General features: G+C 72.7%; 56 protein-coding genes and 2 pseudogenes (2 of these 58 cut by a window edge). 21 read left to right on the top strand and 37 right to left on the bottom strand.

Annotated elements, in window-relative coordinates:
* Positions 1-706 carry the 3' portion of a pyridoxal phosphate-dependent aminotransferase gene (locus ABD978_RS23220; protein WP_345358173.1) on the top strand. The gene continues 578 nt to the left of window position 1, outside the view, so only the last 706 of its 1,284 coding nucleotides appear in the window; its start codon lies beyond the left edge, outside the window; it ends in the stop codon at positions 704-706.
* A 151-nt stretch (positions 707-857) separates the two neighbouring features.
* On the opposite strand, the gene ABD978_RS23215 is transcribed toward ABD978_RS23220, so the two are convergent.
* From ABD978_RS23215 to ABD978_RS23200, 4 genes are all read right to left on the bottom strand, one after another.
* Positions 858-2,243 (bottom strand): RsmB/NOP family class I SAM-dependent RNA methyltransferase, encoded by a 1,386-nt coding sequence (locus ABD978_RS23215; RefSeq protein ID WP_345358170.1) that lies wholly within the window; start codon positions 2,241-2,243, stop codon positions 858-860.
* A complete protein-coding gene (gene fmt, locus ABD978_RS23210; RefSeq protein WP_345358167.1) occupies positions 2,243-3,169 on the bottom strand; it encodes a methionyl-tRNA formyltransferase in 927 nt (308 codons plus the stop codon). The genes ABD978_RS23215 and fmt overlap by 1 nt, the downstream gene beginning before the upstream one ends.
* Positions 3,170-3,188: 19 nt before the next feature.
* Positions 3,189-3,734, bottom strand: coding sequence for a peptide deformylase (def, locus tag ABD978_RS23205; RefSeq protein ID WP_345358164.1), 546 nt, complete (start codon positions 3,732-3,734; stop codon positions 3,189-3,191).
* A 123-nt stretch (positions 3,735-3,857) separates the two neighbouring features.
* The gene (locus ABD978_RS23200; RefSeq protein ID WP_345358161.1) at positions 3,858-4,352 is read right to left on the bottom strand and encodes a winged helix-turn-helix transcriptional regulator; all 495 of its coding nucleotides are present in this window, start codon (positions 4,350-4,352) and stop codon (positions 3,858-3,860) included.
* Between the two features lie 98 nt (positions 4,353-4,450).
* Between ABD978_RS23200 and ABD978_RS23195 the strand changes: the two genes are divergently transcribed.
* On the top strand, positions 4,451-5,911 hold the full coding sequence (locus ABD978_RS23195) for an MFS transporter (RefSeq protein ID WP_345358158.1): 1,461 nt from the start codon (positions 4,451-4,453) through the stop codon (positions 5,909-5,911).
* Between the two features lie 84 nt (positions 5,912-5,995).
* Here the strand turns inward: ABD978_RS23195 and ABD978_RS23190 are convergent, their stop codons facing one another.
* The gene (locus ABD978_RS23190; RefSeq protein ID WP_345358156.1) at positions 5,996-8,368 is read right to left on the bottom strand and encodes a primosomal protein N'; all 2,373 of its coding nucleotides are present in this window, start codon (positions 8,366-8,368) and stop codon (positions 5,996-5,998) included.
* An 85-nt stretch (positions 8,369-8,453) separates the two neighbouring features.
* Between ABD978_RS23190 and ABD978_RS23185 the strand changes: the two genes are divergently transcribed.
* A complete protein-coding gene (locus ABD978_RS23185; RefSeq protein ID WP_345358154.1) occupies positions 8,454-9,509 on the top strand; it encodes a hypothetical protein in 1,056 nt (351 codons plus the stop codon).
* Positions 9,510-9,518: 9 nt separating this feature from the next.
* Here ABD978_RS23185 and ABD978_RS23180 read toward each other — a convergent pair whose 3' ends face one another.
* The 17 genes and pseudogenes from ABD978_RS23180 to pyrR all read right to left on the bottom strand — a co-directional run bounded on the left by ABD978_RS23180 (position 9,519) and on the right by pyrR (position 26,800).
* Positions 9,519-9,908, bottom strand: a complete 390-nt coding sequence (locus ABD978_RS23180) for an MmcQ/YjbR family DNA-binding protein (RefSeq protein WP_345358151.1) — start codon at positions 9,906-9,908, stop codon at positions 9,519-9,521.
* A 12-nt stretch (positions 9,909-9,920) separates the two neighbouring features.
* The gene (locus ABD978_RS23175; protein ID WP_345358148.1) at positions 9,921-10,118 is read right to left on the bottom strand and encodes a hypothetical protein; all 198 of its coding nucleotides are present in this window, start codon (positions 10,116-10,118) and stop codon (positions 9,921-9,923) included.
* A gap of 123 nt (positions 10,119-10,241) precedes the next feature.
* The gene (locus tag ABD978_RS23170; RefSeq protein ID WP_345358145.1) at positions 10,242-11,456 is read right to left on the bottom strand and encodes a cytochrome P450 family protein; all 1,215 of its coding nucleotides are present in this window, start codon (positions 11,454-11,456) and stop codon (positions 10,242-10,244) included.
* A gap of 466 nt (positions 11,457-11,922) precedes the next feature.
* Complete coding sequence (gene metK / locus ABD978_RS23165) at positions 11,923-13,116, bottom strand: methionine adenosyltransferase (RefSeq protein ID WP_345358143.1); 1,194 nt, start codon at positions 13,114-13,116, stop codon at positions 11,923-11,925.
* Between the two features lie 117 nt (positions 13,117-13,233).
* A complete protein-coding gene (gene coaBC / locus ABD978_RS23160) occupies positions 13,234-14,418 on the bottom strand; it encodes a bifunctional phosphopantothenoylcysteine decarboxylase/phosphopantothenate--cysteine ligase CoaBC (RefSeq protein ID WP_345358435.1) in 1,185 nt (394 codons plus the stop codon).
* 135 nt (positions 14,419-14,553) lie between these two features.
* The gene (rpoZ, locus tag ABD978_RS23155) at positions 14,554-14,820 is read right to left on the bottom strand and encodes a DNA-directed RNA polymerase subunit omega (RefSeq protein WP_345358141.1); all 267 of its coding nucleotides are present in this window, start codon (positions 14,818-14,820) and stop codon (positions 14,554-14,556) included.
* 14 nt (positions 14,821-14,834) lie between these two features.
* Positions 14,835-15,419, bottom strand: a complete 585-nt coding sequence (gene gmk / locus ABD978_RS23150) for a guanylate kinase (RefSeq protein ID WP_345358432.1) — start codon at positions 15,417-15,419, stop codon at positions 14,835-14,837.
* Positions 15,420-15,474: 55 nt separating this feature from the next.
* Positions 15,475-15,801 carry an integration host factor, actinobacterial type gene (gene mihF, locus ABD978_RS23145; protein WP_252782942.1) on the bottom strand — a complete coding sequence of 109 codons (327 nt, stop codon included), beginning with the start codon at positions 15,799-15,801 and terminating at the stop codon, positions 15,475-15,477.
* A 936-nt stretch (positions 15,802-16,737) separates the two neighbouring features.
* Complete coding sequence (gene pyrF, locus ABD978_RS23140; RefSeq protein WP_345358138.1) at positions 16,738-17,436, bottom strand: orotidine-5'-phosphate decarboxylase; 699 nt, start codon at positions 17,434-17,436, stop codon at positions 16,738-16,740.
* Positions 17,433-18,461, bottom strand: a complete 1,029-nt coding sequence (locus tag ABD978_RS23135) for a dihydroorotate dehydrogenase (RefSeq protein ID WP_345358136.1) — start codon at positions 18,459-18,461, stop codon at positions 17,433-17,435. The genes pyrF and ABD978_RS23135 overlap by 4 nt, the downstream gene beginning before the upstream one ends.
* The gene (locus ABD978_RS23130) at positions 18,458-19,258 is read right to left on the bottom strand and encodes a dihydroorotate dehydrogenase electron transfer subunit (RefSeq protein WP_425550750.1); all 801 of its coding nucleotides are present in this window, start codon (positions 19,256-19,258) and stop codon (positions 18,458-18,460) included. Before ABD978_RS23130 ends, ABD978_RS23135 begins: the two co-directional genes overlap by 4 nt.
* Before the next feature lie 74 nt (positions 19,259-19,332).
* A complete protein-coding gene (gene carB, locus ABD978_RS23125; RefSeq protein WP_345358131.1) occupies positions 19,333-22,671 on the bottom strand; it encodes a carbamoyl-phosphate synthase large subunit in 3,339 nt (1,112 codons plus the stop codon).
* Positions 22,671-22,868, bottom strand: coding sequence for a hypothetical protein (locus ABD978_RS23120; protein WP_252799881.1), 198 nt, complete (start codon positions 22,866-22,868; stop codon positions 22,671-22,673). The genes carB and ABD978_RS23120 overlap by 1 nt, the downstream gene beginning before the upstream one ends.
* Positions 22,865-23,983, bottom strand: a complete 1,119-nt coding sequence (gene carA / locus ABD978_RS23115) for a glutamine-hydrolyzing carbamoyl-phosphate synthase small subunit (RefSeq protein ID WP_345358128.1) — start codon at positions 23,981-23,983, stop codon at positions 22,865-22,867. Before carA ends, ABD978_RS23120 begins: the two co-directional genes overlap by 4 nt.
* Positions 23,980-25,260, bottom strand: a complete 1,281-nt coding sequence (locus ABD978_RS23110) for a dihydroorotase (protein WP_345358429.1) — start codon at positions 25,258-25,260, stop codon at positions 23,980-23,982. Before ABD978_RS23110 ends, carA begins: the two co-directional genes overlap by 4 nt.
* Positions 25,261-25,358: 98 nt before the next feature.
* Positions 25,359-26,267: pseudogene (locus ABD978_RS23105) on the bottom strand (aspartate carbamoyltransferase catalytic subunit); the annotation flags it as partial.
* Entirely contained in the window at positions 26,264-26,800 is a 537-nt protein-coding gene (pyrR, locus tag ABD978_RS23100; RefSeq protein WP_345358125.1) for a bifunctional pyr operon transcriptional regulator/uracil phosphoribosyltransferase PyrR, read from the bottom strand. The gene pyrR and the pseudogene ABD978_RS23105, both read right to left, overlap by 4 nt.
* Before the next feature lie 554 nt (positions 26,801-27,354).
* Here pyrR and bldD point away from each other — a divergent pair.
* Positions 27,355-27,849: a transcriptional regulator BldD gene (gene bldD / locus ABD978_RS23095; RefSeq protein WP_252782932.1), complete on the top strand. Its 495-nt coding sequence runs from the start codon at positions 27,355-27,357 to the stop codon at positions 27,847-27,849.
* Positions 27,850-28,464: 615 nt separating this feature from the next.
* Here bldD and ABD978_RS23090 read toward each other — a convergent pair.
* Positions 28,465-28,917, bottom strand: coding sequence for an SAV_6107 family HEPN domain-containing protein (locus ABD978_RS23090; protein ID WP_345358122.1), 453 nt, complete (start codon positions 28,915-28,917; stop codon positions 28,465-28,467).
* A gap of 282 nt (positions 28,918-29,199) precedes the next feature.
* Here ABD978_RS23090 and ABD978_RS23085 point away from each other — a divergent pair, with 282 nt between their 5' ends.
* The 4 genes from ABD978_RS23085 (at position 29,200) to ABD978_RS23070 (ending at position 31,747) form a co-directional block, all read left to right on the top strand.
* Positions 29,200-29,664: a YbaK/EbsC family protein gene (locus ABD978_RS23085; RefSeq protein WP_345358119.1), complete on the top strand. Its 465-nt coding sequence runs from the start codon at positions 29,200-29,202 to the stop codon at positions 29,662-29,664.
* Between the two features lie 156 nt (positions 29,665-29,820).
* Positions 29,821-30,834 (top strand): hypothetical protein, encoded by a 1,014-nt coding sequence (locus ABD978_RS23080; protein ID WP_345358116.1) that lies wholly within the window; start codon positions 29,821-29,823, stop codon positions 30,832-30,834.
* Positions 30,831-31,154, top strand: coding sequence for a hypothetical protein (locus tag ABD978_RS23075; RefSeq protein ID WP_345358113.1), 324 nt, complete (start codon positions 30,831-30,833; stop codon positions 31,152-31,154). The genes ABD978_RS23080 and ABD978_RS23075 overlap by 4 nt, the downstream gene beginning before the upstream one ends.
* Positions 31,155-31,159: 5 nt before the next feature.
* Positions 31,160-31,747 (top strand): GNAT family N-acetyltransferase, encoded by a 588-nt coding sequence (locus ABD978_RS23070; RefSeq protein WP_345358109.1) that lies wholly within the window; start codon positions 31,160-31,162, stop codon positions 31,745-31,747.
* Positions 31,748-31,920: 173 nt separating this feature from the next.
* On the opposite strand, the gene ABD978_RS23065 is transcribed toward ABD978_RS23070, so the two are convergent.
* Together ABD978_RS23065 and metF are read right to left on the bottom strand one after the other, a co-directional pair.
* Entirely contained in the window at positions 31,921-32,070 is a 150-nt protein-coding gene (locus ABD978_RS23065; RefSeq protein ID WP_345358106.1) for a hypothetical protein, read from the bottom strand.
* A 215-nt stretch (positions 32,071-32,285) separates the two neighbouring features.
* Complete coding sequence (gene metF / locus ABD978_RS23060; protein WP_345358103.1) at positions 32,286-33,197, bottom strand: methylenetetrahydrofolate reductase [NAD(P)H]; 912 nt, start codon at positions 33,195-33,197, stop codon at positions 32,286-32,288.
* Between the two features lie 49 nt (positions 33,198-33,246).
* Here metF and ABD978_RS23055 point away from each other — a divergent pair, with 49 nt between their 5' ends.
* Positions 33,247-34,308, top strand: a complete 1,062-nt coding sequence (locus tag ABD978_RS23055; RefSeq protein ID WP_345358100.1) for a polyprenyl synthetase family protein — start codon at positions 33,247-33,249, stop codon at positions 34,306-34,308.
* 118 nt (positions 34,309-34,426) lie between these two features.
* Positions 34,427-34,597, top strand: a complete 171-nt coding sequence (locus ABD978_RS23050) for a hypothetical protein (protein WP_345358097.1) — start codon at positions 34,427-34,429, stop codon at positions 34,595-34,597.
* A gap of 146 nt (positions 34,598-34,743) precedes the next feature.
* On the opposite strand, the gene ABD978_RS23045 is transcribed toward ABD978_RS23050, so the two are convergent.
* The 4 genes from ABD978_RS23045 to ABD978_RS23030 are packed head-to-tail and all read right to left on the bottom strand — an operon-like array spanning position 34,744 to position 37,277.
* Complete coding sequence (locus ABD978_RS23045) at positions 34,744-34,908, bottom strand: hypothetical protein (protein ID WP_345358450.1); 165 nt, start codon at positions 34,906-34,908, stop codon at positions 34,744-34,746.
* A gap of 46 nt (positions 34,909-34,954) precedes the next feature.
* Positions 34,955-35,638 carry a thiamine phosphate synthase gene (gene thiE / locus ABD978_RS23040; protein ID WP_345358094.1) on the bottom strand — a complete coding sequence of 228 codons (684 nt, stop codon included), beginning with the start codon at positions 35,636-35,638 and terminating at the stop codon, positions 34,955-34,957.
* Positions 35,639-35,689: 51 nt separating this feature from the next.
* Positions 35,690-36,067: an Rv2175c family DNA-binding protein gene (locus tag ABD978_RS23035; RefSeq protein ID WP_345358091.1), complete on the bottom strand. Its 378-nt coding sequence runs from the start codon at positions 36,065-36,067 to the stop codon at positions 35,690-35,692.
* 37 nt (positions 36,068-36,104) lie between these two features.
* The gene (locus tag ABD978_RS23030; protein WP_345358088.1) at positions 36,105-37,277 is read right to left on the bottom strand and encodes an NAD(P)/FAD-dependent oxidoreductase; all 1,173 of its coding nucleotides are present in this window, start codon (positions 37,275-37,277) and stop codon (positions 36,105-36,107) included.
* 163 nt (positions 37,278-37,440) lie between these two features.
* Here ABD978_RS23030 and thiO point away from each other — a divergent pair, with 163 nt between their 5' ends.
* The 5 genes from thiO (at position 37,441) to ABD978_RS23005 (ending at position 42,672) form a co-directional block, all read left to right on the top strand.
* A complete protein-coding gene (thiO, locus tag ABD978_RS23025; RefSeq protein WP_345358085.1) occupies positions 37,441-38,556 on the top strand; it encodes a glycine oxidase ThiO in 1,116 nt (371 codons plus the stop codon).
* A complete protein-coding gene (gene thiS, locus ABD978_RS23020; protein ID WP_345358082.1) occupies positions 38,553-38,753 on the top strand; it encodes a sulfur carrier protein ThiS in 201 nt (66 codons plus the stop codon). Before thiO ends, thiS begins: the two co-directional genes overlap by 4 nt.
* Positions 38,754-38,755: 2 nt before the next feature.
* The gene (locus tag ABD978_RS23015; RefSeq protein WP_345358079.1) at positions 38,756-39,568 is read left to right on the top strand and encodes a thiazole synthase; all 813 of its coding nucleotides are present in this window, start codon (positions 38,756-38,758) and stop codon (positions 39,566-39,568) included.
* A gap of 149 nt (positions 39,569-39,717) precedes the next feature.
* Positions 39,718-41,736: a Stk1 family PASTA domain-containing Ser/Thr kinase gene (gene pknB, locus ABD978_RS23010; RefSeq protein WP_345358076.1), complete on the top strand. Its 2,019-nt coding sequence runs from the start codon at positions 39,718-39,720 to the stop codon at positions 41,734-41,736.
* A gap of 72 nt (positions 41,737-41,808) precedes the next feature.
* Positions 41,809-42,672 (top strand): deoxyribonuclease IV, encoded by an 864-nt coding sequence (locus ABD978_RS23005; RefSeq protein WP_345358073.1) that lies wholly within the window; start codon positions 41,809-41,811, stop codon positions 42,670-42,672.
* Between the two features lie 374 nt (positions 42,673-43,046).
* Here ABD978_RS23005 and ABD978_RS23000 read toward each other — a convergent pair whose 3' ends face one another.
* The 5 genes from ABD978_RS23000 to ABD978_RS22980 all read right to left on the bottom strand — a co-directional run bounded on the left by ABD978_RS23000 (position 43,047) and on the right by ABD978_RS22980 (position 47,875).
* Positions 43,047-44,744, bottom strand: a complete 1,698-nt coding sequence (locus ABD978_RS23000; protein ID WP_345358070.1) for a sodium/solute symporter — start codon at positions 44,742-44,744, stop codon at positions 43,047-43,049.
* A gap of 91 nt (positions 44,745-44,835) precedes the next feature.
* Complete coding sequence (locus ABD978_RS22995; RefSeq protein ID WP_345358067.1) at positions 44,836-45,186, bottom strand: hypothetical protein; 351 nt, start codon at positions 45,184-45,186, stop codon at positions 44,836-44,838.
* Positions 45,179-45,958 (bottom strand): LytR/AlgR family response regulator transcription factor, encoded by a 780-nt coding sequence (locus tag ABD978_RS22990; RefSeq protein ID WP_345358064.1) that lies wholly within the window; start codon positions 45,956-45,958, stop codon positions 45,179-45,181. Before ABD978_RS22990 ends, ABD978_RS22995 begins: the two co-directional genes overlap by 8 nt.
* A 62-nt stretch (positions 45,959-46,020) precedes the next feature.
* On the bottom strand, positions 46,021-47,226 hold the full coding sequence (locus ABD978_RS22985; protein ID WP_345358061.1) for a sensor histidine kinase: 1,206 nt from the start codon (positions 47,224-47,226) through the stop codon (positions 46,021-46,023).
* A gap of 55 nt (positions 47,227-47,281) precedes the next feature.
* Complete coding sequence (locus ABD978_RS22980; RefSeq protein ID WP_345358058.1) at positions 47,282-47,875, bottom strand: molybdopterin-dependent oxidoreductase; 594 nt, start codon at positions 47,873-47,875, stop codon at positions 47,282-47,284.
* Positions 47,876-48,162: 287 nt separating this feature from the next.
* Here ABD978_RS22980 and aroF point away from each other — a divergent pair, with 287 nt between their 5' ends.
* The 4 genes and pseudogenes from aroF (at position 48,163) to ABD978_RS22960 (ending at position 50,906) form a co-directional block, all read left to right on the top strand.
* The gene (gene aroF, locus ABD978_RS22975) at positions 48,163-49,185 is read left to right on the top strand and encodes a 3-deoxy-7-phosphoheptulonate synthase (RefSeq protein WP_345358055.1); all 1,023 of its coding nucleotides are present in this window, start codon (positions 48,163-48,165) and stop codon (positions 49,183-49,185) included.
* Between the two features lie 267 nt (positions 49,186-49,452).
* A complete protein-coding gene (locus ABD978_RS22970) occupies positions 49,453-50,361 on the top strand; it encodes a DMT family transporter (protein WP_345358052.1) in 909 nt (302 codons plus the stop codon).
* 147 nt (positions 50,362-50,508) lie between these two features.
* Positions 50,509-50,781: pseudogene (locus tag ABD978_RS22965) on the top strand (Scr1 family TA system antitoxin-like transcriptional regulator); the annotation flags it as partial.
* Between the two features lie 8 nt (positions 50,782-50,789).
* Complete coding sequence (locus ABD978_RS22960; protein ID WP_345358049.1) at positions 50,790-50,906, top strand: DUF397 domain-containing protein; 117 nt, start codon at positions 50,790-50,792, stop codon at positions 50,904-50,906.
* A gap of 93 nt (positions 50,907-50,999) precedes the next feature.
* Here ABD978_RS22960 and thiI read toward each other — a convergent pair whose 3' ends face one another.
* The 3 genes from thiI to ABD978_RS22945 all read right to left on the bottom strand — a co-directional run bounded on the left by thiI (position 51,000) and on the right by ABD978_RS22945 (position 54,376).
* Positions 51,000-52,253: a tRNA uracil 4-sulfurtransferase ThiI gene (gene thiI, locus ABD978_RS22955; RefSeq protein WP_345358046.1), complete on the bottom strand. Its 1,254-nt coding sequence runs from the start codon at positions 52,251-52,253 to the stop codon at positions 51,000-51,002.
* A gap of 196 nt (positions 52,254-52,449) precedes the next feature.
* The gene (locus ABD978_RS22950) at positions 52,450-53,475 is read right to left on the bottom strand and encodes a 6-phosphofructokinase (protein WP_345358043.1); all 1,026 of its coding nucleotides are present in this window, start codon (positions 53,473-53,475) and stop codon (positions 52,450-52,452) included.
* Between the two features lie 133 nt (positions 53,476-53,608).
* Positions 53,609-54,376 (bottom strand): lysophospholipid acyltransferase family protein, encoded by a 768-nt coding sequence (locus ABD978_RS22945; protein ID WP_345358040.1) that lies wholly within the window; start codon positions 54,374-54,376, stop codon positions 53,609-53,611.
* Positions 54,377-54,634: 258 nt separating this feature from the next.
* Between ABD978_RS22945 and ABD978_RS22940 the strand changes: the two genes are divergently transcribed.
* Together ABD978_RS22940 and ABD978_RS22935 are read left to right on the top strand one after the other, a co-directional pair.
* Positions 54,635-55,336 (top strand): hypothetical protein, encoded by a 702-nt coding sequence (locus ABD978_RS22940; protein ID WP_345358037.1) that lies wholly within the window; start codon positions 54,635-54,637, stop codon positions 55,334-55,336.
* A 132-nt stretch (positions 55,337-55,468) separates the two neighbouring features.
* Positions 55,469-55,926: the 5' portion of an RDD family protein gene (locus ABD978_RS22935; protein WP_345358034.1), read on the top strand. The gene runs 286 nt beyond the window's last position; only the first 458 of its 744 coding nucleotides appear in the window; it begins with the start codon at positions 55,469-55,471; the stop codon falls past the right edge of the window.

Genomic DNA, 55,926 nt, shown 5'->3' with positions numbered 1-55,926 from the left:
CGCCGACGAGATCTACCGGGACCTGGTGTTCGACCAGCGCGCCGACTTCCCGTCGCCGGCGCGGTTCGCGCCGGAGCGCACGGTGACGACCACGGCGCTGAGCAAGAGCCTGGCGCTCGGGGGCTGGCGGATCGGCGTGGCCCGGCTGCCCGAGGAACTGCGCGGCCTGCGCGACCGGCTCGCCGGGGTGGCCAGCGAGATCTGGTCGAGCGCGTCCGGCCCCGTCCAGGAGGCGGCGGCCTACGCCTTCGGCGAGCCGGCCGAGATCGCCGACCGGGTCACGGCGAGCCGCCGCCTGCACGCGGCCGTGGCGACCGCGATGGCGGAGCGGTTCGCCGAGGCCGGAGCGCGCGTGGTTGCCCCGCAGGGCGGGTTCTACTCCTATCCGGAGTTCGCCGGGCCGGTCGGCGACCACCTGCGCGAGCGGTTCGGGATCGAGACCTCCGCCGACCTGGCGGACCTCCTCCTCGAGGAGCACGGCGTCGGCGTGCTGCCCGGCAGCGCGTTCGGCGACCCGCCCGAGGCCTTGCGGCTCCGGGTGGCGAGCAGCCTGCTGTACGGCGACACTCCCGAACAGCGCGACGCCGCTCTCGCCGCGCCCGACCCGCTCACCCTGCCCTGGATCGCGGCCGCCCTGGACCGTGCCACCGAAGTGCTGACGGAGCTGACCGCCCGCGTCCGCGAGGCGGTCCCCGCGTCCGTCTGAGCCCCGCTCAGGGTCGCCGGGTCCACGCGCCCCGGCGACCCCTCCCACGCGCGGCAACGGATCAGGGAGACCGCCGACGGCGACTGAGGGCGGTCGACCGCCGCCCTGGAGGCCACCGGCGACTCAGGACGGTCGGGCACCGCCCGGCCCGTCAGGGGCGGCGGCGCAGGAGGGCGAGGAACATCGCGTCGGTGCCGTGCCGGTGCGGCCAGAACTGGGCGTACGGGCCGTCGCCCAGGCCGGACACCTCCTTGAGGTGCGCGGGCGCGTCCAGCCGCTCCACGTCGTCCCGGCCGCGCAGGACGTCGTCGACGACGACCCTGGTCTCGGCCAGGTGCGGCGAGCAGGTGACGTACGCGACCACGCCGCCGGGCCGTACGGACTCCAGCGCCGACGCGAGCAGCCGCCGCTGCAGCGGGCCGAGCTCGGCCACCGCCTCCGGGCTACGCCGCCAGCGGGCCTCCGGGCGGCGGCGCAGCGCGCCCAGGCCGGTGCACGGCGCGTCGACCAGCGCCCGGTCGAACGAACCGGGCCGCCAGGCGGGCCGGGTGCCGTCCACGACCGCCACCTCGCCCGCCGCGTCGACGCTCTTCGCGACGAGCCGGGCGCGGTGCGGCTGAACGTCGCAGGCGAGCAGGTGCGCGCCGCGCTCCCCCGCCAGCCCCGACAGCAGACCGGCCTTGCCGCCCGGTCCGGCGCACAGGTCGAGCCAGCGGCGGTCCGGGCCCTCGATCGCGACGCGGGCGAGGGCCAGGGCGACGAGCTGGCTGGCCTCGTCCTGGACCGCGGCGCGGCCCTCGGCGACCGCGGGGATGGAGCCGGGATCCCCTTCGGGGAGGTAGGCGGCGTACGGGGAGTACGCGGCGGGCTCGCCGCCGAGCTCGGCGACGACCGCGCGGCCCGGGCGGGCCACGAGGGTGACGCGGGGACGTTCGTTGTCGGCGGCCAGCAGCGCCTCGACCTCCGCCGGTCCGGCCGCGTCGCGCAGCGCGTTGACGATCCAGCGCGGATGGCTGTGCATGACCGCGAGCCGCCCGGTCTCGTCCTCGGGCGCCACGATCCCCAGCCACGTGTCGAGGTCGCGGGCGGAGACCTTGCGCAGCACCGCGTTGGCGAACTTGGCCTGGCCGGGACCGGCCACCGAACGGGCCAGGTCGACGGTCGTTCCGACGGCGGCGTGCGCGGGGATGCGGGTGCGCAGCAACTGGTGGACGCCGAGCCGCAGGACGTTCAGCAGCGGCCGGTCGACCTTGGCCACCGGCCGGTCGCTGCACACGTCGAGCACCGCGTCGTACGTGCCGCGCCCCCGCAGCGTGCCGTAGGTCAGCTCGGTCGCCAGCGCGGCGTCCCGGCCGGTCAGGCCGCGCTCGCGCAGCAGGGACGGCAGCAGCAGGTTGGCGTAGGCGTCGCGCTCGTCCACGGCCTGCAGCACGTCGAACGCGGTGCGGCGCACGGGGTCGCGCGGGCGGCGCCGCTGCGCAGGACGGTTGGGCCGGCCGCCCTGGCCGGGCGTGCGACGGGGTTGCCGGGGAGGCATCAGGTCAGCTCGTCCTCGTCGGTCGGGTGGACGCCGCGCGCCCAGGCGGCCGCGTCCATGCGCTGTTTGCCCTGCGGCTGGACCTGCCCGAGCAGCACCGGGTGGGTGCCGGTCCCGGCGAGGACCTCACGCTTGGTGACCCGCAGCCGGCCGGGCGCGAGCGGCTCCGCGTCCGGGGCGGGCCGCACCGGGCCCAGCTTGAGCCGCTCGCCGCGGAAGGTCGTCCAGCCTCCGGGCGCGGGCGTGCAGGCGCGCAGCAGCCGGTCGACGTGCAGGGCGGGCTTGGACCAGTCGACACGGGCGTCGTCCGGGGTCAGCTTGGCGGCGTACGAGACGCCGTCGACGGGCTGCGGGCGGGGCTCCAGCGCGCCGTCCTCGATGCCGTCCATCGTCGCGACGAGCAGGTGCGCGCCGGTCCCCGCCAGCCGGCCCAGCAGGTCGCCGCTGGTGTCCTCGGGCAGGATCGGCTCGGTGACGACGCCGAACACCGGCCCGGTGTCGAGGTCCGCCTCGATCTGGAACGTCGCCGCGCCGGTGATGTCGTCGCCGTGCAGCACGGCGTGCTGCACGGGCGCCGCTCCCCGCCAGGCGGGCAGCAGCGAGAAGTGCAGGTTGACCCAGCCGTGCCGCGGGATGTCCAGCGCCGAGCGCGGGATCAGCGCGCCGTACGCCACGACCGGGCAGCAGTCCGGCGCGATGTCCCGCAGCCGGTCGAGGAACTCCGGGTCCTTCACCTTCGCGGGCTTGAGCACCTCGACGCCCGCCTCGGCCGCCCGCTGCGCGACCGGGCTCGGCGTGAGCCGGCGCCCGCGCCCCGCGGGCGCGTCCGGGCGGGTGACGACCGCGACGACCTCGTGGCGGGACTCCAGCAGCGCCTCGAGGGCGGGCACCGCGGTCTCCGGTGTTCCGGCGAATACCAGGCGCACTAGCGGTCTCCGTCCGCGCTCACAGGGCCTTGCCGAACGTACGGTGCGGGGAGTCCTTCACGATGGGCTTCGGCTCGCCGAACCACTCGGCCTCCCGGATCGCCTTCATCGCGGCCTTGCGCTGCTCCGGGTCGAGCCGGTCGATGAAGATGATGCCGTCCAGGTGGTCGGTCTCGTGCTGCACGCAGCGGGCCAGCAGGTCGGTGCCCTCCAGCACGATCGGCTCGCCGTACATGTTGAAGCCCTTGGCCACGACGCCGAAGGCGCGCTTGGTCGGGAAGGCGAGGCCGGGCAGCGACAGGCAGCCCTCGTCGCCGTCCTGCTGCTCCTCGGACAGGTCGAGGGTGGGGTTGACGACGTGACCGAGCTGGTCGTCGACGTAGTAGGTGAAGACCCGCAGGCCGACGCCGAGCTGGGGCGCGGCCAGCCCCGCGCCCGGCGCGTCGAGCATCGTGTCGGACAGGTCCTTGACCAACGTCCGGAGCTCCTTGTCGAAGTCCTTGACCGGATCCGCCGGGGTCCGCAGGACCGGGTCACCGAAGAGGCGGATGGGCTTGACTGCCACGTACGGCTCCGTTCGACGTTCTGGGGCTGAAGCACCCAGTCTACGGACGAGACCCGGTGATCGATGACACCGTGAGCGAAGCCGGCGTCGTGCCCTCGAACGTCGATGCCGACGGCCCGGCCGTCATCGCCGGACCGGCAGGACGTCACGGGCGATGGCGTCCCGCTCGGCGGCCTCCCGCACCGCCGCCTCCTGTTCGGCCGCCGCGCGACGGTCGAACGCGGCACGGGCCGCGGCGATCTGACCCTGGTGGTCCTCGGTCCAGGTGACCAGCGCGCGAATGGTCGTGTGCAAGGTCGCGCCGAGCGGCGTCAGCTCGTAGTCGACGCGCGGCGGAACCGTCGGATGCACCGTGCGGCTCACCAGGCCGTCGCGCTCCAGATGACGCAGGGTGCGGGTCAGCATCCGCTGGCTGATGCCGTCGATCATGCGCCGGAGCTCGGTGAAGCGCAGGCTGCGCCGATCGAGCAGGGCGATGACGAGCAGCGACCACTTGTCGGCGATCCGGTCGAGGATCTGCCGGACCTCGCAGTCCTCACGGGTGTCCCACTGCAGAACGTCGTAGTCGCCGTCGGTATCCCCGCAGTAACCGGGGGACTTCGAAGTGCCGTCTTCCACGGTCCCCAATGGTGACCAACGATGTTGCCGGTTACAAGAGGGAACCGGCTGTCACTTCAGTAACCACGCCGGTTCCGTGGCTCTCGAGAGGAATATCCATGCCACCATCCGACGACCGCATGGACCCGCGCGCGTGGAGCGTGCTGTTCGTCCTGGCCGGCGCCATCTTCCTGGAAGGGATCGACGTGGCGATGCTCAACGTGGCGTTGCCGTCGATCCGGGCGGACCTGGGTCTGTCCACCGGGATGCTCAGCGGCGTGGTCAGCGCCTACGTGCTCGGCTACGGCGGATTCATGCTCCTGGGCGGCCGTACCGCCGACCTGCTGGGCCGCCGCCGTATGTTCCTGTGCTGGCTGACGGTCTTCCTGCTCTTCTCCGGCCTGGGCGGCCTGGCCACCACGGGCTGGGTCCTGCTCCTCACCCGGTTCGTCACCGGAGTCGCGGCCGCGTTCATGGCCCCCGCCGGCCTGGCGCTGGTGACCGCCAACTTCCCCGAGGGGCCGCGGCGCACCAGGGCCCTCGGCGTGTACGCCGGGACGGCCGCGGGCGGTTTCTCGCTGGGCCTGGTCGCCGGTGGCCTGCTGACCTCGCTCGGCTGGCGGTGGGTGTTCTTCGCCCCGGTGGCGTTGTCCGCGGTGATCCTATGCGCGGCGATCCCCCTTCTGCGCGATGACGAGCCGGACGAGCGTCCCGTACGTGGCTTCGACCTGGCCGGCGCGCTCACGGTCACCGGCGCGATGCTGTCGCTCGTCTACGGGGTGGTGCGGCTGGAGCATCCCGGGGCCGGGCTCACCGGCACGCTGACGGCCTTCGCGGGCGGACTGGTGCTCCTGGCGGTGTTCGTCGCGATCGAACGACGGTCGGCCGCGCCATTGGTCCGGCTGGGCATTCTGCGCTCGGGTCCGCTCGTCCGGGCCGACCTGGGCGCGATGCTCTTCCTCGCCTCGTTCGCCGGCTTCCAGTTCCTGGCGACCCTCTACCTCCAGGAGCTGCGCGGCTGGACCACCCTGCAGACCGGGCTGGCCATGCTGATCATCGGCGTCGACACCGTCCTGGCTCCGACCGTGACACCACGGCTGGTGAACAGGTTCGGCAACGTCCGCGTGCTGTTCGGCGGGCTGGTGCTGGCCGCCCTCGGCTACGCGCTCTTCCTGCCGGTCCGGCTGGACTGGACCTACGCGGCCATGCTCCCCACCATGGTGCTGCTCGGACTGGCGTTCTCCCTCACGTACGGCCCCCTCACCATGGCCGGCACCGAGGGCGTCGACGAGCGGGAGCACGGTCTGGCCGGCGGGCTGCTCTACACCGCGATGCAGTTCGGCACGGCGGTGGGGCTGTCCGCGGTCACCGCCGTGAACGTCGCCGCCCTCGGAACGGCGACGACGCGCGGAGGGGCGCTCGACGCCATCCGGGCCGCCCTGCTCGTCCCCGTCGCGTCGGCGGTCGTCGCCGTGGTGATCACGGCCTTCGGCCTCCGGTCCCGCACCGGCACCGGCACCGGCACCGGCACCGAAGAGATCGTGGAGGCCCGTCCGGCGCCTGCGGACGTCTCGGCCTGACCACGAACGGAGGATCGGATGACCGCCAAGGCGCCGCTTGAACGCCCCGGACCACGCGGGAGCCCGCCGGGGCCCCGGGCACGGTCAGATGAGCTCCAGCGGGTCGATCCGTACGCGGACCACCTCGGTGGTCTTGCGGGCGCTCCGGGCGGCCTGGGCGGTCTTGAGGCACCGGGCCAGCACGGCGCCGCGGGCGCGGTCCACCCGGATCAGGGCGCGCTCCTGACCGTCGCCGACCTCCACCGGCCCCAGCACCTCGGCGTCCGGCGGCAGGTCGGCGGCCTCCACCAGCTCGCGAACGGCCTGCGGCGTGCCGGTCAGGGACGCCATGCGCACGGCGGGCGGGAAGCCGAGCTCCCGGCGCTCGGCCAGCTCCCGTTCGGCGAACGTCACGGGGTCCCAGCGGAGCAGCGCCTGCACCGGGGCCAGCGCGCCGTCGGCGAGCACGACGACCGGCCCGCCGGGGCGGACAAGGCCGGCGGCGTTCGTCCACCGGCGCAGCGTCTCCTCCCCGGCCCGCAGGTCGGCGCGGCCGAGCAGCACCCAGCCGTCGAGCAGCAGCGCGGCCGCGTACCCCTCCGCGGGCGCCGGCTCCGCGCCGGGGGTGGCGACGACCAGCGCGGGCTCGGCCCCCACGGTCGCGAGCACGCCGTCCCGTCCCGAGGTGCGGATCGGCACGCCGGGGAAGGCGCGGCCCAGCTCCTCCGCGGTGCGCCGGGCGCCCACCACGACCGCCCGTACGTGCCCGCTCCCGCACTCCGGGCAGCGCCACGCCCCGGCGATGCGACCGCACCACCGGCAGTACGGCGCGGCGTGCCCCGAGGTCAGGGCCAGCGGCCCCTCGCACTCCTGGCAGCGCGCCGGTCCCCGGCAGCGGGCGCAGGCGAGGGCCGGGACGTAGCCGCGGCGCGGCACCTGGACGAGCACCGGCCCCTTCTCCAGTCCCTGCCGGGCCGCCCGGAACGCCAGGGCCGGCAGCCGCGCGGTGCGGGCGGCCTCGTCGCGGGCGAGTTCGGCGTCGTCACCGGCGGGCCGGACGTGCGGCATCGACCGCCGCAGCCGGTCCCGGTCGGGGACGAGCGGATGCGCCCAGCCCGTCTCCACGAGCTGCGTGGCGTCGGTCGTGCGCGTGTACCCGCCGATCAGCGCGCCGGCCCCGGCCCGGTGGGCGCGCAGCGCGAGCACCTCGCGGGCGTGCGGGTAGGGGGCGTGCGGCTCGGCGTGGACGTCGTCGCCGTCGTCCCAGAGCACGACGAGACCGAGGTCGCGCACCGGGGCGAACATCGCGGCGCGCGTCCCGACGACGGCGGTCACCTCGCCGCGCAGCACGGCGAGCCAGCGGCGGTAGCGCTCGGCCGGGCCGAGTTCGGCGGTGAGCGCGACATGGCGGTCCGGGCCCAGCACGGCCTCGAGGGCCGTGTCGACCCGCGCCACCTCCCGGCCGTCCGCGACCACGATGAGGACCCCGCGCCCACCGTCCAGGGTGGCCCGCGCGGCGCGGGCGACCGCGTCCGTCCAGTCGGTCCCCGGCAGGGCGGTCCACACCGCCCGAGGCGCGCGCCCCTCCCGCAGCGCGGCGAGGAACGACCGCCCCGCCCGGTAGGCGTCCCACGGCCCGGGACCGCCATCGGCCGCCCCAGCCCCCTCGGCGTCCGGCCCGACAGGCTCAGCGCCCGGGCCGGCCGCCTCGACGCCCGGCCCGGGGGCCTCAGCGGCCGAGCCGGTGTCATCAGTGACCGGATCGGGGGCCTCGGCGTCCGGCCCGGCGGTCTCGGCGTGCGCCTCCGCCTCGGCGGGCTCGGCGTCCCCGTGCCGGCCGGCCTCGCCGATCGGCGCCTCGGCGAGGTCCCGGTCCAGGTCGGTGCCGGGTTCGGCGCCACCGGCGTCCGTGCCCGCGGTCGCCCCCTCGTCCTCGTCCAGGCTGACGGTCACGGCCGCTCCGGGTCTCCGCTCCGCTTCGACGCGGGCGTGCCGGGGCGGGACGGCAAGGCGCAGGACGTCGGCGAGGGTGCCGGCGTAGCGGTCGGCCACCTCGCGGACGAGCGCGGCGATCTCAGGCGTCAGCACGGGCTCGGGGGAGATCACGCGGTCGAGGAAGGACAGCCGCCCACCGTGGTCGCTCTCCTCGACACGGTCGAGCAGGAAGCCGTCGACCAGCTGACCGGCGAACCGCACGCGTACCCGGCAGCCCGGCACCGCCTTCTCGTCGAGCTTGGCGGGGACCAGATAGTCGAACGGCCGGTCCAGGTGGGGCAGGGAGACGTCGACGGCGACCCTGGCGACCTTCAGCGTCTCCGCGGGCCGCCGTACGCCCTTCGCCGGCGCCTTCCCGGACGTCGTGCGGCCGGCGCGCGCACCCGGACCGGCGGCCGCACCCGCGTCAGGGGTGGCGGCCGTCAGGCCGTCCATCCCGGGGATCTGGGGAGTGGTCCCGAGCCCCCCGCCGTCGTTCGCCATTCCCCCGTCCTACCAGATCGCACGGACGCCGACGCCGCCGCGAACCGGCGGGAACCCCTGATCCGGAGGGTTCGTCACACCGATCATGGATTCAGCGCAGAAGACCGAGACCGTGAACCCGACGACCGATGCCGAACGGATCGACTTCGCGGATCTGTGCCGGGACCTCGACGGCATCGTGTGCGACTATCCGTACTGCGATCCCGCCTCCGTACTGCAGGTGGCGGCGTGGGATCTGCGGGACCGGACGGAGGACGGCGAACACCCGGGCCGCGACGATGCCCCCGGTCTCCTGCTCGCCCTGCACGCGGCGTCCTGGTACGCCGTGTCGGGGCGGATCGACGACCCCGCGGTCGTCGACTCGATGATCGAGGCCCTGGAGCGGGCGGCGGCCGGCTACGAGGCGGGCACCTGCCCGCACCCCGGAGGCGAGGGCCATCCCGACCTGACGGACGAGAGCCCCGACTCGATCGTGTCCTTGATCCTGCCGCTCTACGACGAGGAGGAGTGGACGGACTACTACGGGACGGACTTCGCCGATGACGCGGGAGAACGCGCCCGCTGGTCCTGTCCCGGGTTCCTCCGCGACGTCGCCGAGAGCACGCTGGCGACCCTCCGCGGAGGGCGGAATGAGCTGTTCGGTCCCCCGAACATCGACGCCCTGGAACGCGTCTATCTGAAGCCCGACGGCCGGGCCGACATCCCTCGTCTGACCCGCGACGCCGGCGACGCGGCGTACGGCGGCTCCCCCGGGCTGACGGAGAAGGCGAGCGTCCTGGCCGCCCACCGGCTGGCCCAGGGTGCCCCTGAGGAGGAGCGGCTGCCGCTGTTGCTCACCGTCGGCTTCGCCGTGCAGAACGCGACGTGGAAGGCGATCCCCCCGGAGACGGCCGAGCTCTACCACCGGGCGCTCGAGTCGGTGGATCAGGCCCCGCTCGCCGCGCCGTGCCCGCATCCCGACGGACACCCCGGAGTCGACGTGGCGGCCAGGGACTGGGCGCGACTCGCGAGGGCGCTACACGACCCGAGCGCGGAGAGGGGGATGGCGGTGGACGAGGCCGCCGTGCGATGCCCGAGATTCGCCGCCGAGCGGGCCGTCGCGCTGCTCCGCCTCACCGGTGAACACCTCACCCACGGCTGAGCGCTCCGGTCACCGGCGCGGGGCGCCGGTGACCGGGCTCGGTCCGAGATGTGCGGCGGCGACGCGTTTGGGCACGACCATGCGCCAGGCGTCCTGGACGAGTTCGCGCATCTCGTCCTCGTCGAGCGCGGCCAGGCGCACGTCGACCCAGTTGAAGCGTTGGTCGGAGAGGCGGGGCAGGCGGAACCTGTCCGGCTCTCCGGCGACGAGCGCGGCGCGCTCCTCCTTCGGGAAGGCGAAGCCCATCCACTCCTCGTCGGCGGAGAGAGCGACGTAGACGATCCGCCCGACGCGGAACTTCACACGGTCCCTGATCAGATGCTCTTCCGTACGCGGCAGCGCCGACGCGACGCGCCGCACGTCCTCGACCGTGACCATTCCCGCCCGCCTCTCCCGCACGGTCCCTAGGGTCTAACAGTCCGGCGCGGCACAGGCGAGACCGGCGTCCTCAGTGGCGTCGTCCACGCGGGTCCGGCCTGGCGGTCCCTCCGGGACGTGATGCCGTTCGAGCCGGGCGGCGACGGCCAGGGCTCGCAGCGAGTGCGACCTGACCAGATGCTGCCGGGGACCGGCGGACCGGTTCCGGCGTTCGGGGATGCTGCTGTTCACTGATGACCTCCAGGGGTGGGGAACGTCACAGCGACCGCTAAAGGGTCACATGTGCCTCTACTACCCCAGAGCGCAAGATCATTCGTGAATATTCCGATAAGTGAATGAATTACCGGTCGGGTATCAGACCGCCGTGAACGTCACCGGCAGGTGCCGCAGGCCGCGCAGGCCGCCGATGTGCCGGGGCAGCTCCTCGTACGGCACCGCGAGGGCGAGGTCGCCGAGCCGGCGCAGCACCGTCCCGATGGCGATCCGCCCCTCCAGCCGGGCCAGCGGCGCGCCGAGGCAGTAGTGGACGCCGTGCCCGAACCCCAGATGGGCGCCGGCCGGACGTCCGACGTCGAGGCGGTCCGCGTCGTCGAACTCGGCGTGGTCGCGGTCGGCGATCGCGGTCGCGATGATGACGGTCGCGCCCCGGGGAACGCGCACTCCGCCGATCTCGAGGTCCTCCGCCGCGATGCGTAGGATGCCTGGATCGACCGGTCCGTCCCAGCGCAGGAACTCCTCGACGGCGTCCGGGAGCAGACCGGGATCGTCCCGAAGGAGCTTGAGCTGACCGGGGTGGGCGAGCAGTGCCGCGATCCCGTTTCCGATCAGGTTGACCGTGGTGACATAGCCCGCGACCAGCAGCAGGAAGGCCATCGCGACCAGCTCGCCCTGGTCGAGGCGCTCGTCCCGGTCCGTGGCGATGATCAACGCGCCGAGCAGGTCGTCGGCGGGATCGCTCCGCTTCGCCGCCAGCAGCCCTTCCAGATAGGACCACATCTGCCGCCACGCCCGGTCCACCGCCGCGACGTCGGGCCGGTCGGGATGCTGGGTGAGCATGACGTTCGTCCACTCCTGGAAGCGGTCCCGGTCCGTCAGCGGCACGCCGAGCAGTTCGCTGATCACCGTGACCGGCAGGGGCAGGGCGAACTCCTCGATCAGGTCCGCCCGCCCGGCCGGCACGATCGCGTCCAGCAGCCGATCCGCGATCTCCTGCACCCGTGGCTCGAGCTGCGCCACCCGGCGGACCGTGAACGCCTGCGACACCAGACGGCGCAACCGCGTATGGTCGGGCGGATCGAGGCGGATCATGCTCCGCATCGCGCCGTCCCGCTCCGCGGCGGGCAGCATTTCCAGGAGCCGGTGGTCCGTGGCGCGGCGAAGGTCGCTGCTCAGACGAGGGTCCGTGAGCGCCTCCCGGGCATCCTCGTACCGCGTGACCAGCCAGGCCTCCAGCCCGCGGACGGTGACGACCCGGCGGACCGGGCCGCCCTCGCGGAGGCGGCGGTAGAAGGGGTACGGATCGGCGAGGAAGTCCGGATTCTCGTACGGAAAGACGATCGGCTCACTCATCCGGCCCCCCGACCCGGTCACGACGGCGGCGCGCCCAGCCGTCCGTACGTCCTGGTCTCCCCGCCCGGACCGGCTCTCAAGCTTCGGACTCATCACGGACGGTGACCGAAAGTTTCAGAGCCTCGTCTCCACCCCGGTCGCGGCGACCGTGATCGGGCCGGAGAACGTCGCGGCCGCGGCCTCGCGGACGAAGCTCCGGGCCAGAGGTGGGTGAGCATGAGGCGGGCGGCACCGGCGCCGGCGGCCTGGCGTCCCGCCGGCCGGGCCCAAGGCGTACCGAACGCTCGGCAACCGCGGCCCGGGAAGGGACCAGAACTCACATTTCACCGCCATGGCGAGGACCTCCCCGAGCATCCGGTACGGCCTCGCTCCGTGCCGGTGGACCAGCGCGTACGTCCCCCGGCCGGGAAACGGCGAGGCCGCCTCGGACGGGCGTCCGGGGCGGCCTCGTACGGAGCGGATCGGGTCAGAGACCCGCGGCCGACTTCAGGGCGTCGGCGCGGTCCGTGCGCTCCCAGGAGAAGTCCGGCTCCTCGCGGCCGAAGTGGCCGTACGCCGCGGTCTGGGAGTAGATCGGGCGCAGCAGGTCGAGGTCGCGGATGATCGCGGCCGGGCGGAGGTCGAAGACCTGGAGGACGGCCTCCTGGATCTTCTCGATCGGGAGCTTCTCGGTGCCGAAGGTCTCGATGAACAGGCCGACCGGGTGGGCCTTGCCGATGGCGTAGGCGACCTGGGCCTCGCAGCGGTCGGCGAGACCGGCGGCGACGACGTTCTTGGCGACCCAGCGCATGGCGTACGCGGCGGAGCGGTCGACCTTGGAGGGGTCCTTGCCGGAGAAGGCGCCACCGCCGTGGCGGGCCATGCCGCCGTAGGTGTCGATGATGATCTTCCGGCCGGTGAGGCCCGCGTCGCCCATCGGGCCGCCGATCTCGAAGCGGCCGGTCGGGTTGACCAGCAGGCGGTAGCCCTCGGTGTCGATGTCCAGGTCGGCGAGGATCGGGTCGACCACGTGCTCCTTGACGTCGGGGCTCAGCAGGTCGCTGAGGCTGATGTCGGGAGCGTGCTGGGAGGACACGACGACCGTGTCGAGCCGGACCGGGCGGTCGCCGTCGTACTCGATCGTGACCTGGGTCTTGCCGTCCGGGCGCAGGTAGGGCACCACGCCGCTGTTGCGGACGGCGGACAGGCGCTGGGCCAGCCGGTGCGCGAGGGTGATCGGCAGCGGCATCAGCTCGGGCGTCTCGCGGCAGGCGTAGCCGAACATCAGGCCCTGGTCGCCGGCGCCCTGCCGGTCGAGCTCGTCGGAACCCTCGCCCTCACGGGTCTCGTACGCGTCGTCGACACCCTGCGCGATGTCGGGCGACTGGGCGCCGATGGAGACGGACACGCCGCAGGAGTGACCGTCGAAGCCCTTGCTGGAGGAGTCGTAGCCGATCTCAAGGATCTTCTCCCGGATGACGCCGGGGATGTCCACGTACGTCTCGGTGGTCACCTCACCCGCGACGTGAACCTGACCGGTGGTGATCAGCGTTTCGACGGCGACGCGGCTGCGCGCGTCGTCCTTCAGCATCGCGTCGAGGACGGCGTCGCTGATCTGGTCGGCGATCTTGTCGGGGTGACCTTCCGTCACGGATTCAGAGGTGAACAGGCGACGAGACACGTAGGTGTACTCCTTGCAGCGGCTGCTGACTGACGTAGCAGAGTGGTCATTTCCGGTGGCCGAAGTCTAGCCGGGGCCGGTCGAGCGACGCTTGAGGCGTACGGAGGACCGGCGGCTTCACTCTAGCCGTCCGGCCACCTGATCCCATACGACGTCGGCGAGCGCCTCCTTCGAGCCGCGCGGCACATCGACGGAGCCGCCGTCGGCCGAGAGGATCACCGCGGCGTTGTCCGGGGTGCCGAACGTCAGCCGCTCCCCCACCTCGTTGACCACCAGCAGGTCACAGCCCTTGCGGGCGAGCTTCTCCCGGCCGTGGCGCAACACGTCGTTCGTCTCGGCGGCGAACCCGACGATCACCTGTCCGGGGCGGCGCGCGGTGACGAGCTCGACGAGGACGTCGGGGTTCTTGACCAGGCGGATCGGGTCCGGTTCGACCTCGTCCGTTTTCTTGATCTTAACGTCGCGGTAGCCGGCCGGCCGGAAGTCGGCCACCGCGGCGGCCATCACCACGGCGTCGGCCTCGCCGGCCGCCTTGAGCACCGCGTCGCGCAGCTCGAGCGCCGAGCCGACGCGCAGGACGTCGGCGCCCGCCGGGTCCGGCAGCGCGACGTTCGCGGCGACGAGCGTGACCCGGGCGCCGCGCGCGAGCGCGGTCCGCGCCAGGGCGTACCCCTGCAGGCCGGACGAGCGGTTTCCGATGAACCGCACCGGGTCGATGGGCTCCCGGGTGCCGCCCGCCGACACGACGACGTGGCGGCCGGTGAGGTCGGCCGGCAGGTCCCGCCGCGCCAGGACGAGGCGCGCGGCGTCGAACAGGGCGTCCGGATCGGGCAGCCGCCCCTTGCCGGAGTCGGCGCCGGTCAGCCGCCCGACGGCCGGCTCGATCACGACGCAGCCCCGCGAGCGCAGCGTCGCGACGTTGGCCTGGGTCGCGGGGTGTTCCCACATCTCGGTGTGCATCGCGGGCGCGAACACGACCGGGCACCGGGCCGTCAGCAGGGTGTTGGTCAGCAGGTCGTCGGCGAGGCCGTGCGCCGCCCGGGCCAGCAGGTCGGCGGTGGCCGGGGCGACGAAGACGAGGTCGGCGCCCTGCCCGAGGCGGACGTGCGGCACCTCGGCGACGCCCGACCAGACCTCGGTCGTCACCGGCTCGCCGGACAGCGCCGCCCACGTCGGCTCGCCGACGAAGCGCAGCGCGTCACGCGTCGGGATCACCCGGACGTCGTGGCCGGACTCGGTCAGCCGCCGCAGCAGCTCGCAGACCTTGTACGCGGCGATGCCGCCGCCCACCCCGAGGAGCACGCGGGGCCGCCCGGACCGCGCCGCGACCTCACTCACCGGCAGGCCCTTTCACCGAGCACGGCACGGCGTCGATGGGACGCCGCGGACGCGCGCGGGTCGGGGGCGGGACACGCCCCGGGGCCGCCGGAGGACAACTCAGACGCCTTCGATGGCCTCGGAGTGAAGCAGGCCCTCGCGGACCTCGCGCAGCGCGATCGACAGCGGCTTCTCCTGAACCTGGGTCTCCACCAGGGGACCGACGTACTCCAGGAGGCCCTCGCCGAGCTGGGCGTAGTAGGCGTTGATCTGACGGGCGCGCTTGGCCCCCATGATCACAAGGCTGTACTTGCTGTCGACGATCTTCAGCAGGTCGTCGATCGGCGGGTTGGTGATGCCTTCGGCACCAGGGGCATTCGATGCCACTCCTGCGCCTTCCGCTAGTCGGAGTTCGGTGGTTGTGCAGCCAGCAAGGCTACCAGCTCGGCACAGACGTCCCGGACGGACGTGTTGACGAGCGTGACGTCGAACTCCTTCTCGGCCGCCAGTTCGATGCGGGCGGCCTCGAGGCGGCGTTCGATCACCTCGGCGGGCTCCGTGCCACGGCCGACCAGGCGGCGGACCAGCTCGCCCCAGGACGGCGGCGCGAGGAACACGAACAGCGCCTCCGGCATGGCCGTGTGCACCTGACGGGCGCCCTGCAGGTCGATCTCGAGCAGGACCGGCACGCCGGCTTCGAGGTGCTCGAGCACCGCGCGGCGCGGCGTGCCGTACCGATTTCCCGCGAACTCGGCCCACTCGAGCAGTTCCCCCTCGCCGACGAGCCGATCGAACTCGGCTCCGTCGACGAAGAAGTAGTGCACACCGTGGACCTCGCCAGGACGAGGGGCACGAGTTGTCACCGAGACCGACAGCCACACCTCCGGGTGGGCACGCCGGATCTCGGCGACGACCGTGCTCTTGCCGACGCCGGACGGTCCGGAGAGGACCGTCAGGCGCCTGGACGGGATGGAGCCGCCCGCCATGGGGATGGCGGAGCCGGCCGCGGCGGTCTGCCCGCCGCGCCCGTCCGCGGCTCGGTCAGCGATTTCCACCGCCGCCGAACTCACGCTCGAGAGCGGCGCGCTGGTTGGCACCGAGACCCCGCACGCGGCGGGACTCGGCGATACCGAGCCGCTCCATGATCTGCTTGGCACGGACCTTGCCGACGCCAGGCAGGGACTCCAGCAGAGCCGACACCTTCATCTTGCCGATGACGTCGTCGGCCTGCCCATCCTTGAGAACCTCAGCGAGGGAGGTACCCCCGTGCTTGAGCCGGTCTTTGACCTCGGCACGCTCTTTGCGAGCCTTTGCAGCCTTTTCCAGGGCTGCGGCGCGCTGTTCAGGGGTTAGGGGCGGAAGCGCCACGCCGGGTCACCTCGTGTTTCCACTCGATTGAGTCGGACGGCTTGGGAACCTAGCGAGTTCGGGGCCCATAAAGCAACGTGAAAGGCCATATAGCCCGGTTTTAAGTTACCGATGTCACTCTATGAGGTGTCCTCATCACTCACTGTATTGAAAGTAGGGGGTTCTTACACCCCGAACCGTACGACGGCCTGGCGTTTCTTGCGAGCGGAAAACGGGTCAGTCAAGCGCCCCCGGACCGCCCGGCACCCCCGGATCGCCCACACCGTTCGGGACGGCGCGCTCCCGCGCCTCCGACCCGCCGGACCCCGCCCACGGCACCGGACGGCGGACGGCCCACACCGGCCCCCTGGAGGCGCGTGCGGCGGGCGGCCCACAGCGGCCCCCAACACTCCCCCGGAGACGCGTTGCCCGTGGCGGCCGGGCCCCGGGTGGCCCATACCGGCCCCCAGCGCCTCTCTGGGGACGCGTGGGGCCCGAACAGCGCGACACCGCTCCCCGCGCCCCACAGGGGTACCTGGCGGCCTCTACAGCCGACGTACGAGAGCCGCGGCGCTCCCTGACGCTTCCCGGACGCCGGCGGGACGCACGCCGCCGTGCGGCCCGCGTGCGAAACCTGAGTGCCCCTCGGAACGCCGGGGCCGTACGCCGGCCCTGCGCGGCCCGCATACGGCCGGGCGATCCCCGCCCGATGGCGGTTGGCCGGCGCGGGCCGCGTACGACCCGCGAAGGGCCGGCGCGAGCCCCTACGGCCCACGAAACGCCGGCACGGACCACGTGCGGGTCGCGGAGGGTCGGCGCGGGCCACGTGCGGGTCGCGAAGGGTCGGCACGGACCATGTGCGGCCCCGAAGGGCCGGATGGCGGACGGCCGGCGCACACACGTAAGGCCCGTGGAGGGCCGGCGCGGGACGCGTGCGGCCCGGCGGAGTCGGAGCGGTCAGGCGGCGCCGGTGCGGCGGAGCGCCGCCGCGATGCCCGCCGCCGCGGCGCCCGGGTCCGGGGCGCCGGTGATGGGCCGTCCGATGACGAGAAGGTCGGCTCCGGCCGCGAGGGCCTCCTCCGGGGTGGCGACCCGCGCCTGGTCCTGCGTCGCGCTGCCGGCGGGCCGTACGCCCGGCGTGATGAGCGTGATGTCGGGCCCGACCTCCGCCCGGACGTCCGCGACCTCGCGGGGGGAGCACACCAGCGCCTGGGCGCCGGCTCCGACCGCCAGAGCGGCCATGCGGCGCACGACGTCGGAGGCCGAGCCGCCCAGTCCCAGCGCGTCCAGATCGGCCTCTGACAGCGACGTGAGGACCGTGACGGCCGCGATCTTGGTCTGCGGGGCCGCCTCGACGGCCGCGCGGATCATGGCGGCGCCGCCGCCGGCGTGCACGGTGAGGTACGCCGGCTTGAGGCGGGACACCGCGTGCGCGGCGCCCGCGACGGTCGCCGGGATGTCGTGCAGCTTCAGGTCGAGGAAGACCTGGACGCCGCTGGCGCCGCGGACGCTGGCGACGACGTCGGGGCCGTAGCGCAGGTAGAGCTCCAGGCCGACCTTGACCGTGCTGACGTGCGGAGTGACCAGCGCGGCCCAGCGCGCGGCGGTCTCGAGGTCCGCCGCGTCGAGCGCGACGGCGATGGGAGCGGTGTTCACTGGGTGGTCTCCTGTTCGATCGGCTCGGTCGAGCCCACGCCGGCGGTGTCCCCGGCGACCGCCAGGCCGACGTTCGGGTCGATGCGGCGGTGGAGGCTCCCCGCCGGTTTGTGGGCGAGCCCCACGACGTCGGCGAGCCGGTCGATGCCGCGCTCCTTCAACGCCCCCTCGAGCTCGCGCAGGATGCGTACACACGCCGACGGGTCGTGCAGGGTGGCCGTGCCCACGGCGACGGCCGAGGCGCCCGCCAGGACGAACTCCAGGACGTCCAGGCCGGTCCGGATCCCGCCGATCCCGATGATGGGCACCTCCGGCAGGGCGGCGTGCACCTGGTAGACGCAGCGGACCGCCACGGGGCGGATCGCCGGTCCGGACAGCTCGCCGGTGATGCCGGCGAGCCGGGGGCGGAGGGTGGTCGTGTCGATGGCCATGCCGTGCAGCGTGTTGATCATCGACAGGCCGTCCGCTCCGGCGTCGGCGCACGCCATGGCGACGCCGACGATGTCGGTGACATCGGCCGACAGCTTGGCGACCACGGGGAGGCGGCGCGGCGTGCTCGCGCGCACCGCGCGTACGAGGCGGCCGGCGGCCGACGGGTGGGCCGCGAACATCGACCCGCGATCCTCGACGTTGGGGCAGGAGAGGTTGATCTCCACGGCCGCGACGCCGGGCGCGTCGCCGAGCCGACGGGCCACCTCGGCGTACTCCCCCACGCTGCCACCGGCGATCGACACGACGACGCGGGCCTCCCGCTCGGCGAGCCAGGGCAGGTCGTGCCGCAGGAACGTCTCGATCCCCGGGCCCTGCAGCCCGGCGGCGTTCAGGACGCCGGAGGGGGTCTCGGTGAGCCGGGGAGCGGGGCGGCCGGCGCGCGGCTGCGGGGTGATGGACGGCGTCACGAGCGCGCCGAGCCGGCCGACGTCGAAGAAGCGGCCCAGCTCGCGGCCGGTCCCGCCGCAGCCGGCCGCGGTCAGCACCGGGTTCGGCAGCGTGAGGCCGCCGAGGCTGGTCTCCAGATCGATCATGACGGGCTTCCGGGGAGCACCGAGCGGGGGGCGCCGTAGGCGTCGAACGGGATCGTGCCGAGGTCGTCCCAGCGCACCCGCTCACCGCGGAACACCGGGCCCTCCACGCACGAGCGCGCCATGTGCGTGACGCCCTCGTCGTCGATGACCGGGAGCACGCAGGCCTGGCAGACGCCGACGCCGCAGGACATGGGCTCCTCGACCGCGACCTGCACGGGCAGGTCGTAGCGCACGGCGATCCGGGACACCGCGTGCAGCGTCTCGGTCGGGCCGCAGGCGTACAGCACCTCGGCGCCGACCTCCTCGACCACGGCCGCCAGGAGATCCTCGGGGCGGCCCCGGTGACCGAGCGAGCCGTCCTCGGTGACGACGGACGTCGACTCGCCGACGCGGCGCGCCGCGCGCGTGCCGTAGACGTGGTCGGACTCGGCGCCGCCCAGCACGAAGTGGACGGCGCAGTCGCGCTGGCGGAGCACGGCGGCGAGGGGGAAGAGCACCGCCCCCGACTGCCCCTCTCCGATGAGGACGCAGCGCACGGGGTGACGCGGCAGCGGGAAGGGGCGGCCGAGCGGGCCGGCGACGTCGAGGATGTCGCGCGGCCGGAGCGCGGCCAGCCACTCGGTGCCGGCGCCCCGTACCGCGAAGACGATCTCGACGGTGCCGCCGTAGTCGGGCTTGACCTCGCGGACGAAGAAACACCGCCGCGTCAGCATGCTCGACCGATCGCCGCCGACGGCCAGGGCGACGAACTGCCCCGGCCGGAAGCGTTCGGCGATGCCCGGGGCCACCAGCGTCATCGCGTGGTAGGCCCCGGTCCGCCGGATCGTCAGGACCGTTCCGGGCACCTGTACCGGTGCGACCGGTGAGTCGGTCAACTGTCCTCCTCGCCACCCCAGAGGTGCTGGGCGTGCTCCTGCAGCGACCGGACCCCGATGACGCCCGCGGCGGTCGCCTCGATGCCCTGGACGGCCGCGCCGAGCGCCTGCACCGTGGTGAGGCAGGGGACGCCGCGCAGGACCGCGGCGGTGCGGATCTCGTACCCGTCGAGGCGCGGCCCGGACTGCCCCGGGCTGCCGAACGGGGTGTTCACGATGAGGTCGACCTCACCGTCGAGGATGCGCCGCACGATCGTCGGCTCGCCGTCCGGCCCGGGGCCGGCGCTGTGCTTACGCACGATCTTGGCACGCACGCCGTTGCGCCGCAGGACTTCCGCCGTCCCCTCGGTGGCCAGGATCTCGAATCCGAGGTCCGCGAGCCGCTTGACCGGGAAGATCATGGCTCGCTTGTCGCGGTTCGCGACGGAGACGAACGCCCGGCCCTTGGTGGGCAGCGAGCCGTACACCGAGATCTGCGACTTGGCGTACGCCGTGCCGAAGACCGTGTCGATGCCCATGACCTCGCCGGTGGAGCGCATCTCCGGGCCGAGGATGGTGTCGACGCCGACGCCCTCGGGGGTGCGGAAGCGGTCGAACGGCAGCACCGCCTCCTTGACCGAGATCGGCGCGTCGAGCGGGAGCCGCCCGCCGTCGCCGGTGGCGGGCAGCACGCCCTCGGCGCGGAGCCGCGCGATGCTCTCGCCCATCATCACGCGGGCCGCCGCCTTGGCCAGCGGCACGGCGGTGGCCTTGGAGACGAACGGCACCGTACGGGAGGCGCGCGGGTTGGCCTCCAGGACGTACAGGACGCCCGCCGAGAGGGCGTACTGGACGTTCATCAGGCCGCGCACGCCGATCTCACGGGCGAGGGCCTCGGTGGAGGTACGGATGCGGTCGATGTCCTCGTGGCCGAGCGTGATCGGCGGCAGCGCGCACGCGGAGTCGCCGGAGTGGATGCCGGCCTCCTCGATGTGCTCCATGACGCCGCCGAGGTAGAGCTCCTCGCCGTCGTACAGCGCGTCGACGTCGATCTCGATGGCCTCGTCGAGGAACCGGTCGACGAGCACGGGGTGCTCGGGGTTCCACTGCCCGCCGCCGGCGCGCTCGATGTAGCCCTTCAGCGTGTCCTCGTCGTACACGATCTCCATGCCGCGCCCGCCGAGGACGTACGACGGCCGGACCAGCACCGGGTAGCCGATCTCGGCCGCGATCGCCGCCGCCTCCTCGTACGTGGTGGCGGTGCCGTGCTTGGGCGCGGGCAGGTCCGCGCGGGCGAGGACCTGCCCGAACGCGCCGCGCTCCTCGGCGAGGTGGATGCTCTCCGGCGAGGTGCCGACGACCGGCACCCCGGCGTCCTTCAGCTTCTGCGCCAGCCCCAGCGGCGTCTGCCCGCCGAGCTGCACGATCACGCCGGCGACCTCGCCGGTCTCCTGCTCGGCGTGCACGACCTCCAGGACGTCCTCCAGGGTGAGCGGCTCGAAGTACAGCCGGCCGGAGGTGTCGTAGTCGGTCGAGACGGTCTCGGGGTTGCAGTTGACCATGACGGTCTCGTAGCCGGCCTCGGCCAGCGTGAACGAGGCGTGCACGCAGCTGTAGTCGAACTCGATGCCCTGCCCGATGCGGTTCGGGCCGCTGCCGAGGATGATCACCTTGGGCTTGTCGCCCACGGGCACCTCGGTCTCCTCGTCGTAGGTCGAGTAGAGGTACGGCGTGCGGGCCTCGAACTCGGCGGCGCAGGTGTCGACGGTCAGGTAGACGGGCCGGATGCCCAGGGCCTGCCGCAGCTCGCGGACGACCTCGGCGGAGGTGCCGCGGATCTCGGCGATCTGCTCGTCGGAGAAGCCGTGCCGCTTCGCCTCGCGCAGCGCCTCCGGGTCGAGCTGGTCCTCGGCGAGGGGGGCGGCGACCTCGTCGAGCGCCGCGATCCGGTCGAGGAACCACGGGTCGATCCGGGTCGCCTCGTACAGCTCCTCGACGGTCGCCCCGACGCGCATCGCCTGTTGGACGGCGCGCAGCCGCCCGTCGTGCGGCCGGCGGGCGCTCTCGATCAGCTCGGCCTTCCGCGCGGCCCGCTCGTCCTCGGAGAGCGCCTCGGGGCTCGGGGCCCAGGAGAAGGAGCTGCCGGACTTCTCCAGCGACCTGAGGGCCTTCTGCAGCGCCTCGGGGAAGGACCGGCCGATCGCCATGGCCTCGCCGACCGACTTCATGTGGGTCGTGAGCGTCTTGTCGGCCGCGGGGAACTTCTCGAACGCGAACCGCGGCGCCTTCACCACGACGTAGTCGAGGCTCGGCTCGAAGCTGGCGGGCGTCTCGCGGGTGATGTCGTTGCGGATCTCGTCGAGGGTGTACCCGACGGCGAGCTTCGCCGCGATCTTGGCGATCGGGAAGCCGGTCGCCTTCGACGCCAGCGCGCTGGACCGCGACACGCGCGGGTTCATCTCGATCACGATCATGCGGCCCGTCTGCGGGTCGACCGCGAACTGGATGTTGCACCCGCCGGTGTCGACGCCCACGGCGCGGATGACGTCGATGGCGACGTCGCGCATCCGCTGGTACTCCCGGTCGGTGAGCGTCAGGGCCGGCGCGACGGTGATCGAGTCGCCGGTGTGCACGCCCATCGGGTCGACGTTCTCGATGGAGCAGACGACCACGACGTTGTCGTGCCGGTCGCGCATCAGCTCCAGCTCGAACTCCTTCCAGCCGAGGATCGACTCCTCCAGGAGCACCTCGCTGGTCGGGCTGGCGGCCAGGCCCGCGCCGGCGATGCGGCGCAGGTCCTTCTCGTCGTAGGCCATGCCGGACCCGGCGCCGCCCATCGTGAAGGACGGGCGCACGACCATCGGGTAGCCGAGCGTGCCGGCCGCGGCGAGGCAGTCGTCCATCGAGTGGCAGATCACGCTCGCCGCGGACTCGGCGCCGATGTCGGCGACGATCTTCTTGAACCGCTCGCGGTTCTCCCCCGCCTGGATGGCGTCGACGTTGGCGCCGATCAGCTCGACGCCGTACCGCTCGAGGACGCCGGACTCGTGCAGCGCCACGGCGGTGTTGAGGGCGGTCTGGCCGCCCAGCGTGGGCAGCAGCGCGTCGGGGCGCTCCTTGGCGATGACCTTCTCGACGGTGTCCGGGGTGATCGGCTCGACGTACGTCGCGTCGGCGATCTCCGGGTCGGTCATGATCGTCGCGGGGTTGCTGTTGACGAGGGCCACGCGCAGGCCCTCGGACTTGAGGATTCGGCACGCCTGCGTGCCGGAGTAGTCGAACTCGGCGGCCTGGCCGATGACGATCGGGCCCGAGCCGATGACGAGGACGGATTTCAGGTCGGTACGGCGGGGCATCAGGTTCCCTGTCCGGACGCGACCGCGACGGCCACGAGGGCCAGCACGGTCAGGGCGGCGGCGACGGTGGTGAGGATGAGGGCCAGCGGTGTCGGGGGCCGGGCCCGTACGACGGCGTCGTTCGGGTCGACGGGCACGTGGCCGTGGGACGCGGTGTCGGAGGCGTGGTCCGCCTCGTGGCCAGAGACATCGGTCATGAGTGGCGGTCCATGAGGTCGCAGAACCGGTCGAACAGGCCGGTGGCGTCGTGCGGGCCCGGAGCCGCCTCCGGGTGGTACTGCACGCTGAACGCGGGACGGTCGAGCAGCCGCAGCCCCTCGACGACGCCGTCGTTGAGGTCCACGTGGCTGACCTCGGCGCGACCGTACGGCGTGTCGAACGGGCCGTCGAGGGGCGCCTCCACCGCGAAGCCGTGGTTGTGGCTGGTGATGTGCACCCGGCCGTCGGCACGGTCCTGCACCGGCTGGTTCACGCCGCGGTGGCCGAAGCGCAGCTTGTACGTGCCCAGGCCGAGCGCGCGGCCCAGCATCTGGTTGCCGAGGCAGATGCCGAACACCGGCGTGCCGGTGTCGAGGACCCCGCGCAGGGACTCGACCGCGTAGTCGCAGGCGGCGGGGTCGCCCGGACCGTTGCTGTAGAAGACCCCGTCCGGTTCGAGGGCGAGGATCTCCTCGGCGGTCACGGTCGCGGGCAGGACGTGCACCTCGCAGCCGCGCTCGGCCATGCGCCGGGGCGTCATCGTCTTGATGCCCAGGTCGATCGCCGCGACCCGGTGGCGCACCTCGCCCTCGGGCCGCACGACGTACGGCTCGGGCGTGGACACGACGCGGGCCAGGTCGGCGCCGATCATGTCGGGGCTGTCCAGCACGCGCTTCAGGAGCGCCTGCGGGTCGGTCTCGACGGTGCTCACCCCGGCCCGCATGGCGCCCTTGTCCCGCAGATGGCGGGTGAGCGCCCGGGTGCCGTTGATCGCGATGCCGACGACGCCGTACGCGCGCAGCTCGTCGTCGAGCGAGCGGCGTGCCCGCCAGTTCGAGACGACCCGGGACGGCTCGCGGACGACGTACCCGGCGACCTGGACGCGGCCGGACTCGGGGTCCTCGTCGTTGACGCCGGTGTTGCCGATGTGCGGCGCGGTCATCGTGACGATCTGCCGGTGGTACGACGGGTCGGTCAGCGTCTCCTGGTAGCCCGTCATGCCGGTGTTGAAGACGATCTCCCCGAACGCCTCGCCCTCGGCGCCGTACGCGGTGCCGTGGAAGGTCCGGCCGTCCTCCAGGACGAGCAGCGCCGGTTTGGTCGCGCGATTCAATTCGGTTTCCCTTCCAGAACGGTGGGGCGGCCGCGCAGGAACGTCGCCCGCACCCGGCCCGGCAGCTCGAGCCCGGCGAACGGCGTGTTCCGGCTCTTCGAGACGAATCCGGTCGGGTCGACGGCCGTGCGCACGGCCGGGTCGTACAGCGTCAGGTTCGCCGGGGCGCCGACCTCGATCGGGCGGCCCTGGCCGCTCAGGCGGCCGATGCTCGCGGGGCGGACCGACATGCGGTCCGCGACGCCGGCCCAGTCGAGCAGGCCGGTCTCCACCATGGCCTCCTGCACCACCGACAGGGCCGTCTCCAGCCCGATCATGCCCATCGCGGCCGGGGCCCACTCGGTCTCCTTGGCCTCGGCCGGGTGCGGGGCGTGGTCGGTGGCGACGCAGTCGATCGTGCCGTCGGCGAGCGCCTCGCGCAGCGCCTCGACGTCGGCCTTGGTGCGCAGCGGCGGGTTCACCTTGTAGACGGGGTCGTACGTCTCGGCGAGCTCGTCGGTCAGCAGCAGGTGGTGCGGGGTGACCTCGGCGGTGACCCGCCAGCCCTTGCTCTTCGCCCACCGGATGATCTCCACCGAGCCCGCCGTCGAGACGTGGCAGACGTGCAGCCGGGACCCGACGTGCGCGGCGAGCAGGCAGTCGCGGGAGATGATCGCCTCTTCGGCGACGGCGGGCCAGCCGGCCAGGCCGAGCCGCCCGGAGACCTCGCCCTCGTTCATCTGCGCCTGCTCGGTGAGCCGCGGCTCCTGGGCGTGCTGGGCGACCACGCCGTCGAACGCCTTGACGTACTCCAGCGCGCGGCGCATCAGCACCGCGTCGGACACGCAGTGCCCGTCGTCGGAGAACACCCGGACCCGCGCGGCCGAGTCGGCCATCGCGCCCAGCTCGGCGAGGCGCTCGCCCTCCAGGCCGCGGGTGACGGCGCCGACCGGGTGGACGTCGCAGTGGCCGGCCTCCCGGCCCAGCCGCCAGACCTGCTCGACGACGCCGGCCGTGTCGGCCACCGGCTCGGTGTTGGCCATGGCGTGCACGGCGGTGTAGCCGCCGACCGCCGCGGCCCGGGTGCCGCTCTCGACCGTCTCGGCGTCCTCCCGGCCGGGCTCGCGGAGGTGGGTGTGCAGGTCGACCAGGCCCGGCAGCGCGATGAGGCCGTCCGCGTCGACCACCGTGGCGTCCGGCGCCGTCAGGCCGGAGCCGACCTCGGCGACGACGCCGTCGCGGACCAGGATGTCGGCGGGCGCTCCGCCGAGGATCCGCGCGCCCTTGATGAGGTACATCACGCGTCTTCCCTTCTCGATGCGTCGCCGCCGCGTTTCGCGTCCCCGTTGGGCGAGACGGCGCCGGCCCGCGCCGCGTCGCCGCCGATCGCCGGCTCCGAACCGCCGAGGAGGAGGTACAGCACGGCCATCCGGACGGTCACGCCGTTGGCGACCTGCTCCACGATGGTCGAGCGCGGCGAGTCGGCCACCTCCGCGGCGATCTCGACGCCGCGGTTCATCGGACCGGGGTGCATGACGATCGCGTGGTCCGGGAGGGCGGCCAGGCGGCGGGCGTCCAGGCCGTACCGCCGGCTGTACTCGCGGACGGTCGGGAAGTACGCGGCGCTCATCCGCTCCTGCTGGACCCGCAGCATCATCACGACGTCGCTCTTGGGCAGCACGGCGTCGAAGTCGTACGCGACCTCGCACGGCCAGGTGTCCACCGAGACCGGGAACAGCGTGGGCGGCGCGACCAGCGTGACCTGCGCGCCGAGCGTGTTGAGCAGCAGCACGTTGGAACGCGCCACCCGGCTGTGCAGGATGTCGCCGACGATCGTGATCCGGCGCCCGTCGAGGTCGCCGAGCCGCCGCCGCATCGTGTAGGCGTCGAGCAGCGCCTGGGTCGGGTGCTCGTGCGTGCCGTCACCGGCGTTCACGACGCTGCCGCGCACCCAGCCGGCGAGCCGGTGCGGCGCGCCGGAGGCGTTGTGGCGGATGACGACGCCGTCGGCGCCCATCGCCTCCAGGGTGAGCGCGGTGTCCTTGAGGCTCTCCCCCTTGGACACGCTGGAGCCCTTGGCGGAGAAGTTGATGACGTCCGCCGACAGCCGCTTGGCGGCCGCCTCGAACGAGATCCGCGTCCGCGTGGAGTCCTCGAAGAAGAGGTTGACGACGGTGCGCCCACGCAGCGTGGGCAGCTTCTTGATGGGGCGGTCGGCGATCCGCGAGAGCTCCTCGGCGGTGTCGAGGATGAGCAGCGCGTCGTCCCGGGTGAGATCGGCCGCCGAGATCAGGTGGCGCTTCACTTGGGGACCTCCAGCACGACGGCGTCCCGGCCGTCGGTCTCGGCGAGCAGCACCTTGACCTTCTCGCGGGTGCTGGTCGGAAGGTTCTTGCCGACGTAGTCGGCGCGGATGGGCAGCTCGCGGTGGCCGCGATCGACCAGCGTGGCGAGCTGCACGGCGCGCGGGCGGCCGAGGTCGTTCAGCGCGTCGAGGGCCGCCCGTACGGTGCGGCCGGAGAAGAGGACGTCGTCGACCAGGACGACGACGCGGTCGTCGACCCCCTCGGGCGGGAGCTCGGTGCGGCCGAGGGCGCGGGCGGGGCGCATGCGCAGATCGTCGCGGTACATCGTCACGTCGAGGGAACCCTGCGGAACGGGCTCGCCCTCGACCTCGGCGATCCGCCCGGCCAGGCGGGCGGCCAGCGTGACCCCGCGTGTCGGGATCCCGAGCAGGACGATGTCGCGGCCGCCCTTGGTGCGTTCGAGGATCTCGTGGGCGATCCGGGTGAGCGCCCGCCGGATGTCGGGGGCCTCGAGAACGGTCTTGTGACTCACATCACTATCGGGTGACGGTCCGTGCGCGGGCACGGAGGCAGCACTCACCTCGATAACCTCCTTTCCCGCCTCTCTGGACGGGTCTTAAAGGACGTCGGGCGCTCTCACGTTAGCAGCCCCGGTACTCTGCCCCTGACACCGGGACCAGCACGTTTACGCTGGTGACGACGCTGCGCAAGCGAGCCGCCGGACGCCCGGCCGCGGGTATGGCAAGCTTTTACCCGGCGGTCGGCGACCCGTGCGACGCGTGGTCGCCAGGCCCCGCAGGCCCCGGTGCGCAAGGGTTTTCGCGCCCTCCGAGCCCCTCTTCGGAGCCCCTGCGGACGCCGACTGTTTCGCCGCTTTTTTCCAATCAGCTTGACCTGGAGCGCTACCCGTTTTACCGTCACTGTCCGTAACCATCCCAGGAGATGGACCCCTCGGGCAGTCGGCCCCCCGGCCGGCTGAGAGTGCGCCCCACGGCACACCCGTCTCGGGGCAGGCGGGAACCACCCGTCCGGGTCCCCCTCCCGGGGCCATATCGACGACGAGAAAGTGAGCCTGGGGGCCGCACGATGCCGTCTGAATACGCAAAGGCTCTCGGCGCGAGGCTTCGCGCCATCCGCACCCAGCAGGGCCTGTCCCTGCACGGCGTGGAGGAGAAATCCCGTGGCCGCTGGAAGGCCGTCGTCGTGGGTTCGTACGAGCGGGGCGACCGCGCCGTCACCGTTCAGAAGCTGGCCGAGCTCGCCGAGTTCTATGGCGTGCCGGTGTCCGAGTTGCTCCCGGGCGGAGCCGCGCCGAGCCCTCTGGGCCCGACGCCCAAGCTCGTGATCGACCTCGAGCGACTCCAGCAGCTTCCGAAGGACAAGGCCGGTCCCCTCGCCCGTTACGCCGCGACGATCCAGAGCCAGCGGGGCGACTACAACGGAAAGGTCCTGTCCATCCGGCAGGAGGATCTGCGTTCGCTGGCGGTGATCTACGACAAGTCACCGACGGAGCTCACAGAGGAACTCATCGGCTGGGGCGTCCTCGACCCTGAGGCACGCCGCGCGGTCGAAGCGTTCTGATCCACCTCCCGGATCATGCGGCCCCTCCGGGCTGCCGCATGACCGATGCGTCGTGACGGAGCCCGTCCGGTACCCCACCGGGCGGGTTTCTTCATGCGCCGACCCACCCTGCGGAACACCTTGGAAAGCGTCGACTACGGCCCGCCCTTGATCGTCGGCATTGAGCACTCGTAGGCGGCAGCCCTGCCACCATCGACGCGAGTCCCCCATCCATGATCACTGGCAAGATGCCGCATCCGACCGGATCCGCGCCCACGATCACCGAGCATTGTGAGCCACCGTGTCCGGCGACGCTCATCCGCGACTCGGCGGCCCGACGGGCGGCGACGGTATCCGTACGCGGCTGGCCGGATGGCGCACCGAATGCTCGGTAATCGCAGGGACGAACCGAGTTGAACGTCGTATCCCGACTGTGGTGGGGCGCCTTCACCGAGCTTTCCGCTCGTCCGTGCCGGCGGGTGCCCTGGGGCGGCGTACCGCGCCTCGATGCCTCGCGCGATGTGCGCCGCGGGGTGGGGACGCCGCGCGGGGCCCGCCGCTTCGGGGGGAGGTCGGCGGCGGGCCCCGCGGGCGTCGACCGGGGCTCCGCGTGCGGAGCCCGTCTCTGGAACGGTCTCAGCCGGCGGCGGGCAGCATGGGCTGGCCCGGGACGCCGAGGGTGGTCTCGACGAGCGACACGAAGATCTCCGCGTCGTGCAGCAGTTCGTCGGCCTCGTCCGCGGTGACCGCCCGTGGCAGGCCGGCCTCCGCGGCGGCGCGCTTGTCGGCGCCGGCGGCGAAGAACGCCGCCCACTCGCGCAGCGCCGGCTCGGCCTCGGGCAGCAGCACCCAGACGCTGCGTGGCCTGCCGCGCGTCCGGGATTCGGGGTCGGCGCGCTCGGCGAGCACGGCGGCGGCGGCGCGGAGCGCCGCGAGGTGCGCCGCGACGTAGCGCAGCGCCGGGGCGGCCGACTCGGCCGCCTCGATCAGCCCGCGGCGCGCTGTCTGGAGGAGTGACATCGCCGATGCGGCGGGCCTGCGCCGGGGCGTCGGATGCAGTGGGACGGCAGTGGACGACCTTGCGGACATGACATGCCTCCTTCCGCTCGGCGGGCCCGAGGGCCCAGGGGGAGCCGGGCGAAGCGCTTCCCCTCGCCCCGCCCGGCCGTCGCATCCCGCCCGGCATCGCGCTGCCCGCGAGACGATCCCCTCGGCGCGGGCCGCGAGTCCCACGCCGCACTCGAACACAGGTTCGAGCATGCATCTCAGTAAAGCGGCCACGACTCCATTCGTCAACGTGTTCGAATAGGTGTGTCTCCGCAGTTCGAAACCCCTTACCCCCCTCGTCACCCCGGGCCGTAAGGTGCTGCCATGCATCCCAACGTCGAACACGTCGCCGCCCGCCTGCGTGAACTGGGCGCCACCGGAGAGGTCCGCGAACTGCCCGAGGCCGCGCCCACCGCGGTCGCGGCCGCGGCCCAGCTCGGCTGCGACGTCGGCGCCATCGCCAACAGCCTCATCTTCGCCGCCGACGGCGAGCCCCTCCTCGTACTCACCAGCGGCGCGCACCGCGTTGACACGACCGCGCTGGCCCAGCGGATCGGCGCGGCGAAGATCAAGCGGGCGGACCCGGAGTTCGTCCGGGCGGCGACGGGACAGCCCATCGGCGGGGTGGCGCCCCTCGGGCACCCGGAGCCGGTCCGGACCCTGGTCGACACGTGGCTGGCCAAGCACGACGTCGTCTGGGCGGCGGCCGGGCATCCGCACACCATCTTCCCCACCTCGTACGAGGAGTTGCTCCGCCTCACCGGCGGCACGCCCACCGACGTCGACTGATCGCCGCCGTGCCGAAGCCCTCGTCCATCGCCCCGCCGTGACCGGACCTGGACGGTCCGTGACCCGATCGTGCACGCGTCACCGGGGACAACCGCCGAAAGGCGGTGATACAACGGTCACCTGAGGCTCAAGCGCACTCTCTGGAGCGGGTGCCCCATGGCTGGACAGGACGGTCTGCGCGCCAGTGCGGCACGCGACAAGGATTTCGTCGGCATCGACACCGCCGCGATGGCTCGGCTCATCCAGCAGATGACGAGTGCGTCGAACGCCATCACCGCCTGGCTGCGCACGAACGCCGCGCTGCCCCCGAGCGTCCCGCGCACCGGTCTGCATCAGGCGGCGGCTGTGGAGAGCTGGGCCCGCGCCCAACCGGGGATGCTCAGCCGGCGGCGGAGCTACGCGATCGCCCACCTGAGCAAGGGCGCCGCCGACATGCCGCGGGTCGGCGCCGGCCACCTCGGCGGCCGCCCGGGCGGTACGACGACGGCCGGGGCGGGACACTCCGTCGGCCATTTCCCCGACGCGCACGCCGCCACCAGAGCGGGGTCCGCCGACGCCGCCGCGATCCACGCGGCGTCGGCGGCCGGGCGCCCGGTCCCGGTCGCCGTCTGGAAGCGGCTGACCGCCGACGCCGACGACCCGGACTACGTCAAGGGTCTCTACGCACGCCTCGGCCCGGCCGGCGCGGCCGACCTGATCGGTGCCGCGCTCGGCCGCCAGGCGCGCCTGGCGACGGTCCGGGAGTCGCTGGGCCTCGCCAGCCATCACCTGCGGATGTCCGAAAAGTGGCTGCGCGAGTTCCTCGAGGAGGCGACCCGAAAGGGCGTGCACGACGATGCGGTCCGCCTGCTGGAGCACGCCGGGCTCGACCGGCGCGCGAAGGTCGCCCTCGGGCACATCGGCCTGGCGCACCTGGTCGCGGCCCCACCGGGGCACCGGATCCCAACGCCGAACCCTCCGCACGAGGCGATGATCCGCCCCGCCGCGGCGGACCCCGAGGCGGCGGCCGAGCTGCACGCGCGCCACTCCGAGGCCGTACACCGGGCGCTCGCGGCCCACCCCGGGTCCACGGTGCTGCAAGCGCTCGCCGCCCATCCGACGCCCGAGCGCAGCGAGCGAATCGGAAGCACAGCGCCGCCGGTCACCCCTCCGGCGGAGGAGGGTCCATGAGCGCTTATCCGCCCGCGCCGGCCACCGTACGGCCGCCGACGGCGTCGGCCGCGTCGCCGGGCGATCCGGCGCAGCAGCCGAATCCGGCGTACGTCGAGCTGTTCGCCGCGTACGAGCGCGCGTACGCGAGCGCCCACTCGCTCGAGGCGGCGCTGGACCCGCCGATCCGCACGGTCGGCGACGCCTGGGTGGGGCCCGCCGCGCGCACCTGGCAGCGTGAACTGGAGACGGAGCGCGGCCGGCTCAAACAGGCGGCCGCCCAGATTCTGTGGGACATTTACGACGCACTGTCAAAAGTCCCGCCTTATCTACCAAAGTGAGCTACGTGAAATCAGCTTTCGGAGCCCGGCGGGAGACCACCCCGCAGATACGGGAGATCGACCGGCGCGGCTTCTTCCGGAGGCTCGACGCGATGCTGGCGACGTACGCCGCGGCGATGGAGCCGCCCGTCGACCAGATGCCGGGCCGGCGCACCATCATGGAGCGCCACGCCGCGTACCCCGGCTTCCGGGCGTTCGTCGCCGGGCGCCGGCGCGACGTGGCCGGTTTCGCGTACGGCTTCCACGGCGAGCCCGGTCAGTGGTGGCACGACGTCGTCCACGCCGCGCTCGCCGAGGTGGGCGGCCCGGAGCACGCCCGCGCGTGGATGAGTGACACGTTCGAGGTCGCCGAACTCCACGTCCATCCCGACAGTCAGGGCCAGGGGCTCGGCCGTGGACTGATCACCACGCTGTGCGCGGACCGGCCGGAGCGCACCGTCGTGCTCTCCACGCTGGACTCCGAGACGCCCGCCCGGAACCTGTACCGCTCGCTCGGCCTGACGGACCTGCTCACCGCTTTCCAGTTTCCGGGCGGCGGCCCGCTCTACGCGGTCATGGGCGCGCGGCTCCCGCTGAGCTCCAGGCGGTCGTAGACCGCACGCGTCGCGGTCGACTTGTTGAACGTGAATTGATCAACCGGCTCCGCGGCGTGCGGTGCCGCGCGCCCGCTGGCCGCTGACCCGCACACGAGCAGTTGTCATGGTCGTTGTCGGTTACCCGAAGAGGCGCCCCCCCTGGAGGGGGCGCCCGTAACGGCCGCTTCCGATCAGCCGTTGTTCGAGCCGTTCTTGGCCCTCTGCAACGCCGCCAGACCGGCGTTCCACTCCGACGTCGTCGGCTTCCTGCCCGCCTGCGCCGTCAGGTCATCCCGCAGCCTGTTGATGTCCTGGCGGCTCAGGCGCTTCTGCTCAGGCATGAGAGCTCCTTCTTCGTTGCCGTTTCGTTGCCGTGCTCTGTTGGCACGCTTGATGATCATGGTACGGCCAAACGGCGGAGCGCAATGAGTCGTCGCCGGCGGCCTGGTCGACGACGGATTTCCATCGGGAAGGAACGTAAAAAGGTTCGGGCCGACGGTTCGCCCGACCGTCGGCCCAACCGTCGCGTGGGCCTGACTAGTGGCCTGATCAGCGCTTACAGGGCCGACAGGTGGCGACGACTTCCGCTGACCTCCAGCCGCGAGTAGACCTCGCTGGTCGCGGTCGACTTGTTGAACGTGATGAAGTGGATGCCCGGCGCGCCCTCGGCCAGCAGACGCCGGCACAGCTCCGCCGCGTGCTCGATCCCGAGCCGGCGCACCGCCTCCGGATCGTCGCCGACGGCCTCGAACCGCTCGGCCAGCTCCCGCGGGAACGGAGCACCGGACAGCTGCTCGGACCGCTCGATCGTGCTCAGCTGGGTCACCGGCATGATGCCCGGGATGATCGGCACGTCACAGCCACGCGCGGCGACGCGGTCGCGCAGCCGCAGGTAGTCCTCGGCCTGGAAGAACATCTGCGTGATCGCGTAGTCGGCGCCGGCCTGGCACTTCCGCACGAAGTACTGGGTGTCGCTCTCGATGTCCTGCGACCGCGGGTGCTTGTACGGGAATGCGGCGACCCCGACGCTGAAGTCGCCCGACGACTTGATCAGCCGGACGACGTCCTCGGCGTACTCCACGCCCTCGGGGTGCTTGACCCACTCCCCCATCGGGTCGCCGGGCGGGTCGCCGCGCAGCGCCAGCAGGTCCCGGACGCCGACGGCGGCGAACCGGCCGATCAGCTGCCGCAGCTCACGGATCGAGTGGTTCACGGCCGTGAAGTGCGCGACCGGGGTGAGGGTCGTGTCCATCGCGATCCGCTCGACGATCTCGACGGTCCGGTCGCGGGTGCCGCCACCGGCGCCGTACGTCACCGAGACGAACGTGGGACGCAGCACCTCGAGGCGGCGGATCGCCTGCCACAGATTGCGGGCGCCCTGCTCAGTCTTGGGGGGAAAGAACTCGAACGAGAACGTCGGCTCGCCCGCGGCGAGCACTTCCCGGATCGTGGGGCGAGCGAAGGTCATGCAGACCAGCGTAACGGGGCGAGCCTCGAGGACCACTAGTCTCGACTTCATGGCCCCCAGTCGCGTACGTAAGGAGGTCGACGCGGCGCTGCATGCCTTCGTCGACCGGCAGCGCCCCATGCTGAGCACTCTCGGTGACGATCTGGTGCCCATGGTGACGGCGCTCGACGCGCTGCTCGCGGGTGGCAAGCGGCTGCGTCCCGCGTTCTGCTACTGGGGCTGGCGCGGCTCCGGCGGCGGGGACTGCCCGGAGATCTTCGCCGCGGCGGCCTCGCTCGAGCTCCTGCAGGCCAGCGCGCTGATCCACGACGACGTCATGGACGGCAGCGACACGAGGCGCGGTCAGCCCTCCGCGCACCGCCGGTTCGAGGCGCTGCACGCCGCGTCGGGGTGGCGGGGTTCGGCCGAGGCGTTCGGCGCGGGCGCGGCGATCCTCCTCGGCGACGTGTGCCTGACCTGGAGCGACGAGATGTTCCAGGGCAGCGGCCTTCCGGAGGACGCGCTGCGGCGTGGACGGCCCGTCTTCGACGTCATGCGCACCGAGGTCATGTGCGGGCAGTACCTCGACCTGGTCGGGCAGGCCCGAGGGTGCGGCGTCGATCCGCGGGCCATGGTCGAGGCGGCCCTCCAGGTGGTCCGGTTCAAGGCCGCCAAGTACACCATCGAACGGCCGCTGCAGCTCGGGGCGGCGCTGGCCGGATCCGGGGAGATGGCCGCACTGTCGGCGTACGGCATGCCGCTGGGCATCGCCTTCCAGCTACGCGACGACGTCCTGGGCGTCTTCGGGGATCCGGCCGAGACCGGCAAGCCCGCGGGCGACGACCTGCGCGAGGGCAAGCGCACCGTCCTGATCGCGCTGACCCTGGAACGCTCCGCACCGGCGCAGGCCGAGACGGTGGAGCGCCTGCTGGGCGACCCCGGGCTCGACGCCGACGGGGTCGAACGGCTCCGGGCGATCATCGTGGAGACCGGTGCGCTGGACGCCTGCGAGCGGATGATCGACCGGTACGCCGACGAGGCGTCCGGCGCGCTCACGAGCGCGCCGCTCACCGCCGAGGCGCGTGCGGCGCTGTCGGACCTGACGATCGCCGCCACCGCCCGCCGCGTCTGACGAGCCCCCGCCCCACGGCCCCTCGCGTCTGACCTGCGGAACGACCGGGGATCAACATTCGCCGGACAAATGCGGTTTCGGTGGTTAACAATGGGGGCATGACCGATCGATTGACCGCATGAAGCTCGACACGCCTTACCCGCCGCGTATCGCCGAACCCGCGACCCGAGTGCGCGTCTCCGCGCCGGCGCCGCGCCGGACCCCGCGCAGCCGCCGACTCATCCTCGCGCTGACGCTGGTGGCCGTCGCCGGGTTCCTGCTGGGCCTGGGCCTGCCGGTCCATCCCTGAGCCCGCACCCGACGCGACGGGGGCGCCCCCGAGCAGCCGCCGGCCGAGAGCCGGCCACCGCCCCCACATGAAGAAGAGCCCTTGGCCCGCGTCGCGGGCCAAGGGCTCCTGTCGTATCGGCGGACTCACCGCCCCGGCGGAGTCCGTCACCAGTGCGGCGGCCGGTCCTCCAGGAGGCGGGCGTCGTCGTCATCTGAGGGGTAGTCGCCCCAGCCGAGCTCGGATTCGTCGCGCGTCTGGTCGGGCAACACCACCAGATCGTCGTCGTCGGCCAGCTCCACCAGGCGCTCGTCGTCAGGGTTGCTGATCACGTCTTCCATTCTCGCGCATCGAGCCGGCGATCGGGTGCCGGGTCGGTCAGAACGTCTGGTCCGCGGCGCGGAGCGGGCGGGCGAGCTCGGCGGCGGCGCCGCGTGGATCGCCGGCCTCGGTGATCGCGCGGACGACGACGACGCGACGGGCCCCGGTGGCCAGCACCTGGTCGAGGTTGCCCGCGTCGATACCGCCGATCGCGAACCACGGCCGGGGGAACCCGCGCCCGGCGACGTACTCCAGCAGCCCGAGTCCGGGGGCCGGCCGGCCGGGCTTGGTCGGCGTCGGCCAGGTCGGGCCCACGCAGAAGTAGTCGACGCCGGGTTCGATGGCCGCGGCGGCCGCCTGCGCCTCCGAGTGCGTCGACCGGCCGATGAGGATGTCCTGGCCCACGATGGCGCGCGCCGCCTGGACCGGGAGGTCGTCCTGGCCCAGGTGCAGGACGTCGGCGCGTACGGTGTGAGCGATGTCGGCGCGGTCGTTCACCGCCAGCAGGGCGCCGTGCTTGTCGCAGGCGGCGCGGAAGACCGAGAGGTACTCGATCTCCTGCCGCGCCTCGAGGCCCTTCTGCCGGAGCTGCACGATGTCGACGCCGCCGGCCAGCGCCGTGTCGAGGAACTCCTCGAGGTCGCCCTGTGCCTCGCGCGCGTCCGTGCAGAGGTAGAGGCGGGCCCGGTCGAGCCGGGCCCGCAGGGTCACGGCGCGTTCAGAGGGCAGGTGCCTGGCCACCGCGGGCCCTTTCGCCGATGGTGCGGGGACCTGCGGCGTGCCCTCCGCGGATCAAAGGGCCAGCGCCTGGGCGCGCCGGTTGATCTCCTTGACACGGTGCTGGATGAGCGCCTGGACGGGAGAGCCCGGAAGGGAGTCGTCCTCGGTGAACAGCCAGCGCAGCGCCTCGGCGTTGCCGAAGCCGGAGTCGGCGAGGACCGTCAGGGTGCTCTGGAGTCCCTTGAGGGGCTGATCGCCGGAGATGAACGCCGCCGGGACGCAGAGCCCTTCGGCGCGCTGCACTCCCAGGAGCTTGTGGTCGCGGAGAAGCTGCTTGACTCGCTTGAGATCGAGGCCGAGCTTGTCGGCCGCTTCGCGAAGGGTGAGCCATTCGCCCACCAGTGCGTCGGTCTGTCGGTCGATCTCGATTTCGGCAACGGTGTGCGTCACGGAACCCTGCCTACCACCTTCGGCATCTTCTGAAACCTCACTCACGGACGGTCTCCTTGACCGGAATGGCGGGATCCGCCAGCGCTGACCGGTCAACTCGCTTCTGACCTGCGATGATACGCCTGCCCTGCGCAAGATCGCGTGGTCGGTCGACAGTGAGGATCGCCACAAGCCGATCGTCGGCCAGCCAGCAGGCCGACCACCCGCCGGCGGCCGTCGGGTCGCCGCGCCAGACCATGATGTCGGCCACCGGGTGATGCCCGGCGTACTGCACCATGTGCCCGAACTGCTCCGACCAGAAGTACGGCACCGGGTCGTAGAGCCGGTCGCCGCCCAGCAGGCCCGCGGCCGCGACCTCCGGGGCGTTCAGCGCGGTGTCCCAATGCTCGACGCGCAGGCGGCGCCGGAACCTCGACGACCACCACGCGGCGCAGTCCCCGACCGCGTAGACCCCCGGACGGCCGGTGCGCAGTCGTTCGTCGACGGCGACGCCGTTGTCGAGGGTCAGGCCCGACCCTTCGAGCCAGGCGGTCTCGGGACGGACTCCCACGCCCGTCAGGACGACGTCCGCCTCGATCGAGCCGCCGCCCGCCAGATCGAGACCGCCCCGCTCCACGGACGCGACCTTGACGCCGGTACGGAGCTCGATCCCCGCCTCGGCGTACCAGCCCGTCGTCTTCGTGCCGACCTCGGCGGCGACGGCCCCGGAGAGGGGGGCGTCGGCGGCCTCGACCACCGTGACACGGCAGCCGGCCGCGGCTGCCGCCGTCGCGACCTCCGCGCCGATCCAGCCGGCGCCCACGATCGCGACCCGGGCTCCGGGGCGCAGCTCGGCGCGGAGCGCCCGGGCGTCGTCGATGGTGCGCAGCACGTGCTGTGGGCCCTCGCCGGGCAGCCGGATCGGCGACGCGCCGGTCGCGATCACCAGGCCGTCGAAGCCGAGGGGGCCCGCCGTCGTCTCCAGGACGTCGGTGAGACCGGTCACACGGTGGCCGAGAAGCAGTTCGCAGTCCAGCGCCGTCCAGTCGGCCTCGACGGTCGTGTCGTCGACGTCCCCGCGCAGCACACCCTTGGACAGCGGCGGCCGGTCGTACGGCCGGTGCGGCTCGGCTCCGACGAGGGTCAGCCGGCCGGTGTGGCCCTGGGCCCGCAGCGCCTCGATGGTCCGGACGCCCGCCAGTCCACCGCCTGCGACGATCACCCGCTCCATGTTCGCGACCTTATAGTCTGTTGACGTAAGCGCGGGAGTCCGGCGCACCGGGCTGAGAGGGCGGCACAGCGGCCGCCGACCGCATGAGCCCGCCTCGACGACCACCCCGGTCGGCGCGGGCTCTGGACCTGATCCGGATCATGCCGGCGAAGGGAGCGCACACGTGCACGTGGTCATTGTGGGCGGCGGAGTGATCGGCCTCGGGATCGCGTGGCGATCCCTGAGCCGTGGCATCGAGGTCACGGTCGTCGACCCGGAGCCGGCGAGCAAGGCGTCGCGGGTCGCCGCCGGCATGCTGACCCCCGTCACCGAGGCGAACTACGGCGAGGACGCCCTGCTGCGGCTCGGTATCGAGTCCCGCGACCGGTACCCCTCCTTCGTCGCCGAGCTGGAGGAGGTCTCCGGCCGGGACACCGCGTACCGGCGCGACGGGGTGCTGCAGGTCGCCCTCGACTCCGACGACCTGGCCGTACTGGACGAGCTGCGCCGTTTCCAGGAGTCGCTCGGCCTCGCCGCCGAGGCGCTCACCGGCCGGGAGTGCCGCCGCCGGGAGCCCATGCTGGCGCCGTCGGCACGCGGCGGGCTGTTCGCGCCCGACGACGGCTCGGTCGACCCGCGACGCCTGTCCGCGGCGCTGCTGGCCGCCGTCGACCGGCTGGGCGGCACTCTGGTCCGGGACCGCGCGGCCGAGGTCCTCACGGACCGCGACCGCGCCGTCGGCGTGCGTCTCGCCGGCGGCGACACCGTCCACGCCGACCAGGTGGTGCTGGCCGCCGGTCCCTGGAGTCACGAGCTGAAGGGGCTGCCGCCGGACGCCGTCCCCCCGGTCCGCCCGGTCAAGGGCCAGGTCGTACGCCTGCGCGGCCCGTTCCCCCTCCTGGGGAGCACCGTTCGCGGCCTCGTCCGCGGTTCCTCGGTCTACCTGGTGCCCCGCGCGGACGGCGAGCTCGTCATCGGCGCGACCCAGGAGGAGATGGGCTACGACACGACGGTGACCGCCGGCGGGGTGTGGGAGCTGCTGCGCGACGCCCACGAGCTGGTCCCCGGCGTCACCGAGCTCGCCTTCGCCGAGGTGACCGCCGGGCTGCGGCCCGGCTCGCCGGACAACGCCCCCGTCCTCGGGCCGTCGGCGCTGCCCGGTCTGCTGCTCGCCACCGGCCACTACCGCAACGGCATCCTCCTCACCCCGGTCACCGCCGACGCCATGGCGGACGTCATCGCGACCGGAGAGCCACCTGAGGTCATCCGGCCGTTCGCACCCGGAAGGTTCCGAGATTGAAGATCACTGTCAACGGCTCCGAACGGGACGCCCCCGAGGGTTCGTCGGTGGCCGGCGTGGTCGCGTCGCTGACCGAACACCCCACCGGCGTCGCCGTCGCGCTGAACGACGAGGTCGTGCCGCGCACCGACTGGAAGACCACGATTCTGCGCGAGTCGGACCGCATCGAGGTGCTGACCGCCGTTCAGGGAGGCTGACCATGCAGCGACACGCCGAAGACGCCCCCGAGGGTGGCACCGGCCCGGAGCCGCTCGTCATCGCGGGCGAGAGCTTCGAGTCCCGGCTGATCATGGGCACGGGCGGGGCGCCGAGCATGCGGATCCTCGAAGAGGCGCTGACCGCGTCCGGTACCGAGCTGACCACCGTCGCGATGCGCCGCGTCGGCGCGGACACCCCCGGGTCCGTCCTCGACGTGCTTCGCCGGTGCGGCATCCGGGTGCTGCCGAACACCGCGGGGTGCTTCACGGCGGGCGAGGCCGTCCTCACCGCCAAGCTCGCCCGCGAGGCCCTCGGCACCGAGTGGATCAAGCTTGAGGTCATCGCCGACGAGCGGACCCTGCTGCCCGACCCGATCGAGCTCGTCGACGCCGCCGAGCGGCTCGTCGACGACGGGTTCGTCGTGCTGCCGTACACCAACGACGACCCGGTCCTGGCGCGGCGCCTCGAGCAGACCGGCTGCGCCGCGGTGATGCCCCTCGGCTCCCCCATCGGCTCCGGTCTGGGCATCCGCAACCCGCACAACATCGAGCTGATCGTCGAGCGGGCCGGGGTGCCCGTGATCCTGGACGCGGGCCTGGGGACCGCCAGCGACGCCGCCCTCGCCATGGAGCTCGGCTGCGACGCTGTCCTGCTCGCCACGGCCGTCACCCGCGCCCAGTCGCCCGCCATGATGGCCGCGGCGATGCGGCACGCGGTGGAGGCCGGCCGGCTGGCCCGCCTCGCGGGCCGGATCCCCAAGCGCCGGTACGCGCACGCGTCCTCGCCGTGGGAGGGACTGAGCTCCGCCGACTGACCGGCGGGCGGGCGGGGAATCCTCGGCCGCGCCGGATACGCCCATGAGCAGGCCGTTCGCCTCGCGGTCGGTCTCGATCCCGCAAGGAATGATGCTTTGATCCTGAGTCAGGATGAGTATGCCCCCGAATCCCTAATACACTCCCCCTGATGGATACGACGGTTGCGGACCCCCTCGTCGGGCAGGTGCTCGACGGGCGCTACCTCGTACGGTCACGTGTCGCCCGGGGTGGCATGGCCACCGTTTACGCCGGTCACGACACCAAGCTGGACCGTACGGTGGCGCTGAAGGTCATGCATGCGAACCTCGCCATGGACGAGGAGTTCGTCCGGCGTTTCATCGGTGAGGCCAAGAGCGCGGCCGCCCTGTCCCACCCCAACGTGGTGGCGGTCTATGACCAGGGCACCGACAAGGGCTATGTCTTCCTCGCGATGGAGTACGTCCCCGGGCGCACGCTGCGCGACCTGCTGACCGAGCGCGGCCGGCTGGGCCCGCGCGAGGCGCTGCAGGCCATGCAGCCGGTGCTGTCCGCGCTGGGCGCCGCGCACCGCGCCGGGCTGATCCACCGCGACGTCAAGCCGGAGAACGTCCTGCTCACCGCCGACGGACAGGTGAAGGTCGCCGACTTCGGCCTGGCCCGCGCCGAGACCGCGAGCAAGCAGACGAAGACCGGCATGATCATCGGTACCGTCGGCTACCTCGCGCCCGAGCAGGTCATCTCCGGCGACGCCGACGCCCGTACGGACGTGTACGCCGCGGGCATCATGCTGTTCGAGCTGCTCACCGGCCGCCAGCCGTACGAAGGCGGCACGCCGCTGGCCGTCGCCTACAAGCACGTCAACGAGACGGTGCCGCTGCCCTCGAGCGTCATCCCGGGCCTGCCGCCGCAGATCGACGCGCTGGTGGCCAGCGCCACCAACCGCGACCCGGCGCGCCGGCCGTCCGACGCCGACCACTTCCACGCCGCGGCGGGCGAGGTCTACCGCCTGCTGCCGCCGGAGGTCGACGCGTCGCTGGCCGGAGTCGCGCCGGCACCGCCGCCTCCCCCGACCCCCGCGCTCCCGCCGCCGGCCGTCGGCCCCACGGTCACGGACGGCTCGACGCAGATGCTCGGCCACCACGCCGGCGGCTACGCGCCGCCGCACGCGGGGACGCAGATGCTGGGCGCGCACACGATGACGGTGCACCACGAGCCGCCGCCGCCTCCGACGATGCGCGACCGGCTGCTGCGGCCGCCGGGCGTGTACGGCGTCATCGCCGGCGCGCTCGCCATCGTCCTGCTGCTCGGCGGGATCGTGTGGTACCAGACGGTGGGCAACAAGGAGGCCGTGCCCAAGCTGGCGGGGTTGACCGAGGAGCAGGCCCGCGTCGCCGCGGAGAACGTCGGGCTCAAGGTCAAGGTCGGGTCCTCGCGGTTCGACCCGAAGATCCCCAAGGACAGGGTCGCCGAGGTCCAGCCGCAGGCGGGCACCAAGGTCGAGAAGGGCACCCTGCTCACGTTGATCCTGTCCAAGGGCAGGCAGCCGGTCGCGATCCCGGATGTCAAGAACGATCCGCTCGACACGGCGAAGCAGAAGCTCCAGCAGGCGGGGCTCACTCCTGGTGACGTGGTGAAGGACGCCAGCACCACCGTGCCGGTCGGCTCGGTGATCAGGACCAGGCCCGCCGCCAAGACGATGCAGAGCCCGGAGGACCCCGTCACGCTCGTGGTCAGCAGGGGCATCACGATGCCGAAGCTGGTCGGCCTCAAGCGCGACGTCGCCGCCCAGAAGCTGAGCAAGCTCGGTCTCAACCCGCAGTGGCAGGAGCAGGACCCGGGCGACGGGCAGCAGCCGAACACCGTCATCAACCAGGACCCACCGTTCGGCCAGCAGCTCACCCCGGGCCAGACCGTCACCGTCACCGTGACCAAGGCGCAGAAGGACTGCGCGCCGCTCGACTTCGGCTGCCTGTGGCAGCGAATGCACGGCCACGACCAGCAGAACGGCCAGCCGGCACCGGTCCCCGGGGTGCTGGGCCAGCCGATCGCCCAGGCCGCCCAGGCGCTCGTGGAGGCCGGTTTCCAGGTGCAGGTCACGGGCGGCCAGCCCGGCGACCCCGTGACCGGACAGGACCCGCCCCCCAACACCCCGACGCCGAAGGGCTCGGTCGTCAAAATCTGGCACTGAGCGTCCCGCCGGCACGGCGACCGCGCCGTGCCGGCCCGTCAGGACGGGCCCGGGCACTAGGCTGGATCGGTCATGGTCAGAGCAGATTTCAACGCGATCGGCGCCCACGTCCCGGTGGCGGGCGGGCTGGCGACCGGCGGGCTCCGCTACGCCGCCGAGATCGGGGCCGAGGCCGTCCAGGTCTTCGTCAGCAACCCACGGGGCTGGGCGCGAGCCGCCGGGAAACCCGAAGAGGACCGGCGGCTGCGGGAGCACAGTGAGCAGCACGACCTGCCGGTGTTCGTGCACGCGCCGTACCTCATCAACCTCGGGTCACCGAGTCCGGAGACGATCGACCACTCGGTCGCGTCGATCCGGCACGCCCTCCAGCGCGGTGCCGTGATCGGCGCGCGGGGCGTGGTCGTGCACACCGGCTCCGCGGTGTCGCAACCGCGCGAGGACGCGATGCGGCAGATCCGCGAGCACCTGCTGCCGCTCCTGGACGAGATCCCCGCCGACGGTCCCGACCTGCTCCTGGAGCCGATGGCCGGCCAGGGGCAGATGCTGTGCGCCACCGTGACCGACCTGGGCCCCTACCTCGACGCCGTCGACCGGCACCCCCGTGCCGGGGTCTGCCTCGACACCTGCCACGCCTTCAGCGCCGGGCACGACCTGACGGCGCCGGGAGGCGTCGCCGCGATGCTCGAGGCCCTGGCCGAGACCGTGGGGGCCGACCGGCTCAAGCTCATCCACGCGAACGACAGCAAGGACCCCTGCGGGTCGTGCCGGGACCGCCACGAGAACATCGGCGCCGGGCTGATCGGCGCGGCGCCCTTCGCCGAGCTGTTCCGTCATCCGGTCAGCCGCGGGGTGCCCCTCGTCATCGAGACCCCGGGCCGCAGCGCGGAACCGCACCGCGCGGACATCGAGGCCCTCAAGAAGCTCCGCGCCGGCTGACCATCGCCCGGCTCCCCGTCCGCGCCCGGCTGGCCGCCACTCCGGCCTCCCGCCCGCGCCGGCTGTTCGCCGCTCAGGCTCACGTCGTGCCGACGCCCCCACGCCTCCCACGCCCGCGCCGGGCATGAAAAAGGCCTGGGTGCTGCTGAACAACCCCCCGACCGTTCAGCAGCACCCAGGCGCGCCGCCTGGCGTCCACCCCCCCGAGTCGGAGCCTGGCGGCCGTCCCGAGAACGTTGCTGTGTCCGAAACCCTAGGGTCCGCGCGGCCCGCCGCGAAACCCATATGGCCCTCGCCTCGGCAAACGGTTCGTAGTGAGCGGTATACGTTCGGTAAGCCAGGGCCGAGCGGTCGGTGGGACGCGACGAACGGTCTCAGTCCGGCCCGCCCGGCTCGGGGCCCTCGGGCAGGTGCATGCGGGCCATCGCGCGCTCCGTGCGCTCGGGGACCTGCCCGGAGGTGAGCAGCGACACCGTGACGGTCACCACGAAGGCCAGCGGGACGGTGACGATGGCCGGCTGCTCGACGAGCGTGCCCAGCCAGCCGGAGCCCGGGCCGGGGTCGCTGAGCACCCGCGCCAGCCCGGCTGCGGCCGCCGGCACCCCGCCCGCGACGATCCCCGCCGTCGCAGCGGGCGGCGTGAGCCGCCGCCACCACACCCCGAGGATGAGCAGGGGGCACAGCGACGAGGCGGCGACGACGAACGCGACGGTCACCAGGGCCGCCGACTGGGGGCTGCAGGCCCAGGGCGCGACGAGCAGCGGCACGGCGACGGCGACCAGGACGGCGGTGCGGAAGCCACGCGCTCCCCCGCCGAGTCCCTGCGCGATGCTGCCCGACACGGCCACCACGACGCCGCAGGAGGTGGAGGTGAAGGCCGCGAACGCGCCGGTCGCGATGAGGGCGGTCAGCAGGTCGCCGGTGACTCCGGGGACCATCCGGTGCGGCAGCAGGAGCAGCGTCGCGTCGGTCTCGCCGGTCATCAGCAGCTCCGGGGTGTACACCCGCCCGAGGGTGCCGAACAGCGCGGGGAACAGGGAGAACACCGCCAGCATGAGGACGACGAGCCCGGCCGTGCGCCGGGCGGTGCGCCCGCAGGAGTTGGTGTAGAACCGCACGGTGATCTGCGGTAAGCCCATCGTCCCGAGGATCGTCGCGAGGAGCACGGAGTACGTCGCGGCCAGCGGATGTTCGCGGCCGCCCGCGAACGGCGTCGCCCAGCGGTCGCCGCGCAGCAACGCGATCCGCGACGTGTGCGGCACCGGCGCGCCGGCGGGGAACCGCATGCGGGTGCCGGCGCGGACCCGGTGCCGGCCCGCCACGAGGCGTAGCCGCTCGCCGTGGTGACGACGGCCGTCGAGGACGCCGGTGACCGCGACCGCGACCGGCGCCGGCAGGTGGATGCCCGCGGCCGTGTCGGCGGTGACGGTGGTGTCGCGGTGGAAGTACGGCGGCCGGGCCGCGTCGGCGTCGTTCTGCAGTCGCCAGACGGCGATGAAGACGAGCGCGGGGATGGTGACGGCCATCAGCTTCAGCCAGAACTGCACGGCCTGCACGCCGGTGATGCTGCGCACCCCGCCCGGCAGGACGAGGACGACCACCGCCGCCACGACGACGAGCCAGCCCATCCACACGGGCAGTCCGCTGATCACCGACAGTGTGACGCCGGCGCCCTGAAACTGGGGCAGCAGATAGAACCAGCCGATGACGAGCACGCACGCGCTGACGACGCGGCGCACCCGCCGCGAGCCCAGCCGCCACTCGGCGAAGTCCGACAGCGTGTACGCGCCGGAGCGCCGCAGCGGGGCCGTGACCGAGGCGAGCAGCACGACGTGACCGGCGGCGGCGCCGATGGGCAGCCACAGCATGTCCGCGCCGTACGCGAGGACCAGGCCGGCCATGCCGAGGAACGCCCCCGCGGAGACGTACTCGCCGCTGATCGCCGAGGCGTTCCACCACGGGGAGACCTCGCGGGCGGCGGCGTACAGGTCGGCCACCTGGGCCGGCCGGCCCCGCGCCGGCACGGTCGCGAGCGAGGCGATGAGCAGGGCCATCGCGAGCATTGTGATCATTTGTTCTCCTCGCCCGGTGGGGAGGTGTACGGCCGCCCCGCGGGTACGGCGTCGACGCGGGCTCCGGTCATCGGCGCCGGGGCGGCTTCGGTCACTCGCGCCGGGCCATGGCCGCGAAGTCGCGCTCGGCCCGCTCGGCGAGGCGTACGTGCCGGCGCGCGACGGCGACCCACACCACCGGGACGACAGCGGACAGCACCAGCCAGGGCAGCCGGACGCCGAACAGCCGGACCCGCGACAGCGCGGGCTCCCACGCGAACAGCAGCGGCAGCCCGCCGCTGACCAGCGCCACGATCGCGCACGTCAGCGCGGCGTGCCCCGCCTGGACGCGCATGAGCGACCGGACGGGCGCCGGATCCGGCTCGTCCCGGTCTTCGGCGGCACGGTGCGGGGGCCGCGGCGAGCCGCTGGGCGGCCCGGTGACGGTGACGCGTTCACTCATCGGGCGAGGGCGGCTCACCGGGCGACGGCGGCCGCTGCCGGAAACGACGGATCAGCAGGTCGCGAACCTCCCGGGCTTGGCGGCGGCTCACCGGCAGCCGCAGGTCGCCGATCTGTACGACCGTGCGGCCCTCGTCGAAGTGGAGCTCGGTGATGTGCGCGGCCGCGACGAGCGTCTTGCGGTGGATGCGGATGAACCCGGCGGCCTGCCACCGCTCGGCGAGCGCGGCGAGCGGCATCCGGAGGAGATAGCTGCCCTCGGCGGTGTGCAGGCGGATGTAGTCGCCGTGTGTCTCGGCGTGCGTGACGTCGGCGCGAGAGATCAGCCGGGTCCGGCCGCCGAGCTCCACTGGGATCACCTCGTCCGCCTCCGGCTCATACGGCGCGGTGTCCCGGTGCACGATCTCGTCGACGCGCCGTACGGCCTCGCCGAGGCGGTCGGGGTCGATGGGCTTCAGGAGGTAGTCGACGGCGCCGAACTCGAAGGCGGTGACGGCGAACTCGTCGTGCGCGGTGACGAAGACGATGGCGGGCGGGTCGGCGAAGCCGGCGACGAGGCGGGCGAAGTCGATACCGTCCAGTGCGGGCATGCAGATGTCGAGGAAGACCGCGTCGAGCCGCTCCCCGCTCTTGATCATCCTGCCGATCTCGCGCAGCGCCTCGGCGGCGTCGCGGGCGGGCGTGACGTGCTCGATTCGCGGATGCCGACGAAGCAGATAGGTGAGCTCCTCCAGCGCGGGGGCCTCATCGTCGGTGGCGAGGACGCGAAGCATGGCAGGAGACTCCCTCTTTTACGCAGAGTATGCAACTCATTTCACCAAGTAGTTGTTTTCCATTACCGGGATGCGACGGCGGTGTGGCTCTTCGGCACGCGCAGGCTGACCTTCATCCCCGCCCCGACGGCCGTCTCGATGACCAGGCCGTACTTCTCTCCGTAGACCTGACGCAGGCGGTGGTCGACGTTCACCAGGCCGATGCCGCCGTGCGGCGCGCTCTCCCGCCCCTCCGCGAGGAGGTCCCGCAGCCTGCCGGGGTCCATGCCGACCCCGTCGTCCTCCACGCTGATCGCCGCCTCGGCGCCGGCGTCGCCGGCGACGATCCGGACGTGCAGCCGCTCCATGCCGCCGCACCGCATGCCGTGCCGGATGGCGTTCTCCACCAGCGGCTGCAGGGACAGGAACGGCACCGCGACCGGGAGCACCTCGGGCGCGATCTCGACGGTGAAGCGCAGCCGCTCGTCGCCGAAGCGCGCCCGCTCGAGGAGGAGGTAGCGGTGGATCGACCGCAGCTCCTCGGCCAGCGTCGTGAAGTCGCGCCGGTCGCGGAACGAGTAGCGCGCGAAGTCGGCGAAGTCGAGCAGCAGTTCGCGGGCGCGCTCGGGGTCCGTGCGGATGAAGGACGCGATCGTGGTCAGCGAGTTGTAGACGAAGTGCGGGGAGATCTGGGCGCGGAGGGCCCGCATCTCCGCCTCCATCAGGCGCGTCTTCGACGACTCCAGCTCGGCCAGCTCCAACTGCCCGGAGGCCCAGCGGGCGACCTCGCCGAGGGTCTGCAGGCGTTCGTCCCGGACCCCCGCGCCGTACGCCGCGAGGGCCCCGGCGACGCGGCCCTCGATGGTCAGCGGGGCGATCACCGCGGCCCGGATGGGGCAGTCGGGGTCGCCACACGCGATCAGCTCCGACACGACCACGCGGGGCCGCCCGGTGCCGAGCACCTGGGCGACGAGCGGGACCACGGTCTCGGAGTGGGCGTCCCCGGCGCCGTCCCAGGCGAGCAGGCGCTCGGTGTCGGTGACGGCGACGGCCGGGACGCCGAGGAGCTCCCGCAGGTGACGGGCCGCCCGGCGCGCCGACTCCTCGGTCAGGCCGGTCCGCAGGGAGGCCGACGCCAGCGAGATGGTGTGCAGGACGGCGAACGTCGCCTCACCGCCCGGCGCGCCCGGCCCGTCGCGCCGGCGGACCGAGCCGAGCGACCAACCGGCGGCGGCCGCCATCAGCGCCGCCGTGGCGGCCAGGACCGCCTCGACCGATATCCCCACCATGACCACAGACGGTAATGCCATCGTCACGGAAACGTCGGGATTTCGGCAACTCCTCTTACGCCGGCGGCTCGTCCTCCTGGTAGGAGTACCGCTGTTCGCGCCACGGGTCGGCGATGTTGTGGTAGCCCCGATCCTCCCAGAAGCCACGGCGGTCCACGGTGAGGTACTCGATGGCGCGCACCCACTTCACGCTCTTCCAGCCGTACAGGTGCGGCACCACCATCCGCAGGGGCGCGCCGTGGTCGGGCGTGAGCGGCTCGCCACCCTGATGGGTGGCCAGCAGCGTCTTCTCCTCAAGGAAGTCGATCATGCGCAGGTTGGCGCTGTAGCCGTACTCCGCCCACACCATAACGTGGGTCGCGTCGTCGGCCGGGGGCGCCAGCCGGACGAGCGTGGCCGTGAGGATGCCCTCCCACTCGACGTCGGGAACGGTGAACTTCGTGACGCAGTGGAAGTCGGCGCTGACCCTGCCCCGCGGGATCTCCTGGACCTGCGGCCAGGTCCAGCGGTACTCCCGCCCGGCCTCGGTGGCACCGTACACGCGCAGGTCCCAGGTGGCGGGGCGGAACTTCGGCACCGGGCCGTAGTGCAGGACGGGCCAGCCGCGCGGAACGTACTGTCCCGGCGGGAGGCGATCGTCAGGCCCCACCGCGTCGTCCTCGACTCTCCGATTGCCCGCTCATGGTCATCGGCCATCCTGCCATCCCCCGCGCACGCGGTGTGCCGAACCCCTCCGCCCATGACGCTCGGCGCATCGGCTAGGCTGTCGTCCATGCGCAACGTCTTCTCCTTTACCTATGGCGGGCCCGGGACACGGGTGACTGCCGGAAGGACGCTGCGCTAGAAGGCAACCACCGACAGATGCCCCGGGCCCAATGGGTCCGGGGCATCTGTCGTTTCCGGCCAAGAACCGACTGTTTCGGAAGAGGAAGCATCATGGTCGTTGTCATGTCCGCCGACGCGGAGGAAGCCGATATCCAGGCCGTCGTCACGGTCGTCGAGGGCGCGGGCGGCGAGGCGTTCGTCAGCCGCGGCGTCAACCGTACGATCATCGGGCTGGTCGGCGACGTCGAGCAGTTCGGCACCCTGAACCTCCACGCCCTGCGCGGCGTCACCGACGTCGTGCGGATCTCGGTGCCGTTCAAGCTGGTCAGCCGGGAGAACCACCCGGACCGTTCGGTCGTGCGCGTCGGCGGTGTGCCGATCGGCCCCGGCACCATGACGCTCATCGCCGGGCCGTGCGCGGTCGAGACGCCGGAGCAGACGCTCCAGGCCGCACGGATGGCCCAGGCCGCGGGCGCGACCCTCCTGCGCGGCGGGGCGTTCAAGCCGCGCACCTCCCCGTACGCCTTCCAGGGACTCGGCGAGAAGGGCCTGCGCATCCTGGCCGACGTGCGCGCCGAGACCGGCATGCCCATCGTCACCGAGGTGGTGGACGCGCACGACGTCGAGCTCGTCGCCTCGTACGCCGACATGCTCCAGGTCGGCACCCGGAACATGCAGAACTTCGCGCTGCTGCAGGCCGTCGGCGGCGTCGGCAAGCCCGTCATGCTCAAGCGCGGGATGAACGCCACGATCGAGGAGTGGCTGATGGCCGCCGAGTACGTCGCCCAGCGCGGCAACCTCGACATCGTGCTGTGCGAGCGTGGCATCCGCACGTTCGAGAAGGCCACCCGCAACACCCTCGACATCTCGGCCGTCCCGGTCGCGCAGCGGCTGTCGCACCTGCCCGTCATCGTCGACCCGTCGCACTCCGGCGGCCGGCGCGACCTCGTGCTGCCGCTGACCCGCGCGGCGATCGCGGTCGGCGCCGACGGGGTGATCATCGACGTGCATCCGAACCCGGAGAGCGCGCTGTGCGACGGCCCGCAGGCCCTCGTCGACGACGACGTCCGCGAACTGGCGCAGACGGTACGCGACCTGCCGCCCATCGTCGGCCGCACCCTCGCCACCGCCTGACCGCGGCGGCGCGCCGCCCGGAGGTCCTCCGGGCGGCGCGCCCGGTTCGAGGTCGGACGCCCCGATCGTCTTCGCGGTACGCGGACGGTAGTCTGCCCCGTATGGCGTACTACACCGCCCAGCTCGGGCCGCCCCGGTTCTGACCGGGGCCACCACTCCTACGCCCGGCACCGCCGGGCGCTTCTTCTGACGCCGCCGCCGAGCGGCTCTTCGGCGCGCCCCGGATCTCGCGTTCCTTCGAACCGTTCGATATCTGGAGCGTTCTCCTTGACCACCACTGAGGTCTCCTCCGCCGCGCCCGCGCGCCGGCGGCTCGGCGGGTCCGCCGACATCGTCCTGGCCGCCTCCCTGTGGGGCACGACCGGCACCGTCCGCAGTTTCGTCCACGCCAGTCCCGTCGCCGTGGGCGCCGCCCGGCTCCTCATCGGCGGCGCCTTCCTGTTCGCCGTGGCCCTGCGCTGCGGCGGGCTGCGGCCCCTGCTCGTCCGCGGCACCCGCACCCGGCTGATCCTCCTCCTCGGCGCGGCGCTCGTCGCCGTCTACCAGGTGGCGTTCTTCTGCGCGGTCGCCCGTACCGGCGTCGCGACCGGCACCGTCGTCACGATCGGCAGCGGGCCCGTCTTCGCCGGCCTGCTGTCCCGGCTGCTGCGCATGGGCACGCTGACCCGGCGCTGGCTGCTCTCCACGGCGGGGGCGGTCGCCGGGTGCGCCGCGCTCACCCTGGGCGGCCAGGCCGCCGGCGTCGAACCCATCGGTGTCGCGCTGGCCCTGATCTCCGGGTTCGGCTACGCCTCGTACGCCACCGTCGCGTCGTACCTGATCACCCGAGGCGACGACAGCCGGGCGGTGCTCGGCGTCCTCTTCGGCGGGTCCGGAGTGCTGCTGCTGCCGGTGCTGCTCGTGGTGGGCGCCGGCTGGCTCCTCACCGGGCCGGGCGCGGCCGCGGCCCTCTACCTCGGCGTGATCACCACCGGGCTCGGCTACCTGTTCTACGGCCGGGGGCTGCGGACGACCCCGGTCGCCGCCGCCACCACCCTCACCCTGGCCGAGCCGGCGGTCGCGGCGGTCCTGGGCCTGTGCGTCCTCGGCGAGCACCTGAGCGCGCTCGCCCTCGCCGGCCTGGCCCTCCTCGCCGCCAGCCTGGTCGTCCTCACGGTGCCGACCCGCTCCCGCTGAGTCCGTTTCTCCAGGCCGTCTACACAGGCGAGAATTTTCTCGTCTGTGTAGACGGCCACGAACGACGCCCCGGCAGCGGCGGACCCGGTTTCGCCCCTCTTCTACCGTCATGCGGCAGTCCATGCCGCGAGCACGCGAGTCCCGTACGGCGTGCGGTCGGCTCCTGGTCGTCGACAGCGTACCGACCGGACCGCACCGATCTTCATAGCGATCATCGATGAGGCCGCGCTACGGCGGCCGGTCGGCGGCCCTGAGGTCATGCGCAGCCAACTCCGCGTGCTTCTGGACGCCGCTCGGCGACCGAACGTCAGTTTGCGCGTGCTGCCGTACGCAGCCGGCGCACACCCTGGTCTCGAATCAGCTGCGGCGCTGAGTCCTGACGAATCGACGGAGTTCATCGCCGCTGTGATCAAGGAGTGAGCCAGTTCATGGTGATCCCCGAGAGCGCCGTACGCAGCCTGCCCTGGCGGAAGAGCAGCCGAAGCGGGAGCGGGAACGCGACCTGCGTCGAAGTCGCCGAGCTCGACCTCGACTCGATCAAGTAGCCACATGAAACAGTGAGGCCCCGGCTCTGGCCGGGGCCTCACTCAAGCCCTGTACATGCCGCGGCTCCGGCGACGGGCGGTCGTCTCGGATGCTCAGGCGGTGGGTTCGCCGTAGGAGGGGCGGTGCTCCTGGAGGTTGGTGGCGAGCTGCTCGGCCATCTCCTCCGCGTCGAGGCGCTTCTCGATCTGCCGGAGGTCCTCGATCTTGGCGCGGGTCTCGGCGCGGCGGGGGGTGAGGACGGTGCAGCAGTCCTCGTCGGGCAGTTCCGAGATGCTCAGGGTGTGGATCTTCCGGGCCTCGGCCATGATCTCGGTCTTGTCCATGCCGATGAGCGGGCGCAGGATCGGCAGGCTCACCGCGTCGTCGAGGGCCGTGATGTTCTGCATGGTCTGGCTGCTGACCTGGCCGAGCGAGTCGCCGGTGATGAGCGCCGCGCCGCCGAGGTTCCCCACGACGACCTCCGCCGTCTTCAGCATCAGGCGGCGCTGCGCGACGATCTGCAGCCGGTCGGCTCCGGAGGACTTGATCTGCTGCTGCGCCTTGCCGAACGGCACGACGAACAGCCGCGACCCGCCCTGGAACTTGTCCAGCTCGCGCACCAGGGCGTACGCCTTGTAGATCGACTCCGGGCCGGTGAACGGCATCCCGGAGAAGTGCAGGAAGTCGACCCGCAGCCCACGGCGCATCATGCGGTACGCGGCGACGGGCGAGTCGATGCCGCCCGACATCAGCACCAGCGCCCGGCCGCTCATGCCGACCGGCAGGCCGCCGGCACCGGGCATGCCGTCGGTGAAGACGAAGACCTCTCGCTGGTCGACCTCGATGAACACCGCCAGGTCGGGGTTCTTGAGGTTGACCGGCAGGTCGTAGCGCTCCTTCACCTTCGCGCCGACGAGGGCGTTGAGGTCGGAGGAGGTGATCGGGAAGCGCTTGTCGCGGCGGCGCGCGCGGATGGCGAACGCGCCCTTGCGGGCCAGCGCGGGGTGCTGCGCGACGAGGTCGAGGGCCGCCTGGACGGTCGCGTCGACCTCCTTGGCCACCCGCCAGGCGCGGTGCACCCACACGATGCCCATCACGTCGGTGAGCCGCCGGGCGACGGCGTCGACGTCGGCCAGTTCGCCGCTCTCGGTGCGGACGACGATGACGCCCTCGCGCTGCCAGATGTTGATCTTTATGCCGAGCCCCTTCACGGCGGCCCGGATGTTGTTCTGCAGCCGCCGCTCGAACAGCTCGCGGTTCTTGCCCTTGAGGACGATCTCCCCCAGTTTGAGGAGAACGCAGGGCTCACCGACGACGGCGGGCCGCTCGGCGTTCTGGGGCTGCGTCGTGGTTTCGAGCGTGGGCATGCGTCCTACCTCCAGCGGACACTGACGGGTGCGAACATCAAGTGTCGCGCACGAACGCGACTGTCTGGACCGAACGCCCGGCCGGCGGTCGCTGTTCCCTTCCAGTGTCACCGATCGGACGGCCGTTCGAATGATGAAGGCACCACACTCCGGTGCGGTGCCTTCAACGATCGTACGGGCCGGAAAGCCTCGGCGATCAGCCGAAGAAGACCTCGGCCTCCTCGTAGCGCTGGACCGGGACGGTCTTGAGCTGGTCGGTGGCGGCGCTCAGGTCGACGCGGACGATCTCGGTGCCCTGCAGGCCGACCATCTTGCCGTACGCGCCGTCGTGCACCGCGTCGATGGCGTGCACGCCGAACCGGGTGGCCAGCACGCGGTCGAACGCGGTCGGGGTGCCGCCGCGCTGGATGTGGCCGAGGACCGTGGTGCGGGCCTCCTTGCCGGTGCGCTTCTCGATCTCGGCGGCGAGACGCTCACCGATGCCGCCGAGGCGCACGTGACCGAAGGCGTCGAGCTCCTGCGTCTGCACGTCCATCTGGCCGTCGACCGGGTGGGCGCCCTCGGCGACCACGATGATGGGGGCGTACTTCGTCTGGAAGCGGCTCTCGACGTACCCGCAGACCTTCTCGATGTCGAAGGGCTTCTCCGGGATGAGGATGACGTTCGCACCCGACGCCATGCCGGCGTGCAGCGCGATCCAGCCCGCGTGCCGGCCCATGACCTCGCAGATCAGCGCGCGGTGGTGCGACTCGGCCGTGGTGTGCAGCCGGTCGATGGCCTCCATCGCGATGTTGACCGCGGTGTCGAACCCGAAGGTGTAGTCGGTGGCGTTGAGGTCGTTGTCGATGGTCTTGGGAACGCCGACCACCTTGACCCCCCTGTCGTGCAGCTGACGCGCCACACCCAGGGTGTCCTCGCCGCCGATGGCGATGAGCGCGTCGACGCCCAGCCCGGCGAGGTTGTCCTTGATCCGCTCGACGCCGCCCTCGATCTTGATCGGGTTCGTCCGGGACGAGCCGAGGATGGTGCCGCCGCGCGGCAGGATGCCGCGGACCGCCTGGACGTCGAGCGGCGTGGTGTCGCCCTCGAGCGGACCACGCCAGCCGTCGCGGAAGCCGACGAACTCGTATCCGTAGACCTGGATGCCCTTGCGGACAACGGCGCGGATGACGGCGTTCAGCCCGGGGCAGTCACCGCCGCCGGTCAGCACTCCGACTCGCATGCCCAACTCCTCCGTGTAACCCTGGATTCACCCGCCAGCCTAGTGGCGCGGGTAGGACCTGATCGAAGACGGCGCGCCCACCGGGCACACCGCTCCGATTGGTCTAGACCATAGCGGAAAGCGGCCCCTCTGATCAGCCCTTCGAGGTGTTTGATGCTCCCTCGGCACCCTGCTCTTCCGCTCGGGTGAGATCGTCCGCCGGTTCCTCCGCCACGGCGGGACCGGGCGCGGCGTCGTCCTTGACGTCCGCGGCGTAGCGGTCGACGTACTCCTGGCCGGACAACCGCATGATGGCGTACATGATCTCGTCGGTGACCGCGCGCAGCACGACCCTGTCGTGCGCCATGCCGTAGTACCGGGAGAAGTCGAGCGGCTCGCCGAACCGCACCTCCGGACGGGGGCGCAACTTGGGCAGCGGCCGCCCGGCGGGCATCAGCTCGAAAGTGTTGATCATGGCCATCGGGACGACCGGCGCGCGCGACTCCAGGGCCAGCCGCGCCACGCCGGTCTTGCCGCGGTACAGCCGGCCGTCCGGGACGCGCGTGCCCTCCGGGTAGATGCCGAGCAACCTGCCCTCGGCCAGCACCCGCAGCCCGGTCCGCAGCGCCGCCTCGCTCGCCCGGCCGCCCGTACGGTCGATGGGCACCTGCCCGACGCCGCTGAAGAACAGCCGGCTGAGGAGGCCCTTCAGCCCCGTTCCGGTGAAGTACTCGGCCTTGGCCAGGAACGTCACCTTGCGCGGCAACGGCAGCGGCCCGAAGAAGTGGTCGGCGAAGGAGAGGTGGTTGCCGGCCAGGATGGCCGGACCGTGCCGCGGAACATTGCGCGTGCCGTGCGCCCGCGGTCGCCAGACCAGATACAGAATGGGACCCAAGATGGCCTTGACGACCCAGTAGAACAACGCCCCGCCTTTCGTTACCCCCTGCCGTTCACCCGTCCGTGGGATGATAATCATCTTCCCATCTCAGGCCGGACACACCCACATCCACACACGGCACGTTTTCGACCTTGCGCGGCGCGGGGGCCGTAGGCTCATCTTTGAAGCGTCGGCCGATGGCAGTTCGAGGGGAGGCGCCATGGCGTTGACGCCGGACGTCCGGTCGCGCGTGACCGACGTGCCGCACGACGGCCTGGCCACGATGCGACGGGAGACCGGGGTATGAGTCGGCGGGGCAACGGACTCACGGCGGACGCCTACGTCCCGCTCGCCGACCTGTCTCCGCAACTCGCCGACGCGATGCTGTCCGCCCTCCGGGAGGCGGGCATCGCCGCCTACGCAGCCCCGGCGCCGGGCAAGACCGGCGGTTACCTCGACGTGCGGCTGCCCGAGGAGCCCACCGACCGGCTGTACGCCGACGCGGAGGCCCGGCAGGCCGCCGAGGACATCCTGGAAAGGCACCTCCCCGAGCTGCGCGCCGACTACGCGGCCTCCCGCGACGAGGACGAGATCTTCGCCGAGATCGTGGCGGGGTTCGACCTTCCGACGGTCGACGGCGAGACGCCGTGGCCCGCCGAGGAGAACCTCGACGACGGTCCGGAGGACACGGCCGGGCCCGCGCTGGAGGACTCCGGGTCGGAGCGCACCGCGACGGCCCGCGTCGTCAAGCCCGCGGCCGAGGACGAGGACGAGCACTTCGTTCCGCCTCCCCCGCCGCCGCTGCCGAAGGCGGACCCGATGACGCGGTTCGCGTGGATCGCGCTGCTCGGCGGTCCGGTGTACCTGGTGCTGTCGGTGTTCCTCGGCTGGGCCGTGCCGAGCTGGGCGGCGTTCGCCGCCGTCGCGGCTTTCATCGGCGGCTTCGTGGCACTTGTCCTCCGCATGGGCGACGATCCCCCGGACGACGACGGCGCCGTCGTCTGACGGGCTCGATCGACGGTCACGCTCCCCACCTGAGATCACGGCGGAGACACCTCGCGCGTGAACGCCCGGCGGCGTCCCGCGTCGTACCGCTACGATCGGCGGCCAGGCCGTTCGAAAACCGCGAGGTATCTCATGCCCGGCGAAGAGCCAGTACTGAGCGAAGAGCACGAACCGCCCGGGGAGGTGCCGGCGGCGTCCGGCGCGCACGCACCGCCCACCGAGCAGGCATCGGCGGCGCCCGGTCCCCACGATCCGCCGCCCGGAGAGGCGCAGGCGGCGCCCGGCCCGTACGGTCCGCCGCCCGCCTATCGGCCGCCGGTTGATCCGGCGGCCGCGCCTCCGTACGGACCGGTGCCGGGCGATCCGGCCTCCGCCCCGGTGCTGCCGCTCGCGCATCGGGGCAAGCGGCTCCTGGCCCGGATGATCGACGCCGTGCTCATGATGGCCATCGCGGCGGTGCCGGTCACGCTCGTGTGGCTCTGGGTGCACTACCTGGCCCCCGACGGCGACTCCGGCCTGGCCGCGCTGGGCGCCGTGGGCTCGTTCCTCATCGTGACCGTGGTCATCGTCCTGTACGAGGGCGCGCAGCT

The organism is Actinoallomurus liliacearum (genome assembly GCF_039542035.1).
Taxonomy (GTDB): domain Bacteria; phylum Actinomycetota; class Actinomycetes; order Streptosporangiales; family Streptosporangiaceae; genus Actinoallomurus; species Actinoallomurus liliacearum.
This window is presented reverse-complemented; position numbering and strand designations above follow the sequence as displayed.

Bases quoted from the DNA above. Each gene is read 5' to 3' on its own strand.
- ABD978_RS23110 (WP_345358429.1), bottom strand. From the start codon at position 25,260: ATGTACCTCATCAAGGGCGCGCGGATCCTCGGCGGAGCGCCCGCCGAC.
- ABD978_RS23185 (WP_345358154.1), top strand. From the start codon at position 8,454: ATGGATTCAGCGCAGAAGACCGAGACCGTGAACCCGACGACCGATGCC.
- ABD978_RS22950 (WP_345358043.1), bottom strand. From the start codon at position 53,475: ATGCGAGTCGGAGTGCTGACCGGCGGCGGTGACTGCCCCGGGCTGAAC.
- ABD978_RS23080 (WP_345358116.1), top strand. From the start codon at position 29,821: ATGGCTGGACAGGACGGTCTGCGCGCCAGTGCGGCACGCGACAAGGAT.
- ABD978_RS23190 (WP_345358156.1), bottom strand. From the start codon at position 8,368: ATGGCGAACGACGGCGGGGGGCTCGGGACCACTCCCCAGATCCCCGGG.
- pknB (WP_345358076.1), top strand. From the start codon at position 39,718: ATGGATACGACGGTTGCGGACCCCCTCGTCGGGCAGGTGCTCGACGGG.
- ABD978_RS23090 (WP_345358122.1), bottom strand. From the start codon at position 28,917: ATGTCCGCAAGGTCGTCCACTGCCGTCCCACTGCATCCGACGCCCCGG.
- ABD978_RS22940 (WP_345358037.1), top strand. From the start codon at position 54,635: ATGAGTCGGCGGGGCAACGGACTCACGGCGGACGCCTACGTCCCGCTC.
- ABD978_RS23065 (WP_345358106.1), bottom strand. From the start codon at position 32,070: ATGCCTGAGCAGAAGCGCCTGAGCCGCCAGGACATCAACAGGCTGCGG.
- carB (WP_345358131.1), bottom strand. From the start codon at position 22,671: ATGCCCCGCCGTACCGACCTGAAATCCGTCCTCGTCATCGGCTCGGGC.
- metF (WP_345358103.1), bottom strand. From the start codon at position 33,197: ATGACCTTCGCTCGCCCCACGATCCGGGAAGTGCTCGCCGCGGGCGAG.
- ABD978_RS23130 (WP_425550750.1), bottom strand. From the start codon at position 19,258: ATGACGCTGGTGGCCCCGGGCATCGCCGAACGCTTCCGGCCGGGGCAG.
- gmk (WP_345358432.1), bottom strand. From the start codon at position 15,419: ATGGCGGGCGGCTCCATCCCGTCCAGGCGCCTGACGGTCCTCTCCGGA.
- ABD978_RS23170 (WP_345358145.1), bottom strand. From the start codon at position 11,456: ATGAGTGAGCCGATCGTCTTTCCGTACGAGAATCCGGACTTCCTCGCC.
- ABD978_RS23085 (WP_345358119.1), top strand. From the start codon at position 29,200: ATGCATCCCAACGTCGAACACGTCGCCGCCCGCCTGCGTGAACTGGGC.
- ABD978_RS23215 (WP_345358170.1), bottom strand. From the start codon at position 2,243: ATGCCTCCCCGGCAACCCCGTCGCACGCCCGGCCAGGGCGGCCGGCCC.
- ABD978_RS22995 (WP_345358067.1), bottom strand. From the start codon at position 45,186: ATGAGTGAACGCGTCACCGTCACCGGGCCGCCCAGCGGCTCGCCGCGG.
- ABD978_RS23030 (WP_345358088.1), bottom strand. From the start codon at position 37,277: ATGGAGCGGGTGATCGTCGCAGGCGGTGGACTGGCGGGCGTCCGGACC.
- ABD978_RS23055 (WP_345358100.1), top strand. From the start codon at position 33,247: ATGGCCCCCAGTCGCGTACGTAAGGAGGTCGACGCGGCGCTGCATGCC.
- ABD978_RS22990 (WP_345358064.1), bottom strand. From the start codon at position 45,958: ATGCTTCGCGTCCTCGCCACCGACGATGAGGCCCCCGCGCTGGAGGAG.
- ABD978_RS23135 (WP_345358136.1), bottom strand. From the start codon at position 18,461: ATGATCGATCTGGAGACCAGCCTCGGCGGCCTCACGCTGCCGAACCCG.
- ABD978_RS23000 (WP_345358070.1), bottom strand. From the start codon at position 44,744: ATGATCACAATGCTCGCGATGGCCCTGCTCATCGCCTCGCTCGCGACC.
- ABD978_RS23075 (WP_345358113.1), top strand. From the start codon at position 30,831: ATGAGCGCTTATCCGCCCGCGCCGGCCACCGTACGGCCGCCGACGGCG.
- thiI (WP_345358046.1), bottom strand. From the start codon at position 52,253: ATGCCCACGCTCGAAACCACGACGCAGCCCCAGAACGCCGAGCGGCCC.
- ABD978_RS23050 (WP_345358097.1), top strand. From the start codon at position 34,427: ATGAAGCTCGACACGCCTTACCCGCCGCGTATCGCCGAACCCGCGACC.
- ABD978_RS23195 (WP_345358158.1), top strand. From the start codon at position 4,451: ATGCCACCATCCGACGACCGCATGGACCCGCGCGCGTGGAGCGTGCTG.
- ABD978_RS22985 (WP_345358061.1), bottom strand. From the start codon at position 47,226: ATGGTGGGGATATCGGTCGAGGCGGTCCTGGCCGCCACGGCGGCGCTG.
- bldD (WP_252782932.1), top strand. From the start codon at position 27,355: ATGCCGTCTGAATACGCAAAGGCTCTCGGCGCGAGGCTTCGCGCCATC.
- ABD978_RS23120 (WP_252799881.1), bottom strand. From the start codon at position 22,868: ATGACCGATGTCTCTGGCCACGAGGCGGACCACGCCTCCGACACCGCG.
- ABD978_RS23005 (WP_345358073.1), top strand. From the start codon at position 41,809: ATGGTCAGAGCAGATTTCAACGCGATCGGCGCCCACGTCCCGGTGGCG.
- aroF (WP_345358055.1), top strand. From the start codon at position 48,163: ATGGTCGTTGTCATGTCCGCCGACGCGGAGGAAGCCGATATCCAGGCC.
- ABD978_RS23015 (WP_345358079.1), top strand. From the start codon at position 38,756: ATGCAGCGACACGCCGAAGACGCCCCCGAGGGTGGCACCGGCCCGGAG.
- ABD978_RS22960 (WP_345358049.1), top strand. From the start codon at position 50,790: ATGGTGATCCCCGAGAGCGCCGTACGCAGCCTGCCCTGGCGGAAGAGC.